Raw genomic sequence first — 56,652 nt, 5'->3', positions numbered from 1 at the left:
GGTTCGAGTGCGACGTGCGTCCGCCGGGGTGAGGGTGCGGACCGGCGTGAAACCGGCGTTCACGCCGTGGCGTGGGACGGCGCACGAGGTTACGTACGCCCTATCCGTGCTTCCACGCGCCCTGTTCACCGGGCTAGTCGTCGTGCCCCTCCCGCAGGACACTCCGACCACTGCGGGGCTCGCGCACAGCACACCGCACTCGCGGCCCCGTAGTCGTGAAAGAAGGAACAGCCATGCGCAACGCAAGATCCCGTCTCTCCGCACTAGCCGCCCTCCTGCTGACCGCGGCAGCACTCGGCAGCGCCGCCCCGACCGCCGGCGCGGCGGACAACCTCGACATCCGCATCGACCGCATCCTCGTCGTCGGTCACCGCCCCACCTTCCTCGCGGACGCTCTCCTCCACACGAACCTCGGGGCCCTCGAAACCGTCAGCGGCACGGTGTTCGACGGCGGCGTGGACGTCGGCGAGGGAGTCGTCACGGAACCCGGTAACGGCGGCACCGAGACGCTCGACATCCCGCTCACCGTGGACATCGGCACGGTCAACTCCGGTGACCGTCCCACGGTGGTGGCGGACGTCACCCAGGCCGACGGCGGCGTCGAGACCGTGTCCCACACGTTCTCGTTCACCTGCCACCTGAACGCCCTGGGCACGGGCTCCTGCTCGTAACGTCCGAAGCTAGCGGAAGCCGCCCATCGCTGCGCGGACCTCGTCCAGCGTCGTCTCCGCGATGGCGTTCGCTCGCTTGTTGCCCTCGCGCAGGACCTCTCGTACGTACGTGAGGTCCTGCGCGAGCTCGGTGCGGCGGGCGCGCAGAGGGGCGAGGAAGGTGTTGACCGAGTCCGTGACCGTGCGCTTGAGCTGGGCCGCGCCGCCGTCGCCGATCTCGGCCGCCAGGTCGTGCGGGTCGCGGGCCTGGCAGAGGGCCGCGATGTCGAGCAGGGCGGAGACGCCGGGGCGGGTGGCGGGGTCGTACGTGATGTGGCGGTCCGCGTCGGTGACGGCGCGGCGTACGACTGCGGCCGTCTCGTCGGGGGTCGCGCCGAGCGGGATGGAGTTGCCCCGGGACTTGCTCATCTTGCCGCCGTCCGTGCCGAGCAGGAGGGGAGTGGACGACAGCAGGGCCTCGGGCTCGGGGAAGACGTACCCGTAACGGTCGTTGAAGCGGCGCGCGATCGTGCGCGTGATCTCCAGGTGCGGGAGCTGGTCCTGGCCGACCGGGACGACGTCGGCTTTGCAGAACAGGATGTCGGCGGCCTGGTGCACCGGGTACGTGAACATCAGCCCGCTGACGGCGGATTGGCGCGAATGCGTGATCTCGTCCTTGACCGTGGGGTTGCGGTTCAGCTCGGCCACCGAGACGAGGCTGAGGAAGGGGAGGAGGAGCTGGTTGAGGGCGGGGACCGCGCTGTGGTTGAAGATCGTGGCGCGGGTCGGGTCGATCCCCGCCGCCAGATAGTCCAGGACCAGGCCCTCTGTGTGGGTGATCAGGTTCTCGGCCAGGTCTCTGTCGGTGATCACCTGGTAGTCGGCGGCGACGAGGAAGACCTCGGCGCCCTCGTTCTGGATGCGTACGCGGTTCTGGAGCGTGCCGAAGTAGTGGCCGAGGTGGAAGGGGCCGGTGGGACGGTCGCCGGTGAGGAGTCGCTGGGTCGGCATTGTTCTGGGGTCCTCTCTGGGGTGCGGTCGCGGTGTCGGGGACGGCCGCGGATCGCCCAGAGGGGGCGGGGTGCATGCGGGGGCATACGGCGTATGCGGGGCATGCGAAAGGGCCGTCCGTGTCGAACGGCCCTGGTCATGCGTGTGACGTGGCCGCTCCTAGGAGGAGCGCCACCAGCAGAGAGTGCTGCACCGCATGTCGGTCATGTGTGTGAGTGTGCCATACGCACCGGAGGTGCGGGGAGGGTTTCCGGCTACTTGTGGGCGTGCTGCCCGACGTAGAAGAGGAGCCAGACGAAGCCTGCGAAGAGGTGTGTGCCGAAGATGTAGAAGCCGGCGCGCAGGGCTATGCCGCGCTCCTTGCTCTTCTCTTCGTCCTCAGCCACGGTGGCCCTCCCTTGGGGTGCGTCCCTTCCAGGGTACGGGGCGGGGCGCTCCGCGCGGGGTGCCGATATTTCGTGTGCGGACCGTGCTGGGTTGCTCGCGCAGTTCCCCGCGCCCCTGAAGGCACCTCGCCGCAGCGCAACCGAAGAGGATCAAGGACTTTCCGGCTGGAGGGAGCGCCAGATTCTGTCCGGGAGGATTTTCGCCGCCTCCGCCAGGTCTATGCCCGTGTACGTCGGGGCCAGCCAGCGGCGGGCCGTCTCCGCTACCGGGCCCAGGATCAGGACGTCGATCAGGGGGGCCGGGAGTGGGGCTATCTCGCCTGCTTCGATCCTCGGGCGCATCCAGTCCACCAGGCCCTTCAGGGCGTTTTCCTTCGCCGCGCGGATCTGTTCCGTGTGGGTGGCGAGGTAGCCGGAGTACGCGGAGGCGTGGAGGAACAGGGCCGCGTCGGGGTGTTCCTCGGTGAAGCGGAGGTACGTCGTCACGATCGCCCGCACCCCCGTACGGGCCGTACGCGCGCGGGTCAGCGCCGTCGTCATCTCCGCGAACAGTTGCTCCATGCAGCGCGTGTAGAGCGCGGCGGCGAGGCCGTCGAAGCTGCCGAAGTGGTGGTAGAGGCTGCCGAGGCTGACCCCGCTGGCCGTGGTCACCGCGTTCACGGTGAAACCCTGCTGGCCGGACTCCGCGTACACGCTCAGAGCGGTGGTGAGCAGCCGGTCCACGGTGGCTTCACCGCGTGGTTGTCTAGCCACCGTGACCCGAAGTCATGGGCGTGGGAACGTACTTGGTACTGCGGTGGTGTGCGATGACGTCCGCCATGGCCGCCAGCTTAACGCAGTCGCCCGGGCCCATTGGTCTAGAAATATGTTCTAGAAACTCGCTCCGTTTTCGTACGCCCTCAGTACGTCCCGCAAGTGGTTGTCCGGGTCCCGTAGAAACAGCGCCAACAGCTCGTCCAGCGGGTCGCACAGCGGCCAGTCCGACTCGTACAGGTCCTCCCGCTCCTGCAGTTCCGCCAACTCCTCTTCCGTCAGGCGGTCCTTGGGGAGCGTGACCAGCGGCTGGGGCCTGGCGGGGCGGCCGGGCTCGGGGTCGGGCGCGCACTTCCACACCGCGCCGAAGCCGCGCACCTGCACCTCCCCCAGGTACCAGGCCGCCACCTGCATGAACGGAGAATCGGCCGCCTCGTCCGCCGCCTCGTACGAAGCGAAACGGTCGCGCACCAGGTCTTCGAGGCGGTCGAGGGAGGCGGGGCTGAAGTCCCATACGCGCGGCGCCTGTTCGAGCACTTCGCACCACGCCGGGAACGCGACCCGCTGCCGGTCCAGCCAGTCGTTCAGGCGGGGGTTGTCCGACCACTCGGGGCTGTCGATCGCGTCCATGGGTCCGGATCCTATGGCCGCGCGGGCCCGGGACCGTAACGATCCGGCAGTCGGGTGACATTGACACGTACACGCCACAATATCCCCGGGACTTCCACCACTCCCCGCCCTACTCTGTGGGGCTTGTGCGGCTCCAACACAGCACGGGGGCCCCTGGTGCCGCACACGGACCCAATCGCCACTGGGCTCCCTGGAGAATCGTGAACCATCCGATACCTCAACGGCGCATGCCCACTTGGGCGCGCCTGGCCGTCGCGCTCTCGTGCGCCGGCGCCGTGAGCCTGACCGGGCTGCCCGGTCTGAACACCGCCGAGGCCGCGACGCGGCCGAAGCCGGGCGTTCCCTGCGAGGAGCTGTACGGCCTGAACGGCAACCCGGCCACCAGCCTGCCCTGGGACCAGAACGCCACGCGTCCCAGGAGCGACTGGGACTCGTACGACTACCTCAACCAGCGCGCCTCCATGGACGGCGTCACCCTGCCCGACGACCAGGCCGAGCAGGACAAGATCCTGCGCGAGGCGGGCAACGACCCGAAGAAGTGGCCCGAGGGCGACCCGCGCAAGGTGTACGCCTCGTACAAGCGCTACCTCGACAAGAACGGGACGAACGAGTACGGCACGTTCAAGGGCTGGCTCGACGACGCGTACATCGACATGGCCGGGCGCAACCCGCGCGGCAAGGCGTTCGAGCGCAAGGTCGTCAAGGACCTCGGGCTGATCGGGCCGGACTGGATCTGCCAGGAGCCGATCGAGTACACCGACGCCAAGACCGGTGAGAAGCGCTACCGGATCTACGACGCGGTCAACCGGCGTACGAAGGAGCTCGTCGAGATCAAGTCCGGCCCGAACTACGACGGCGGGCAGGGGCCGAAGGACCGCGCCGTCCTGAGCGACCCGAAGAACCAGGACTACCGGCTGCGGGGCGTCTTCGGCCAGGAGCAGAAGGACGACACCAAGACCTTCTACCGCAACCTCGCCAAGGACTTCGGCAACGGGACCGACGGAAAGCCCCGGGTCACGACGTACGAGCATCTGTCGACGCCGAACGCGACCTTCAAACCCGGTAAGTACACGGCTTCTTCCACCGACTTCGCGCCCGAAGGCTCCGCCTCGCGCGGCGGTGCGACGGGCGCGATCAAGGGATCGGCGCCCACCCCGGAGACCATGCGCAAGCAGTTGGAGGCCGTCCGGCGCAACGACCCGAGCGGCATGCGGGTGCGCGGACCCGGTGGGGTGGACTTCTCCACGCTTGAGCTGAGTTACGTCGGCAAGCCGGTGCGGGGCAAGGGCGTCGACTACTCGTTCTCGGCCACCAAGGCGCCGCAGGAGGACGCCGGTTGGGGCGGCCAGGAGAAGGCCAGGCTCATCTCCGACGCCTACTTCGCCTGGCTCGCGCTGACCCCGGAGAAGTTCTGGGTCAACCTCAACCCGGACCAGCCCGACCGGATCATGGACCCGACGTTCGGCAAGACCGACGCCGGGCGCGTGCTGCTCCAGGCCGACCTGGAGATGAAGCACGACTACGCCAAGGACCTGGACCCGCGCCAGGGCGTCGGCAAGCAGTACTGGGACGCCATGCGGGCCGCCGGACTCTCCTGCGGGACCGTGGTGCGCAACTGGATCGTGCCCAAGCCCGCGAAGGTCCGCGCCGACGAGAACGGGCTCTACATCCTCGACGCGCCGCTGATGGTCAACTCCGTCGCCGCCGAGGTCAACACGCCCAGCCCGAACGGGAAGTGCGACCTGACCCCGGCCCAGCGCGAGACCTCGCAGCGCCTGGTCGACCAGATCGTCATCCCCGACGTCGAGCACAAGGTGAACACCGCGCCGCAGTACGCGGACCTGCGCCGCGTCTACAGCGCGCGCGTGGCGGCCGAGTACGTACGCCAGCAGGACGCCGCGTCCCCGACCGACTACCACGCGATCATCAACAGCAACGATGTCCGCAAGTGGCCGATCCAGGGGAAGAACAAGGGCTGGACGCCGCGCCAGACGTGGGACGACTACGTGAAGTCGTTCACCAAGGGCGACTACAGCTACCCGTGCGAGATGGCCGGACAGCAGAAGATCTGCGTCATGGGCGGCGTCGACTTCTCCAAGAGCCCCAAGCGCAACATCAGCCGTACGGAGTTCACCACCCAGCACCGGCAGCTGCCGCGCTCCACGCAGACGGCCGTCAAGGCGATGACGGTCTCCGCCGACAACGACCGTCTGATGCTGCTCGGCGGCAACACCAAGATGCCCGCGGGCGGCGGTGACGACGGCGGCAACCCGACGCCGACGCCCACCCACAAGCCCACCCCCGGGCCCTCCACCCCGGCGACCCACGCCCCTTCGCCGGGCCACAGCACCCCACCGGCCCAGGGCCCGTCCCAGCACGCGGGCGGCGGCCTGGCCAGCACCGGCACACAGGTCCTCACCATCGGGGGGATCGCCGCGGCGCTCCTCGCGGCGGGCGGGGGTCTGGTGTGGTGGCGGCGCCGTCGTATGACGGTCGGCGGCTGACCCGATCAGTACAGTTCCCCGCGCCTTTAAGGGGCGCGGGGAACTGCGCGACCAGCCACGCACGGTCCGCAGACGAATATCCGCCCTCCCAGCGGAGCGTTCAGTCCTCCCGCGTGTAGAACACGTAGAACGCCGCCGCGAACATCGCGCCGCCGAGCAACGCGCCCATCATCGACGCGCCGAAGACGCTCTCGCCGGACTGGGCGTACAGGAAGCCCGTGCCCGCGCCGAACAGCGCGCCGAACGCCGCGCCCCGGACCTCGCGCATCAGGCGGCCCTGGATCATCAGCAGACCCAGGCCGAGAGCGGCGATCACGATGCCGGAGACCAGGCCGAGCCCGATGTTCGCGGCGGTCACGTCACCGCCCCGGCGGTTGATGGAGGCGGTCCAGAAGCCGTAGAAGATCCCGATGACCACCGGCGTGGCGATCAGGGCCGAGGGCAGCCGGGTACGGGGCGCCGATCCCGTGCGGACCGGTCCCGGCATGGCGGCGTGTGCGGACATGGCGGCACTCCTTCCACTCCACTCTTCCCCCATACAGCCCACACCCGCGCGCCCCGACCGGCAACCCGGGGTTCGCTGGACCCGTGCGACTCTCCTTCACCGCCGCCGGACTCGGCCTCGCCGCAGGTGGCCTCGGCCTGCGCGGTCTGGTCGCCCTCGGCCGCGTCCTGACCATCGCCGACCTGCCCGCGTACGGGGATCCGGACGTCGCCGCCGACGTCTACGACGCGCTCACCGGCGCCCTGTCCACCACCGCGTGGTGCGCGGTCGCGGCGGGTCTCGCCCTCGCCGTCACGGCCTGGTTCGGCGGCCGCGTGGGCCGCTCGTAAGACATGGGCCCTTCGTCAACCCGGCCTCCCCGGCGGATACTTCAGGTCTGACGCGCACCCGCCGACCGGGAGGGCATCGACTTGGACACCGTGGGCACCGCCCCGACCTGGCCCTCGACGGACGCGCCGGTACGGTCTCCCGGGCGCGGGCACCCCTGGCGGCGGGCCGCCGCCGTCGTGGCCGCGCTGCTGCTCGCGCTGGTCAGCGCCGTGGTGGGGTGCCGGATCGCCGACTCCGACGGGGTCACGCCGGTGCCGCAGCTGCTCGCGTTCCTGCCGTGGCTGCTTGTGCCGGGAGCCGTCGCGCTGCTGCTCGCCGCGTTCGGGCGGTGGCGGACCGGGATGGCGTGGGCGGTTCTCGCGCTCGCGGTCACCGGCTGGTTCACCCAGCCGTACGGCGCCGAGACCACCCGGCCGCAGGGCCAGGTCCTCGCCCAGCTGCGGGTCCTGACCTCCAACACCGAATTCGGCTGGGCCACCGACGACTTGATCGCCACCGTGCGGCGCGAGAAGCCGGACCTCGTCTTCGTCGAGGAGTGCGCCTTCGTCTGCGCGGACGGCCTTGAGCAGCGGGTACCGAAGGCCGACTACCCGTACCGCGATGTCGTACGCGAGGACGGCTCGGCCGGGTCGGCGATCCTCAGCCGCTTCCCGCTGCGGGACGCGCCCGTGATCCCCTCCGAGATGGCGATGCCGGGGGCGGTGACGGTGATCGGGGGCAAGGACGTACGGCTCCAGCTCGCGCACCCGATGCCGCCGCTGCCGGGCGAGGAGGCGAAGTGGCACCGGGAGCTGGGGCGGGTGCGGGACTTCGCGGCAGCCTCGAAGGGGCAGGCGGTGATCCTCGCCGGGGACTTCAACGCCACCCAGGACCACGCCCTGTTCCGCTCGGTCCTGGACGCGGGCGCCCTGCACGACAGCGCCCGCCTCACCGGCCACTCCCGTACGTACTCCTGGCCCGCCGACCGCACCACGCCCTTCCGCACCCAGATCGACCATGTGCTCGTCAGCGGCCGGGACTTCAAGGCCACGGCGTCCCGCTTCCTGACCGTGCGCGGCACCGACCACCGGGCGCTGCTGGTGGACCTGTCGTTGTACGGAGGGTGATGGTCCGGGGTGCGACGGGCGCCGGGGTGGGCGAGGATCGGAGCGTCCCCGGGGGCGGAGCAGGAGGCGTACGCGTATGCGCGCTGTCGCGGTGCAGACCTTCCGGGCCGAGCCGGAGCTCGTCCAGCTGCCCAAGCCCGAGCCCGGACCCGGCGAAGTGCTCATCAAGATCGACTACGCCGCCCTGAACCCCTTCGACTGGCAGGTCGCCGACGGGCTCCTGGACGGCCGGGTCCCGCATGTCTTCCCGCTGGTCCTCGGCCTGGACTTCGCCGGGCGCGTGGACGTGGTCGGGCCCGGCGAGAACCGGTTCGTGGTGGGCGACGCGGTGTACGGCCAGGCGGGCCGCCCGCCGGTGGGCACAGGGACGTACGCGGAGTACGTGACGATGCCGCACGACACCACGATCGCCGGAGTGCCCGACGGGCTCGCCCTGCGGGCCGCTGCCGCCCTGCCCACGTCGGGGATGACCGCCCTGGAGATCCTGCGCACCACCACGCCCCTGGACGCGGGCGCGACCATGCTGATCGTGGGCGCGGCGGGCGGCGTCGGCAGCGCGCTCACCCAACTGGCCGCCGCGCGCGACATCCGCGTCGTGGCGGCGGTGCGGGGCGACGAGCGGGAGCGGATGCGGGCGCTGGGCGCGGCGGTGAGCGTCGACACCACCGAGCAGTCGGTACGGGAGGCGTGCACGGGCGGGGTGGACATGCTGGTCGACCTGGTGTCGGTGGACGCGGAGTCGTTCGGCGCGTACGCGGGTCTGGTGCGCTCGGGCGGGACCGCGCTGAGCACCCGGGGTGCGGCGGCACCCGGACAGGGCGTCAACTTCCAGCTGACGGCGACGGGCGCGCTGCTCGACGCGCTGGCGGAGGCCGCGCTCGCGGGCGAGGTGCACGTGCCCGTGGAGGCCGAGTACCCGTTGGAGAAGGCACCGGAGGCGCTGGCGCGGAACCGGTCGGGCGGGGCGCGCGGCAAGACGCTGCTCGTCCCGTAGTCGGTGGGCCGCCCGAAATCTTTTCCACACCCTGTGGAAAAGATTTCACGGCTCAGCGATTCACGATCCGCGCACAAAGATCCATTGTGCCCAAGACCTGCCCAAAAGGACCCGATCGCAGTGATCGCATACTGATGCCATGGGTGATCAGCTCGACGTGGACGAGGACCGGGACGGCCGGGGACGGGTGCGGCTCGCGCCGCCGCAGTGGCTGGTCAGCGGGTTGCGACCACAGAACACCCCGATTCCCTGGCCCGCCGTCGGGCGCGCCGGCATCGCCCTGGCGGCCCCGCTCGCCGTCGGTTTCGCCACCGACCAGGCCGCGTACGGCGCCCTTGTGTCGATGGGCGCGCTGTCCGGGGTCATCGGCGACACGGCCGACGCGTACCGGATGCGGGTCTTCAACATCGCGGTGCCGCAGCTGTTCGGCGCGATCGGCGTCACGCTGGGCACGCTCGTGTACGGGGACGGCTGGCTCGCGGTCGGCGCGCTGACCCTGGTCGCGCTCGTCTCCGGGATGATCTCGTCGATCGGCGCGGTGGCCTCCGTATCGGGGCTGCTGCTCCTGCTGAACGCGGTGGTCGGGGCCGGGCTTCCGATGCCGTCGCCGTGGTGGAAGGCGCCGCTGCTGCTCAGCCTCGGCGGGCTGTTCGTGCTGCTGCTGAGCCTGCTCGGCTGGCCGTGGCGCAACCGGGTCCCGGAGCGGGCCGCCGTCGCCGCGACGTACCGTTCGGCCGCCGATCTCCTTGAGGCGGCGGGCACCAAGGCGTACGACGCCAAGCGGCAGGCGGTCACGCAGTCGCTCAACACCGCGTACGACCTGGTGCTCGCCCGCCGCACCCGCGACCACGGCCGGCGCAGCCCCCTGGTGCGGCTGCTGGCGCAGCTGAACGTGGTGATCCCGCTGGTGGAAGCGGCTCCGGCGGCGCATCTGCGCGGCCGTCCGCTGCCTGCCGAAATCCCTTCTGCGGTACGGGAGTTGGCGACAGCGGTGGAGGAGGGCCGGACGGGTCCGGTCCCCGACCTCGCGCTGCCCGAGCCGGGGAAGCCGTCCGAGCGGGCCGTGGACGCGGCGCTCCGTCACGCGGCCGTCGTGGTGCACAAGCCGGACCCCGACCCGTACAACGTCGACGACCGGCTCGGCCGCCCGGCGGCGCTGCGGATCCGGGTGCGGCGGGGTGCGCGCACGGTCCTGTTCTCGGAGTCGTCCTGGCGGTACGGCCTGCGGCTGGCGCTCTGCATCGGCCTTGCGCAGTCGCTGGTGTCGCTGGTGCCGGTGCCGCGCTCGTACTGGGTGGCGCTGACCGTCACGTTCGTCCTCAAGCCCGACTTCGGGTCGGTGTTCTCGCGGGCGGTGCTGCGTGCGCTGGGCACGGCGGTCGGGCTGGTGACTGCTGCTGCGGTGCTGTCCGAGGTGCCGCGCGGGTGGTGGGACGTGCCGGTGATGGTGGTGCTCGCGGCGCTGATCCCGGCGTTCTCGGCGAAGGGGTACGCGTTCCAGACGGCCGCGATCACCCCGGTGATCCTGCTCCTCTCCGACCTCCTCAACCACCAGGGGTTCCACCTGGTGCTGCCGCGCCTGTGGGACAGCCTGATCGGGTGCGGGATCTCGCTGGTCGCGGGGTATCTGCTGTGGCCGGAGAGCTGGCACACGCGGATCGGTGACCGGCTGGCGGACGCGGTGGCTGATGCTGCGGCGTATGTGGAGTACGCGTTTGCGGCGGGGGTGGGGGACGATGCGGAGCGGGTGCGTCGGCGTCGCCGGATCTACCGGGATCTGTCGGTCGTGCGGTCCGAGTTCCAGCGTGCGCTGACGGAGCCGCCGCCGGTGGGGGCGCGGGCGGCGGCGTGGTGGCCGCTGGTCGTCGCCGCCGAGCGGATCGTCGACGCGACGACCGCTGCGCGTGTACGTGTGAATCACGGGGCGTCCCCGCCGACGCCGTCGGAGGTTTCCGATGCGTCGCGCGAGCTGCGGGAGCTGGCCGAGGGGTTGCGGGCCTCGGACACGCTGGTGGAGGTCCAGGCGGCGCTTCCGGGCGACGAGACCGGGGTCTTGGCTCCGCTGCGCCACGAGATCCGTGCGGCGCGGGCCATTGCGTCGCCGATGCGGTGATTCGACTGCGGGCGGGTGGGGGCTGATCGCGGAGTTCCCCGCGCCCCTTTTGGCCCCCACCCCGCCCCTTCCCGAAACTCTCCGAGGGGTGTTGTTCGGCTGCGGATCGTGCTGGGTTGCTCGCGCAGTTCCCCGCGCCCCTGGGTATTCAGGGGCGCGGGGAACTGCGCGATCAGCCCCCACCGGGCCGCAGACGAACGACATCCGCCGGAGGCTTTCGGGAAGGGGTGGGGTGGGGATCGTTAAAACAGGGGCAACTGGCCGGGGAAGGGGGCCAGTTCGAAGCCGTCGAGCGTTCGCTGCGCCGCATCCAAGGGTGCCCGCACCTTGGATCCCGGGCAGAGTGTCAACTCCCCGCCGCCCGCCGCAGAGGCGCGCCGCGGATCATGGCGTACATACTTGCCCGCCACGACAGCCACGGCACGGCCGCAGGACGGACACGGGCGGCGGGGAGAGACACTCGGCATGCCGTTCATGCTGCCAGAGGGGTACGACACACCGCCCCCGACGGCACGGGCACGGTCAAACGGCACGCCGAGACCGGACAGCTACCGCATCACGCCGCAGGCTTGAAGGCGGAGGACAGCCCGTACTGCCACAGCTGATTCACCTGCGCCCGCTCATTGGCGTCCGGGTACGGGTTCGTACACGACGGCCCGGGCCCGCCGCCCGACATCAGCTCGCTGCACGGCCCCGAGTAGTGGTCCGGCAGACCGAGGACGTGCCCGGTCTCGTGGGCGACGACGCGGACCGAGTAGTACTCCTGGTTCTGCTGGTAGTCGAGGAAGATGTACCCGCTGCCGTGCCCGTCCGTGGACGCGTACGAGCCCTGCGGGTCACTGCCCTCGTAGTACGAGAAGTCGGCGCCGCCGGAGGACTCCTGAAGGCGGACGTTCTGCACGGACGAGTTCCAGATCTGCGCGGCCTGGGCTATCTCGCTGCGGAAGCTGGGCGCGTTGTCGGTGCTGTAGGAGACGGTGACGGAGGCCGCGAGCGGGTGGGCGGCCCGCTTCTTGGCCACGGACTTCATCACGGCGTTGTAGAACGCCTTGTTGTTGGCGGCCTCCTTGGCGGAACCGGCGTACGTCGAGCCGTGCGAAACGTACGCCGAGTATGCCGACGAAGAAGGCGCGGTGGCGGCGTTGGCGGGGATGGCCCCGAGTCCGGCGAGCGCCAGACCCAGTGCGGTGGACAGGGAGAGGACGAGGGTCCTTTGGTGTCTCATGGGGGGCTCCTGGTCGTCCGTTCATGGCGGCCCGGTGAGTTGCCGGACGCCACAGAGAGTGCGGCTGCCGGTGGGTCGCCGGGCGCCGCTTGTGGGTGCGGACCCCGGTGGGTCGCCGGGGGCCACGGTGAGTGTCGGCGACCGGAGCGCACCCCGGGATGATGACAACCGGCGATAACTCCGCGCTATCGGAAGGGATTCGGCCGTCTGGTGCGGGACATGACAATCCCTTTACCCTCGGAGCCATGGAGCTCGATGTGAGACATCTCCGCACCCTCTGCGCGATCGCGGAGACCGGCAGTCTGCACCGGGCCGCCCGGCGGCTCGGAACCAGCCAGCCCGCGCTGACCACGCAACTGCGGCGCATCGAGCACTCGTTGGGCGGCATGCTCTTCTTCCGCGAGCGCACCGGCTGCCGCCCCACCCCGCTCGGCCAGACCGTCCTCAGCCGCGCCCGCCCGCTGCTCGCGGGGATGGACGCGCTGGTCACCGAGGTACGGGCGGCCGCCGCCGGGGTCGACGGGCGGCCCCGGCTCCGGCTCGGCTCGACCGCCAGCCGGGCCATTCCGGGCTGGCTGCGGCGGCTGCGCGAGCGCCTGCCCGGCACCGAGACCCAACTCCACGTCGCCGTCTCCGCCAACGCCCTGCTCGGCCTGGTCGCGCTCGGCGAGCTCGACGTGGCCTTCGTGCACGAGGTGGAGGGATGCCCGCTGCGCGTGCCGGACGGCCTCGACCAGCGCGTACTCCTGGAGCGCGAGCCGCAGTTCATCTCGCTCTGTGCCGACCACCCGGCGGCCCGCCAGGACGTGGTGGAGCTCGCGGACCTCGCCGGGGACCGGTGGATGGTCGATCCGAGCGTGGACGGCGAATGGGACGGGCTGCGCCGGATGCTGACCGCCGCCGGGCTCAACCCCCGGGTGCTGCACGGCGATTACCTCACCGCCGCGAACCTGGTCGCCACCGGCGAGGTCGTCACCCCCTGCCAGCCGACCTCGCGCCCGCGCTCCGACATGGCGGTGCGCCCGCTGCGCGGCGACCCGCTGGGGGTGCGGCTGCTGCTCGCCACCCGGCAGGGGGCGGACGCGGAGCGGGAGGCGCTGTACGGGACGGTGCACTCGGCGCTGGAGGAGGCGTACTGGGAGGCGGCCCGGCAGTCCGCGCCCTACCGGGCATGGCTGGCCCGGCCACTGCTGCGGGCATCGGGGGCCAGGGGCCGCCAGGTGGCGTGGCAGGCGGCGCTGCTGGAACTGGAGCCCCGTTACGAAGCGGGACTCGATGGCGGACGCGATGGCGGTCTGCCCGGGCACGGTCCGGCCCGGCGGGCGCACGGCCCGGGCGCGGGCCTCGGTCCCGCGGGCGGCCGGTGACGTACTCGCCGCCGACTGCGCTTGTGGGGATCGCCCGGGTGGAGGAGTACCGGCACTCCTCCGAGTACACGGGTTCGGCAGCACTGGGGCAGCGGGCTCCCGGTGACCGAGATCCCTCCCACGTGCGACCACGGACTCGGGGGGTGGGTGGCCGGGCTCGGTGGCCGACGGGCTCAACTGTCTCGCGCACTCGGCTGGTTGTACCGGCCTCGGCGTACAGGCGCGGGAGCGCGTGACGCGGGTGCCGTGGATGTACACGGGTGATCCGGGGCGGCAGATCGCGCGCCGGCGGGAGCGGGCGTCGTGGGGCCGGGGCCGCGTCGGGGACGCAACCGGTACGACGTCGTCCGCCCCCTGCCGAGGATGACCGGATCGGATCGCTAACCTTACGTGTCCGCGCTCGTGTCCCCCGCTCACGCGGCGTGGACGTGCATCGCACCCAACTTATGCGAAAGGCCTCGCCCATGGGCATTCGGAGCTTGCTGCGCAAAGTGTTCGGACGCGGTGACGCGGACGCGTCGGGGGAGGTAGCGGCTGCGGCCCCGGAGGCGTCGTCGGCCGGGGAGTCGGCGTCGGCTGCGGCTTCCGTTGCCGTCGAGGAGTCGGCCTCGGTTTCCGCTTCGGTGGAGGAGCCGGCACCGGTTGCCGTCACGGTTCCGGCGCCCGCCGAGGAGACCGCCGTCCCGACCGTGCCCGCCCCGGCCCGGCGTGACCTCTCCCCGGCCGAGGAACTGGTCGCGGCGGCGTTCGACGCCCCGTCGCGCCCGGCGGTCCCGGCCCCGTCCCGCCCGTCGGAGGACGCCCCGGTGTCCGGCCCGACGGAAGACGCCCCGGCCGCCGTCCCGGCCGCCGAGCTGCCGCAGCCCCGGGCCGCGGAGTCGGAGCCTGAGCCCGAGCCGATGCCCGATCCGGCGCCCGTACCCAAGCCGGAGCCCGAGCCTGATCCGGTGCCGGATGCCGAGACCGTGGCCGAGGTGGTCGAGGCCGAGGCCGTGGAGCCCGAGGTTGAGGTTTCGGCCGAGGCCGTGGTGGCTGAGGCCGAGCCGGAGCCCGAGGTTGAGGTCGTGGTTTCGGCCGAGCCCGAGGTTGAGGCCGTTGTCGAGGTTCCGGCCGAGCCTGAAGTTCTGGTCGAGGCCGAGGTCGTAGTGGCTGAGGCCGAACCGGAGCCCGAGGCCGTCGTCGCCAAGGCCGCGCTCTCGCTGCCGCGCGTCAAGTCCCGTGCGCCCGGGCTCGTCGAGCACTACAAGGCCGCCGGAGCGCAGCTGCGCAAGGCGGGGCTCGTCGGGCGGCGCGCCCGGGTGTACCTCGTGCTCGACCGGTCCGGGTCGATGCGGCCGTTCTACAAGGACGGCAGCGTCCAGCACCTCGCCGAGCAGACGCTCGCGCTCGCGGCGCACCTCGACGAGGACGCGACCGTCCACACCGTCTTCTTCTCCACCGAGCTGGACGGGACCGTCGACCTCTCCCTCACCTCGTACGAGAACGTCGTCGACGAGACGCATGCCTCGCTGGGGCGTATGGGGCGGACGAGCTATCAGGTTGCCGTCGAGGCGGTCGTGGAGCACTACGAGAAGAGCCAGTACGACGGGCCCGCGCTGGTCGTCTTCCAGACTGATGGGGCGCCGGACGCGAAGGTTGCGGCTCGGCAGGCGCTGGCCGACGCTTCCGGGGCGGCGGTGTTCTGGCAGTTCGTCGCGTTCGGGGACGACGACAGCAAGGCGTTCGACTTCTTGCGGAAGCTGGATGCGCCGAATGCCGCGTTCCTGCATGCGGGGCCTGCGCCGCGGGATCTGGCGGACGCGGCGTTCTACAAGGGCGTGCTGTCGGGGTTCGCCCAGCGGGGCTGATTGCGTCGTTGTTCGGGTGCGGGTCGTGGGGGGCTTGTCGCGCAGTTCCCCGCGCCCCTAGGTAGTCGGCCGCAGCCGGAGAACTCAGCTCAGCCACCAGCATTTAGGGGCGCGGGGAACTGCGCGACAAGCCCCCACCGGGCCGCACCCGACTGACAACCGCCGGAGGCTTTCGGGAAGGGGCGGGGTGGGGGAAGCTACCCGATCAGCCCCCACCGGCCCGCGGCAAAGCGACCGTCACCGCCAACCCGCCCCCCACCAGCGGCGTCGCCGTGGCTGCGCCGCCGTGGGCCACGGCAACCGAGCGGACTATCGACAGGCCCAGGCCCGCCCCCGGCCCCAGACGGTCGCGGCCCTCCCCCCGGCGGAACGGTTCGAAGAGGTCCGCAACCGCCTCCGGCGGGACCACCGCACCCCCCGGGTTCGAGACCGTCAACTCGCCGTCGGACAGCGCCACTTCGACCTTCCCACCGTCCTCGTGGTACGTCACCGCGTTCGCCAGCAGGTTGGCTGTCAGGCGGGACAGCAGCGCCCGGTTGCCGGAGACGTACATGGCCGAAGAAACCGTCACCGTCACGCACGGATACCGCGCCGCCTCCTCCCGTACGACCTCCGCGAAGTCCACGTCCTCCCTCCGCTCAAGGCCCCGCTCGCTGCGGGCCAGCATCAGCAGGCCCTCGATGAGCGCCTCGCTGCGGCGGTTGTTGTCGAGGAGGGTCGTACGCGTACGGGCGAGGTCGGCCGGGGACGGGTCGTCGTCGAGGCCGATCTGGATCGCCGCGCGCTGGGTGGCCAGCGGGGTACGAAGCTCGTGCGACGCGTTCGCGATGAAACGGCGCTGGCTGTCGAACGCCTTCTCCAGGCGGCCCAGGAGTTGGTCGACCGTGTCGCCGAGCTCCTTGAGCTCGTCGTCCGGGCCCGCCGCGCCGATCCGCTCATGCAGCGTGTCCGCCGACACCCGCCGCGCCCGTTCCGTCATCGTGTGCACCGGCCGCAGCAGCCGCCCCGCCGTGTACCAGCCGACCACCACCGCGAGCAGCGCCACACCGAGCAGCGCCATCGACGACCACACCAGCGTCTGCTGCGAGGCCGCCTCGCTCACGTCCTGGCTGACCTGGCGCACGGTCAGCGGCGCGAGCACCGGGCCCTGGGTGCCGCGCGCCGCCGCGAACGGCTGCGCGAGCCCCACAGTCGTCGCACGCGTGGCGATCGTCTGCGCCTGCTCCTCCGTACCGGCCCGGGACAGCAGGTTCACCACGCCGAGCAGCACCGCGCCGAGCACCAGGAACACCGCGCCGAAGATCAGCGCGATCCGCGTACGGATCACAGGGCGTACCCCACGCCCTGGACGGTACGGATCAGCGCGGGCTCGCCCAGCTTGCCGCGCAGCTTGCTCAGACAGACGCGGACCGCGCCCGTGAACGGGTCCGCGTTCGCGTCCCAGGCCCGTTCGAGAAGGTCCTCCGCCGAGACCGTTCCCCCGTCCGCCTCCAGGAGGATCTGGAGGACCGCGAACTCCTTCGGGGAGAGGTCGAGCGCCTGGCCCTCGCGCGTCGCCGTGCGGCGCACCGTGTCCAGGCGCAGCCCCGCCTTCTCAAGCACCGGCGGCACCGGCCTCGCACTCCGCCGCCGCAGCGCCCGCACCCGCGACACCAGCTCCGGGAACTCGAACGGCTTGCCCAGATAGTCGTCGGCCCCCAGGTCCAGGCCCTCCACCCGGTCCTCCGTCGACGCGGACGCGGTGAGCATCAGGATGCGGGTGCGGGCCGAGGAGGCGACCAGGGTGCGGGCCACCTCGTCGCCGTGCACCCGGGGCAGGTCGCGGTCGAGGACGACCACGTCGTAGTCGTGCAGCCCCAGGTAGGCGAGTGCCGCGTCGCCGCTGTAGACGGTGTCGACGGCGAAACCGGCCCGCCGCAGCCCGGTGGCGACCAGCTCCGCGAGGACTTCCTCGTCCTCGGCGACCAGTACCCGCATGTCGTGTTCCCTCTGCCGTTCCCCGCTCACGTACCCGCCCCCTCTCCTCCCAGGATGCGTCCTTGGTACGGGAACGGGTGTTTCGCAGACCTCTCCACCCGCCGGCGCCGCTTTATGCGGGTGAGTGGATCTCCCGGGGCCCGTTAGGATTTCGACCATGGCGGCCACTGGATCCGAGAAGCAGGGGACGAAGGCGTTCTACGTCTCGACCCCCATTTACTACGTCAACGACGCTCCTCACCTGGGCCACGCCTACACGACCGTCGCAGGCGACGTGCTCACGCGCTGGCACCGTCAGCGCGGCGAGAAGGTGTGGTACCTCACCGGCACGGACGAGCACGGTCAGAAGATCATGCGCACGGCCGACGCGAACGGGGTCACCCCGCAGGAGTGGTGCGACAAGCTCGTCGAGGAGGCCTGGAAGCCCCTCTGGGAGCACCTGGAGATCGCGAACGACGACTTCATCCGTACGACGGAGAAGCGGCACACCGACCGTGTGCAGGAGTTCGTCCAGGACCTGTACGACAAGGGCGAGATCTACAAGGGCGGCTACGAGGGCCCGTACTGCGTGGGCTGCGAGGAGTACAAGCTCCCCGGCGATCTCATCGAGGCCGAGGACGGCACCAAGCTGTGCCCCGTCCACAAGAAGCCGGTGGAGATCCTCAAGGAGGAGAACTACTTCTTCAAGCTCTCCGAGTACGGCCCGAAGCTGGTCGAGTTCTACGAGGCCAACCCCGGCTTCATCCAGCCCGAGTCGGCCCGCAACGAGGTCGTGAACTTCGTCAAGCAGGGCCTTCAGGACCTGTCGATCTCGCGCTCGACCTTCGACTGGGGCGTCCCGGTCCCGTGGGACGACAAGCACGTCATCTACGTGTGGATCGACGCCCTCCTGAACTACGCCACGGCCGTCGGCTACGGCTCGGACCAGGCGAAGTTCGACGAGACCTTCCCGGCCGACGTCCACCTCATCGGTAAGGACATCCTCCGCTTCCACGCGGTGATCTGGCCCGCGATGCTGATGGCGAACGGCCTGCCGGTGCCCGGCAAGGTCGCGGCCAACGGCTGGCTGATGGTCGGCGGCGAGAAGATGTCGAAGTCGAACCTGACGGGCATCAAGCCGCAGGACCTCACCTCGCACTTCGGCGTCGACGCCTACCGCTGGTACTTCCTGCGCGCCATCGCCTTCGGCCAGGACGGCTCGTTCTCCTGGGAGGACTTCACCGCCCGGTACACCTCCGAGCTCGCCAACGACTACGGCAACCTCGCCTCGCGCGTGGCGGCCATGGTCGGCAAGTACTTCGGCGGCACCCTGCCCGAGGCCACGGCCGCGGGCGAGGCCGAGCAGGCGATCGCCGACGGCATGGCGAAGGCCGTGGCCGAGGCGGACCGCAAGATCGGCGACGAGCTGGACTTCCAGGGCGGCATCCTCGCCGTCTTCGACTTCGTGAAGCAGGTCAACGGCTACATCACGGAGCAGGAGCCGTGGAAGGTGGCCAAGGACGAGTCGGCGGAGGGCAAGGCGCGCCTCGCGACCATCCTCTACACGGCCGCCGAGGCGCTGCGCGCGGTCGCGGTCCTGCTGAACCCGGTGATGCCCGACACCTCGCAGAAGCTGTGGGACTCGCTGGGCGCCGAGGTCGCGGACCTGGGCCCGCTGGCGGACCAGCGGGTGCAGGACGCGGGCCGCTGGGGTCAGCTGCCGGTCGGCGCGACGGTGACGAAGGGCGCGGTGCTGTTCCCGCGTCTGGAGGAGAAGCCCGCGTAACCCGTAGGCGATGAGTGTGTGAAGAAAGGCCCGGAAGCGGAATTCCGGGCCTTTCGCATGTACGAAACGGTTGCGGCTTCACCCGGCCGCGCGCACGCTGCACATGAGTCGGTACGTGCTTGAGGGGGTGCACGCCGTGACACGGAGTACGGACCAGCACCAGGCGGAGGAGGACGCCCGGCGGCGCGAGGAGCTGCTGGCGAAGGTCCGCGAGGCGAACCGCCAGTCCGCCAACCGCCCGTGCGGCCCGCCGTCCCCGGACTTACCGTCCCAGGACGACGACTAGCGCGGCGGCGTGGGGCCTGGTTCTTTGTCTGCGGGCCGGTGCGCAGTTCCCCGCGCCCCTGGGTACTTAGGGGCGCGGGGAACTGCGCGCTCAGCCCACGACGGCCCGCGGACGAAGACCGGGCCTACTTCTCCCGCGCGACCGGCTTGCGCAGCTGGATGTTCAGCTCGCGCAGACGGGTCTCGTCCAGCTCGGTGGGCGCGCCCATCATCAGGTCCTGCGCGTTGCCGTTGAGCGGGAACGCGATGGTCTCGCGGATGTTGGGCTCGTCGGCGAGCAGCATCACGATGCGGTCCACGCCCGGGGCGATGCCGCCGTGCGGCGGGGCGCCGTACTGGAAGGCGCGGAGCATGCCTGCGAACTCCTTCTCCACGGTCTCGCGGCTGTAGCCCGCGATCTCGAAGGCCTTGAACATGATGTCGGGCTCGTGGTTACGGATGGCGCCGGAGGACAGCTCGATGCCGTTGCAGACGATGTCGTACTGCCAGCCGAGGATGTCCAGCGGGTCCTGGTTCTCCAGCGCCTCAAGGCCGCCCTGCGGCATCGAGAACGGGTTGTGCGAGAAGTCGATCTTGCCGGTGTCCTCGTCCTTCTCGTACATCGGGAAGTCGACGATCCAGCAGAAGCGGAAGACGCCCTCCTCGAAGTGGCCGGCGCGCTTGGCGGCCTCGACGCGGACCGCGCCCATGATCTTGGAGACCTCGTCGTACTCGCCCGCGCCGAAGAACACGGCGTGCCCGGCCTTCAGGCCCAGGCGCTCGGTGAGGACCTTGACGTTCTCCTCGGTGAGGAACTTGGCGATCGGGCCCGCGAAGGTGCCGTCCTCGCCGACGCGGATCCAGGCCAGGCCCTTGGCGCCGTGCTCCACCGCGTACTCGCCCAGGCCGTCGAAGAACTTGCGGGACTGGCCCGCGACGTCCGGCACCGGCAGCGCGCGCACGTGCTTGCCCGCGAACGCCTTGAACTCCGAGCCCTCGAACACATCGGTGATGTCGACGAGTTCGAGCTGGGCGCGCAGGTCCGGCTTGTCGTTGCCGTACTTCAGCATCGACTCGCGGAACGGGATGCGCGGGAACGGCGAGGTGACGTGGCGGCCGCCGCCGAACTCCTCGAAGAGCTCGGTCATCAGCTTCTCGACGGGCTGGAAGATGTCCTCCTGCTCGACGAAGCTCATCTCGATGTCGAGCTGGTAGAACTCGCCCGGCGAGCGGTCCGCGCGGGCGTCCTCGTCGCGGAAGCAGGGCGCGATCTGGAAGTAGCGGTCGAAGCCGGAGATCATCAGCAGCTGCTTGAACTGCTGGGGGGCCTGCGGCAGCGCGTAGAACTTGCCGGGGTTCAGACGCGAGGGGACGACGAAGTCGCGGGCGCCCTCGGGGGAGGTCGCGGCGAGGATCGGGGTCGCCATCTCGTTGAAGCCGAGCGCGGTCATCTTGTGGCGCATCGCCGAGATGACGGCGGAGCGCAGCATGATGTTGCGGTGCATGCGCTCGCGGCGCAGGTCGAGGAAGCGGTACTCCAGACGCCGCTCCTCGTTGACACCGTCGTCCGCGTTGATCGTGAACGGCAGCGGGGCGGCCGCGCCCAGCACCTCGACCTCGCCGACCTCGATCTCGATCTCGCCGGTCGGCAGCTCCGCGTTCACGTTCTCCGCGCCGCGCGAGACGACCTTGCCGTCGATGCGGACGACCGTCTCCTTGGAGAGCTTGTCCAGGACCTCGGCGGCGGGCGTGCCCGGGCGGGCGACCAACTGCGTGATGCCGTGGTGGTCGCGCAGATCGATGAAGAGGATGCCGCCCAGGTCTCGGCGATTGTGCAGCCAGCCGCTCAGCCGTACGTCGGCTCCGACGGCGGAGGCGCGGAGCTCGCCGCAGGTGTGGGACCTGTACCGATGCATTTTCTTCATCCAGTTCTTCGCGTGACAGGCGGGAAACAGTCCCTCCAGGTTACCGGCCGGGCCGTACAGCTCTCGCCGGTATAAATCCGGCTGCATAGAGTGGGGATCATGCGCACCGAGGACGTCCTGGCTGCGATCGCCACCGGGCTGTGGCGCTGGGACAACGCGTCCGGAACGGTCACGGTCGACGCCGAGGCCGCCCGCCTGCTCGGTCTGCCCGCCGAGAGGGCCGTGCTCACCGAGGCCGCCGTGCGCGCCCGCTTCCACCCGGTCGACTGGAACGAGGTCGACGGGATCGTGCACCTCGCGGTCGCCGAGGGCACCCTCGCCGAGGCCCGGATGCGGATCATGGACGAGAACGGCCGGGTGCTGCGGACCGTACGCAGCCGGTCGAAACCGCTGCTCAGGGACACTGTCGACGGCCGCAACCACGTACTCGTCGGCACCCTCCAGGAGGTCGCAGAGCCGCAGCCCGGCACCACCGCCGCGCACCCCTCCATCACCGGCGACTGGCGCCGCTCCCGGGAGGCGTTCCTCCTTGACGCGGGCCGGGCGCTGGCCGAGGCGCGGTCCACCGCCGAGGTGCTGCGGGTCGCCGCCTCGCTCTCCATGCCGGGCTTCTCTCCGGACGGGCTCGCCGTCTTCGGCGTCGCGGGCGACCGCCTGTCGATCATCGGCCACCACGGGCACAACCCGGGCGACGACGGCCCCTTCGCCGACCTCCAGCTGGACACGGACTACCCGGCGACCGACGTCGTACGCACCGGGCGGGCCATCTATCTCCCGACCCCCGAGGAGTACCGCCGCCGCTACCCGGCCACCTGGCCGCTCGCCCAGCGCTTCGACCGGCAGTCCTGGGCGTTCCTGCCGCTGATCGTGGCCGGGAAGACCATGGGCACCTGGATGGCCGCGTTCAAGCACCCGGTGGCGTTCACGCCCGACGAGCGCTCGGTCCTCACCACGGTGGCCCGGATGCTCGCCCAGGCGCTGGCCCGGGCGGGCGAGGCGGAGTCCGAGCGGGAGCTCTCCCTCGGCCTCCAGCGCTCGATGATGCCGACGCTGGGCCCCGAGATCCCGGGCATGACGGTCGCGGCGCGTTATGTGCCGACCGGCGGCGGGCTCCAGGTGGGCGGCGACTGGTACGACATGATCCCGCTGCCCAACGGCAGATTCGCGCTGGTCATCGGCGATGTGCAGGGCCATGACGTACGGGCGGCGGGCCTGATGGGCCAGCTGCGGATCGCGCTGCGGGCGTACGCGAGCGAGGGCCACCGCCCCGACGCGGTCCTCTCGCGCGCCTCCCGCTTCCTGTCCGGGATCACCGAGTCGTACGGGGAGTCCTACGGGCAGGCGGACGACCACCCGCGCTTCGCGACCTGCCTCTACATCGAGGTCGACCCGCTGACGGGCACCCTCGACATCGCCCGGGCCGGCCACCCGGACCCGGTGATCCGTACGGCCGAGGGCACGGCCCTCATACGCCAGACGGCCGGTGGCCTGCCGCTCGGCATCGAGGCGGACTCGGACTACCCGACCACCCGGCTCGTCCTGGAGCCCGGCGAGACGATGATGCTCTGCACCGACGGGCTGATCGAGACCGGCGGCCACGACATGGCCTCGGGCTGGACCCGGCTGCGCCCGGTCCTGGAGGAGGACACCGGCGACAGCCTGGAGAAGCTGGCGGACGCCCTGGTCCAGGCGGTGCACGGCCCTTCCTCGCACCACACCGTGGGCCCGCTGGCCGACCGCCGCGAGGACGACATCGCGGTGCTGCTGCTGTGCCGCAACAGCGATCTGTGCGGCTGCGGCACGGCCCCCGGCACCGGCGTGACCCCCGCCCGCCGCACCGCGCTGACCGTCGCCCAGGCCGAGCCGCACCGCATCGCGGGCGCCCGCCGCGAACTGCGCGAGCTGCTGCACGACTGGGCCGACGAGGATCAGATCGACTCGGCGGTCCTGATGGTCTCCGAGATGGTCACCAACGTCCTGGTCCACACCGACGGCGACGCGCTCCTGGTCGCCGAGGCCACCGGCGCCCCGGGCACCCGCCGGCTGCGCGTGGAGGTGGCCGACGCCAGCGACGACCTCCCCCACAAGCGCCGCCCCGGCGAGATGGCGTCCAGCGGACGCGGCCTGGTGCTGATGGAGATGCTGGCGGAGCGGTGGGGGGTGGACCCGAGGGGCGAGGGGAAGTCGATCTGGTTCGAGATCTACGAGGGGGAGGCGTCCGGGGAGCCGGGCGCTTCCGGGGGTTCGGCGGGCCCGGTCGGCCCGGGTGACCCGGTCGGCTCCTCCTCCGAGGCGTAACGCTTCCGCAGCTCGCTCAGCACCCCGAACCCAGCGGCCGCGACCGGCACGGCGAGCAGCATCCCGAGCAGCCCGGCGACGCTCGCCCCGGCCGTGATCGCGATCATCACCATCGCCGGATGCATCTGCACGGTCCGGCTCTGGATCACCGGTTGCAGGATGTGCCCCTCCAGCTGCTGTACGGCGAGGACGACCCCCACCGTCCACAGCGCGGTCCCGACCCCCCGGTCGGCGAGCGCGACCAGCACCGCGACGGCGCCGGAGACGAAGGCGCCGAGATACGGGATGTACGCGCCGACGAACACCAGCGCGCCCAGACCCACCGCGCCGGGCACCCGCAGGATGAGCAGCCCGACCGTGATGCACACCGCGTCGATGAGCGCGATGAGCGTCGTCCCCCGCATGAACCCCTCCACGGCCTCGAACGCCCGCCGCGCCATGGCCTCGACGAGGTGGCCGGTGCCGCGCGGGGCGAGCGAGTGGGCGAGGTGGACGGCCCGGTCGGAGTCCTTGAGGAAGAAGAAGGTCAGCAGCAGCGACAGCACGCCCGTCGCGACCAGCTTGCCGATGACGCTGAGCCCGGCGAGCAGCCCGGACGCGGCCGAGGCGCCGAACTTGGAGACGAGCTTCTTGGCGTTGTCGGCGAGGCTGGACACCCCGTCACCGCTCGCCACCCCGAAGTGGTCGGCCAGCCACTGCCCGGCCTGCCGCAGCGACTCGATGATCTGGTCGCCGGAGTCGAGGAGCGCGGTGACGACGATGTACCCGGTGCCGCCGACGACCGCGATGAGCGCGACGCAGGTGAGCCCGGCCGCGAGCGAGCGCCGCAGCCGGAATCTCAGCAGCCACCGGAACACCGGCCCGAGCAGCGCGGTGCCGAGCAGCGCGAGCAGCACGGGGGTGACGGCGGTCTTGAAGACCACGCAGAGCCAGACGCCGACGGCGGCGACGCCCGTGACGAGCAGGATGACGACACACCAGGCGGCGGTCCGCCGCGCGGCGTCGGGCAGCAGTGGCTTACGCGTCGTCTCCACGGCCTCAGCGCACCACGCCGGGTGCCGCGCCGCCCGCCGTGGGCGTCCGCCCGGGTGGGTCAGTCGACCGAGGCCGAACGGGGCTCGACGCTCTCGTCAGCGAGCCGTGCTCCACCCGAAGCCACTATGAGGGAGCGCCTGCGGCGCAGCCGGAAGGCGAGTGGCGTTCGACGTGCTGCTCCTCGTGGAGGTCGACACGGGCGACCCACCGCGCCGCCGGTCATGATGATCGGCCCCTCGGCGCCGAACGGGCCGCCGGTACCGATCGATATCGCGGCCGACAAGGGCTTCAGCACCGCGACCCGGGGCTGCACACGGCTGCCGCCGACGAGGATCGACTCGATGGCCTCGGGCATCCCGTGGCCGCGTATCTTCTCCGAGCCGAAGCGGGCCATCACCCCGATGACCAGGCCGCCGACGACCGGCATGACCAGGAGCAGCCAGGGGTGCGCGGTGCCGTGCGGCGCGGTCGTCCCGAAGGCGAACCGGCCGTAGAAGCAGAGGTTGGTGAAGAGCGCGATCAGCTTGAGGAGCGCGACGGCGACCAGCGCGGACGCGGCGCCGACGGGGATCGCCAGCGCGGTGATGGCGACGACGCGTGGCGGGACATGGAAGTCCCCGAGATGCGCGACACGCGAGGGCGGCATGGGAAGTCTCCGTAACTGAGCGGGAGTTGGCAGTGTTAGCCGCCATGGCGTCGCCGGGCGGGGGTCGCCGCCGGGCGACGCTGCCCGTCAGTCGAAGCGCGGCCGGACGGGGGATGCGTATCGTGCGACCGAGGCCCCGAATCTACCATTGCAGTGTGCAATAGTCACAGGAAAGGCATGACTGTCTCATGGCGCAAGACAAGGCCGCCCCGGCTCCCGACCACGACGGGCTCGACGACGGGCTCGGTCGCGAGGCCGAGGACGTCACCGTCGCCGTGATGGCAGCGTCCCGGCTCCTGGTCGCCGTCTCGGCCCGCGCGCTCGCGTCGTTCGACGACTCCATGACGCTGCCGCAGCTGCGCGCGCTCGTGGTCCTGGACAGCTGCGAACCGCTCAAACTGGCCGCCATGGCCGGTACGTTGGGGGTCAATCCGTCCACCGCCATGCGCATGGTCGACCGCCTGGAGACGGGCGGCCTGGTGGACCGCAGGACCAACCCCGCCAACCGCCGCGAGGTCGTCCTGCGCCTCACCGAGGCCGGGCACGCACTGGTCGACCGCGTGATGGCGCACCGCCGGGCCGAGATCAGCGAGCTGGTCGCGAAGCTGCCGCCGGAGTCTCGGGCAGCGCTGGTCCCCGCGTTGCGCGCGCTGACGCAGGCGGCGGGGGAGCTGGCGGTGGACCCGTTCGACGAGGTGCGGCGGATAGGGGGCCTGGTGGAGGACCCGCTGCAGCCGGGCGCGTAAGCGATTGAGGGCTCTATTGCCCTCTGCAATACTTGAAACAAGCAAGCGTACGGTCCGGGAACGGAAGGCTTCACACGGTGGCTCACACGGTGAAGGTGAAGGAAGACCAGGCGGCCCGAGTGATGACCGACCTCAGCGCGGAGCTCGCGGCCGCGTCCCTGCACGCGACCGGTGCGCTCTGGCGGCTCACCGAGCCCGGGCGCGGCCTGGACGCCAACCTGCTGCGGCTGCCGCCCGGCCACACCATCGACGAGCACACGGACGCCCGGCTGGACGTCCTGCTGATCGTCCTGGAGGGCGGCGGGCACCTCCGTACGGACGCGGGCACCCAGGAGCTGCGCCCGCTGGCGGCGGTCTGGCTCCCCCGGGGTTCCCGCCGCGCCCTGTCGGCGGGGCTCGACGGCATGAGCTACCTCTCGGCCCACCCGCGCCGGCCGGGCCTGACGATCGCCCCTGCGCTTACGGAGGGCGGCGATCCGGCGTGCCTGCTGGCCCAGGTGTGCCCCGCGTGCGACCGGGTCGCGGGGGAACGGGGGGCGCGGTTCTGCTGGAACTGCGGGTCGTCGCTGACGGATTGAGGAACCCCACCCCGCCCCTTCCCGAAAGCCCTTGGCGGGCGGCCGGGTTCGTCGCCTGCGAGCCGATGGGGGTTGCTCGCACAGTTCCCCGCGCCCCTTGATGGGCCCTTCGGGCCCTCCTTCAGGGGCGCGGGGAACTGCGCGACCAGCCCAGCACGGTCCGCAGACGAAGAACGGGGCCAGGGGCGCAGCCCCGCTGCCCACCCACCCCAGCGGGGTGCAGGGGTCGCAGGCTCCGCCAGGGGTTCAGGGGGCGGAGCCCCCGAGGGGGTGCAGGGGCGCAGCCCCGCAAAGGGGTCCGGGGGCGTAGCCCCCGGGAAAGCGCCTCCGCCCCCACCCACCCCCGGAGGGTTTAGGGAAGGGGCGGGGAGGGGCCTACATGCCGTGGACCGCCGGGATCGTGCCCAAGCGCCCCTTCTGGAAGTCGTCGAACGCCTGCTGGAGCTCCTCGCGAGTGTTCATCACGAACGGCCCGTAATGCGCCATCGGCTCACGGATCGGGCGACCGCCGAGCAGCACGATCTCCAGGTCCGGCGTATGCCCGTCCTGCTTCTCGTCCGCCCGCACCGTCAGCGACCCACCGTCGCCGAACACGGCCGTCTGCCCCATGTGCACCGGCCGACGCCCAGCGCCCACCGAGCCCCGACCGGCCAGCACATACGCAAGCCCGTTGAAGTCCGACCGCCAGGGAAGAGTCACCTCCGCGCCCGGCCGGATCGTCGCGTGGATCATCGTGATCGGGGTGTGCGTGATACCCGGGCCCTCGTGCCCGTCCAGCTCACCCGCGATCACACGGAGCAGCGCACCCCCGTCCGGCGACGTGAGCAGCTGCACCTGGCCGCCCCGGATGTCCTGGTACCGCGGGTCCATCATCTTGTCGGCGGCGGGGAGGTTCACCCACAGCTGGAGGCCGTGGAAGAGCCCACCCGAGGTCACCAGGGACTCCGGCGGCGCCTCGATGTGCAGCAGGCCGGAACCCGCCGTCATCCACTGCGTATCGCCGTTCATGATCGTGCCGCCGCCACCGTTGCTGTCCTGGTGGACGAAGGTCCCGTCGATCAGGTACGTCACGGTCTCGAAGCCGCGGTGCGGGTGCCACGGGGTGCCCTTGGGCTCGCCCGGCGCGTACTCCACCTCGCCCATCTGGTCCATCATGATGAACGGGTCGAGGTACTGGTAGTTGATCCCGGCGAACGCGCGCCGCACCGGGAATCCCTCCCCCTCGAAGCCGCCCGGCGCCGTGGTCACGGCGAGCACGGGACGCGGCACCGCACCCTGGGGCGCGACCACGCGCGGCAGGGTCAACGGGTTCTCGACGGTCACAGCAGGCATGGGACGGCCCTCCTCGCGGGATGCTCAGCATCCAAAGTAGTTGAATGGTGAACAGTCGGCAAGGTGCGACGATTCCCGAGAGGACTACAGGGGGCTTCCGGGGGCACCCACCCCCGTAAAAGTCGGCTGAAAAAACCTCAGCCGTACACAGGACTCAGCCGTACATCCGCCGCATCGCGAAGTCCACCATCTGCTCGACCGCCTTCGCGTCGAAGACCATCCGGTGGTCGCCCTCCATGTCGAGGACGAAGCCGTACCCCGTGGGGAGCAGGTCGATGACCTCGGCCCCGGTGATCACGAAGTACTTGGACTCCTTGCCCGCGTACCGCCGCAGTTCCTTCAGCGACGTGAACATGGGGATGACCGGCTGCTGCGTGTTGTGCAGCGCCAGGAATCCGGGGTTGTCGCCGCGCGGGCAGTAGACCTTCGAGCCCGCGAAGATCTGCTGGAAGTCCTCGGCCGACAGCGAGCCCGTGGTGAACGCCCGCACCGCGTCCGCGAGCGACGGCGGCGACGGCTCGGGGTACAGCGGCTGCTCCCCGTAGGAAGGCTGCTGCGGCTGGGCGTACTGCGCTTGAGCACCCTGGTTCTGGTCGTAGCCGTACATGGGCGCAAGAGTAGTGCGCCACATATGTGCCCAGAGGGGTTGCGTCTTATTACCGACGGGTAGCATCATCGTAGCTACTTGCTGGTAGAGATGTAACCGATCCTGCTTACGGAGCCGTCGCCATGGGGCACTACAAGTCGAATCTCCGAGACATCGAGTTCAACCTCTTCGAGGTCCTCGGCCGCGACAAGCTGTACGGCACCGGCCCGTTCGCCGAGATGGACGTCGACACCGCCAAGTCCATCCTGGACGAGATCGCGCGCCTGGCCGAGAACGAGCTGGCCGACTCCTTCGCCGACGCGGACCGCAACCCGCCGGTGTTCGACCCGGAGACCAACACCGCGCCGGTCCCGGAGTCCTTCAAGAGCTCCTTCAAGGCGTTCATGGACTCCGAGTACTGGCGCCTGGGCCTCCCGGAGGAGATCGGCGGCACCGTCTCGCCGCGCTCCCTGATCTGGGCGTACGCGGAGCTGCTGCTCGGCGCCAACCCGGCGATCTGGATGTACTCGTCGGGCCCGGCCTTCGCCGGCATCCTGCACGACGAGGGCAACGAGGCGCAGAAGAAGATCGCGCAGATCGCCGTCGAGAAGCAGTGGGGCTCGACGATGGTCCTGACCGAGCCCGACGCGGGCTCGGACGTCGGCGCCGGCCGCACCAAGGCCATCCAGCAGGAGGACGGCTCCTGGCACATCGAGGGCGTGAAGCGCTTCATCACGTCCGGCGAGCACGACATGTCGGAGAACATCCTCCACTACGTGCTGGCGCGCCCCGAGGGCCACGGCCCCGGCACCAAGGGCCTCTCCCTCTTCCTGGTCCCGAAGTTCCACTTCGACTGGGAGACCGGCGAGCTGGGCGAGCGCAACGGCGTGTACGCGACGAACGTCGAGCACAAGATGGGCCTCAAGGCCTCCAACACGTGCGAGATGACGTTCGGCGACCAGCACCCCGCCAAGGGCTGGCTGATCGGCGACAAGCACGACGGCATCCGCCAGATGTTCATGATCATCGAGTTCGCCCGCATGATGGTCGGCACGAAGGCCATCGCGACGCTGTCGACGGGTTACCTCAACGCCCTTGAGTACGCCAAGGAGCGCGTCCAGGGCAGCGACCTCTCGCAGTTCATGGACAAGACCGCGCCGAAGGTGACGATCACCCACCACCCGGACGTGCGCCGCTCGCTGATGACGCAGAAGGCGTACGCCGAGGGCATGCGCTCGCTCGTCCTCTACACGGCCGCCGTCCAGGACGCGATCCAGGTCAAGGAGGCCGCGGGCGAGGACGCCAAGGCGCTCGTCGGCCTCAACGACCTGCTCCTGCCGATCGTGAAGGGCTACGGCTCGGAGAAGTCGTACGAGAAGCTCTCCGCCGAGTCGCTGCAGACCTTCGGCGGCTCCGGGTACCTCCAGGAGTACCCGATCGAGCAGTACATCCGCGACGCCAAGATCGACACGCTCTACGAGGGCACCACGGCGATCCAGGGCCAGGACTTCTTCTTCCGGAAGATCGTCCGCGACCAGGGCGCCTCGCTCAACCTCCTCTCCGAGGAGATCAAGAAGTTCCTCGCCGAGCAGTCGGGCCACGAGGAGCTGGGCGGCGCGCTCGACTCGCTGGCCAAGGCCGCGGTGGACCTGGAGGCGATCGTCGGCGCGATGATCACCGACCTCACCGCCACGGGCGAGGACGTCAAGAACATCTACAAGGTGGGCCTCAACACCACCCGCCTGCTGATGGCCTCGGGCGACGTCGTCGTCGGCTACCTGCTGCTCAAGAGCGCGGCGGTCGCGGCCGAGAAGCTTCCGTCGGCCTCCGCGAAGGACGTCCCGTTCTACACGGGCAAGATCGCGGCCGCGAAGTTCTTCGCCGCGAACGTGCTGCCGGGTGTCGGCGCGGCGCGTGCGCTGGCCGAGACGGTCGACCTGTCGCTGATGGAGCTGGACGAGTCGGCGTTCTAGGGTCTGTCCGGTGGGTCTGGCCGCCTTCGGCGCGGGATGACTTTTCGGTGCTGGTGAGCGGGGGTCTGGTGCGTGCAGCTGCAAGGCGGAGGAGGGCGGCGACGCGATGGGGGTGCCCCCTGTTCGAGCGGAGCCGAGAACTTGGGGGAGTCGGCAACCGACGACAACGCGGCAGATGTGCGTGCCAGACCCCCGCGTCCCAGGCAAGATCCACCGGGCAGGCCCTAGGCGCTTCCCCTCGACGCGGATCGCCCGACCGGCCAGGGGGATGGTGAGATCCCCCTGGCCCGTCTCCTCACCACCGCGGCCCGCGGCGGGGCCACCTTCCAGGCCCGGCCGCGGGCCGCGGTCTTGTGCTGTGCTTCGGCGGGCTGCGGTTTTGTCCTACGAACCGCCCGGTTTCCGGCACCCGGTCCGGTCTCCGGAACACATACTTATGCTGGGCTCCATGAGCACACCCTCCCGCTTCGACCGCGGCCACACCGACGACCTGATGTCCTTCCTCGCGGCGAGCCCGTCGCCGTACCACGCGGTGGCGAACGCGGCCACGCGCCTTGAGAAGGCCGGCTTCCAGCAGGTGCGGGAGACGGACGCGTGGGACGCGTCTACGGGTGGCAAGTACGTGGTGCGCGGGGGCGCGATCATCGCCTGGTACGTGCCGGAGGGCGCGGCGGCGCACACCCCGTTCCGTATCGTCGGCGCGCACACCGACTCGCCGAACCTGCGGGTCAAGCCGCTGCCGGACTCGGGCGCGCACGGCTGGCGCCAGATCGCGGTGGAGGTCTACGGCGGGACGCTCCTGAACACCTGGCTCGACCGCGACCTGGGCCTGGCGGGCCGCCTGACCCTGCGCGACGGTACGCACCGCCTGGTGAACGTGGACCGCGCGCTGCTGCGCGTCCCGCAGCTGGCGATCCACCTGGACCGCTCGGCCAACGACGGCCTGAAGCTGGACCGCCAGAAGCACCTCCAGCCGATCTGGGGCCTGGGCGATGTGGAGGAGGGGGACCTCATCCGCTTCCTGGAGCAGGAGGAGGGGCTGGCCGAGGGCGAGGTCACCGGGTGGGACCTGATGGTGCACTCCATCGAGCCGCCGTCGTATCTGGGCCGCGACCAGGAGCTCGTGGCGGGCCCGCGGATGGACAACCTGATCTCGGTGCACGCGGGGACGGCGGCGCTGGCGGCGGCGTCCGCCGGGGAGTTGGAGTACATCCCGGTCCTGGCTGCCTTCGACCACGAGGAGAACGGCTCGCAGGCCGACACCGGTGCGGACGGGCCGCTGCTCGGTACGGTCCTGGAGCGCTCGGTCTTCGCGCGCGGCGGTACGTACGAGGACAAGGCGCGGGCGTTCGCGGGCACGGTCTGCCTGTCCTCGGACACCGGCCACGCGATCCACCCCAACTACGCGGAGCGCCACGACCCGACGCACCACCCGCGCGCCAACGGCGGGCCGATCCTGAAGGTGAACGTCAACCAGCGTTACGCGACGGACGGTTCGGGCCGGGCCGTCTTCGCGGCGGCGTGCGAGCGGGCCGGGGTCCCCTGGCAGCACTTCGTCTCCAACAACGCGATGCCGTGCGGCACGACGATCGGCCCCATCACCGCGGCCCGCCACGGCATCCAGACGGTCGACATCGGCGTCGCGATCCTGTCGATGCACAGCGCGCGGGAACTGTGCGGCGCGGACGACCCGTACCTGCTGGCCAACGCGCTGGTGGCGTTCCTGGAGGGCTGACCCCCCACCCCGCCCCTTCCCGAAAGCCTCCGGCGGATGTCGTTCGTCTGGCCGCCGGTGGGGGCTTGTCGCGCAGTTCCCCGCGCCCCTAGGTACAACCCAGCACGATCCGCAGACGAAGAACCCGGCCGCCCGCCCAGGCCACGCGGCGGAGCCGCAAAATGTCACAGCCGGGAAGGGGCGGGGTGGGGGAATCAGCCGTCCAGGCCCGCCAGGACCAGCGGGAGGCGGGCAACGCCCGTTGGGGTCAGGCGCACCGGGACGCCCCAGTCCTGTTGGTGGACGTGGCACGCCGGGTACTCGTTCGACGGGTCGTCGTCGCACGACGCCGCCATCGCCGAGACGTGCAGGACACCCTCCGGCACCGACGGGTTCAGGGACAGCTCGCGGGAGAGGTCCGAGCCCGCGCCCTCCCCGGACAGCAACAGTTCCGGCGGCGTCGACGACACCAGCAGCCTCGTCGACGGCCCGTACCGCGTGTCCAGCTTCTGGCCCGTCGGGGCCTGGAAGACCACGTCCAACTGGAGCCGCCCGGGCGCGACTTCCGTCGCCGCCCGCTGCGTGCGGTGCGCCACCGCGTCCACCCGTACCGCCGACTCCGGCAGACGAAGACGGGTCAGCCGGTGCCGAGCCGATTCGACCACCACGATGTCGTCCCCGACGAGCACCGCGTCGCTGGGCTCACGCAAGTCCGTGGCCAGCGTGGTCACTTCGCCCGACGCGGGGTCGTAACGGCGCAGCGCGTGGTTGTACGTGTCGGACAGCGCCACCGAGCCGTCCGGAAGCGCCGTGACGCCGAGCGGATGCTGGAGCAGGGCCTGCCCGGACGCACCGTCGCGGTGACCGAAGTCGAACAACCCCGTCCCGACCGCCGTACGCACCACGTACGACGAACCCTCGCGCTCCACGTACCGCAGCGCCGAGTTCTCCGAGTCCGCGACCCACAGGCGGTCCTCCGTCGCCGCCAGCCCCGACGGCTGCGCGAACCACGCCTCGTGGGCCGGTCCGTCGACCAGGCCCTCCTGCGTCGTCCCCGCCGCGACCTCGACCGTGCCCGTCGACGGGTCATACGTCCACAGCTGGTGCACACCGGCCATGGCGATCCACACCTTGCCCTGCCACCAGGCGACGTCCCACGGCGAGGAGAGGTCGACGTCCAGGGCCGGCCCGGACGTGGGCGAGCCCTGCCACCACTGCTTGCCGGTACCCGCGACCCGCTCCACCGCACCGCTCGCCGGGTCGAACACCCGCAGCGCGTGGTTGACCGTGTCCGCGACGATCACCCGCCCTCCCCCAGTGCCGAAAGCCTGGGAGGTGCCCCCAGGCAGCACCGCGAGCCCCTGCGGCTCCTTGAAGTCGCCGTCGCCGACACGCCGTACGACCGTCTCGCCGTCCGGCTCCAGCTCGACCAGCTGGTGCCGGGTCGAGTCCGAGACCAGGAAGTTCCCGCTGCCCGGCAGCACGACCGCCTTGCCCGGGAAGCGCAGATCGGTCGCGACCGGCTCCGGCGGCACATACGGCCCGTCCCCGCGCCGCAGCGTCCCCTTCGCCGCGTGCTCGGCCTCCAGCTCCTCCACCAGCTTCGCGATGGCGTGAGCATGCCCCTCGCCCGCGTGCTGGCCGACGATGTACCCCTCGGGGTCGATCACGACGAGCGTGGGCCAGGCCCGTACCGCGTACTGCTTCCAGGTCGCGAGCTCCGGGTCGTCCAGGACCGGGTGGTGCACCTGGTAGCGCTCGACGGCGTCGACGACGGCCTGGTGGTCGGCCTCGTGCACGAACTTCGGCGAGTGCACGCCGATGATCACCACGGTGTCCCGGTGCTTCTCCTCCAGCTCCCGCAGCTCGTCCAGGACGTGCAGACAGTTGATGCAGCAGAACGTCCAGAAGTCCAGGATGACGATCCTGCCCCGCAGGTCGGCGAGGGTGTACTGCTGATCACCGGTGTTCAGCCAGCCGCCCTTGCCGATGAGCTCGGGGGCCCGAACGCGTGCACGTGTAGCCATACCCCCATCCAACAGCAAAAGCGTGGGTACGCATTCCGCCATGAAATATCTGGTGCGCGACAGGATCTTCGCGATCGGGGACGACTACTGGATCGAGACCGAGGACGGCCGCCAGGCGTTCCTGGTCGACGGCAAGGCTTTGCGGCTGCGGGACACGCTGGAGCTGAAGGATCCGACCGGGCGGGTGCTGATCACCCTGCGGAAGAAGATGTTCAGCATCCGGGACGCGATGACGATCGAGCGCGACGAACGCCCGCTCGCCGCGATCCGCCGCAAGCGCCTCTCCCTGCTGCGCAACCACTACCGCGTCCAGCTGGTCGAGGGCACCGAACTCGACGTCTCGGGCAAGATCCTGGACCGCGAGTTCGCCGTGGAGTACGACGGTGAGCTCCTCGCCCATGTCTCGCGCCGCTGGTTCCGGGTGCGCGAGACGTACGCGGTGAACATCGTCCGCGAGGACGCCGACGCGGCGCTGCTGATCGCGGTGGTGGTGTGCGTGATCAGGATGGACGAGCGGGAGCGGGAGCGCGATCACGAGGAGGAGTGAGCCATTCCCCTCGAAGCCCTCGCCCCGCGCCCCGGAAGAGCCCGTCACCCCAAGCGTCGGTCCTTCAGTGCCGGGAACTGCTCCCTCGTCGTCGCGACCCGCGACATGTCCAGGTCCACCGTCAGGACCTCCTCGCCCTCGCCCGCCTCCGCCAGGACCTCGCCCCAGGGGTCGACGACCACGCTGTGGCCCGCCTGCTCGACGCCCGCGTGGGTGCCGCCGGTGCCGCAGGCCAGGACGTACGCCTGGTTCTCGACCGCGCGGGCGCGCGCGAGCAGCGTCCAGTGGGCCAGGCGCTTGGCGGGCCAGCCCGCCGGGATCACGAAGGTCTGGGCGCCCGCGTCGACCAGGCCGCGGAAGAGTTCCGGGAAGCGCAGGTCGTAGCAGGTGGCGAGGCCCGCCACGGTCTCCGGGAGCGCCACGGTGGCCAGTTCGGTGCCCGCGCTCATCAGCAGCGCCTCGCCCTGGTCGAAGCCGAAGCGGTGGATCTTGCGGTACGTGGCCGCGAGCTCGCCCTCGGGCGTGAACACCAGGGAGGTGTTGTAGAGGCCGCCGTCCGCCGCGCGCTCGGGCACGGACCCGGCGTGCAGCCAGACTCCCGCGTCCCGCGCGGCCTTTGACATGGCCGAAAACGTCGGTCCGTCAGAAACCGATTCCGCCTCGGACTCGAAGCTCTCGTACGCGAACGCGCCGACCGTCCACAGCTCCGGGAGCACCACGAGGTCGCTGCCCCGCTGCTCCCGTACCAGCGAAGCCGCCCGCTGCCTGCGGGAATCGACCGGTTCCTGGGGGTCTACACCGAATTGGATGAGAGAGGCGCGCACACTACCACCGTCCTGGCATTCGAGTCGTCAACACGGGCCTACGATCGTCACACGAAAGCACTGCCGGGGTGCCTTTCGGCAGCGTAACTTAACTGCCACAGCGCCCAGCCCGCGTACGTACAGAACCGCCGAGGGGTCCCGTGACCGTCCATCCCAGCCTCCAGACCTACGCCGACGCCTGGACCCACTCCATCGAGGCGATAACCGAGCTGGTGCTGCCGCTCGTCGAGGGAGAGTGGAACCGCGCCACGCCGTGCCCGTCGTGGTCGGTGCGCGACATCGTGTCGCACATCATCGGGATGGAGTGCGAGCAGCTCGGCGACCCACGGCCGATCCATACGCTGCCGCGCGATCTCTACCACGTACAGAGTGAGTTCGCGCGCTACATGGAGATGCAGGTCGATGTGCGCAGACACCACACCGCGCCGGAGATGACCTCGGAGCTGGAGTACACGGTCATCCGCCGGGCGCGGCAGCTGCGCGAAGAGAAGCGGGCGCCCGACACCATGGTCCGCGCACCGCTCGGCGCCGAGCAGACCCTGGAACTGGCCCTGCGGATGCGGGCGTTCGACGTGTGGGTGCACGAGCAGGACCTGCGCACGGCGCTCGGCAGGCCGGGCAACCTGGACTCGCCGGGCGCGTACGTGGCCCGCGACATCCTGCTGCACACGCTGCCGAAGGTGGTCGCCAAGGACGCGGGCGCCCCGCCGAGCTCGGCGGTCGTCTTCGACGTCCACGGGCCGGTCGAGTTCCTGCGGACGGTACGGGTCGACGCCGAGGGGCACGGCACGATCGACGGCGCGCCTTCGCTCGGGCCGCTGGCGACGCTCTCGATGGACTGGGAGACGTTCATGCGGCTCGCCTGCGGCCGGGTGCGCCCGCACGCGGTCGTGGACCGGGTGAAGACCGAGGGCGACCAGGAGCTGGCGCAGGCGATCCTGCGGCACTTCGCGGTGACGCCGTAGGACCTGTCCGGGTGCTCACACCGTGACGTGGACCGCCTCCACCCGGCTCGCCACCAGGTGGTCGCGTTCGCGGTGGGCCGCGCGGGAGCGCAGGCGCAGGATCTGTACGACGCCGAGCGCTTCGAGCACGAACACCGAGGAGAAGGCGATCCGGTAGTTGTCGCCGGTCGCGTCCAGCAGGACGCCGACGGCGAGCAGGGTCGTCATCGACGCGACGAAGCCGCCCATGTTGGTGATGCCGGACGCGGTGCCCTGGCGCTCGGGCGGGTTGGCGGGCCGGGAGAAGTCGAACCCGATCATCGAGGCGGGCCCGCAGGCGCCGAGCACCACGCAGAGCGTGATGAGCAGCCACATCGGCGTGTGCGGCGCGGGATACGCGACGACGGCCCCCCACAGCGCGGCCGTCGCCCCGACCGTCCCGAGGGCGAGCGGCAGCCGGGCCTCGTGGTGGCGCGCGATGAGCTGCCCGTACACCAGGCCGACGACCATGTTGGAGAGCACGACGAGCGTAAGGAGCTCACCGGCCGTGCCCCGGGAGAGACCCTGCGCCTCGACGAGGAACGGCATCCCCCACAGCAGCAGGAACACCATCGCCGGGAATTGCGTGGTGAAGTGCACCCACATCCCCAGGCGCGTCCCCGGCTCGCGCCAGGACGCGGCGATCTGACGGCGCACGTACGCGCCCCCGGCGTGCGCGGCGGGCGCGGGCTCATGGCCCTCGGGGTGGTCCTTGAGGAAGAGCAGCAGCAGGACGAGCACGACGACGCCGGCCAGCGAGCTGCCCGCGAACGTCTGGGTCCAGCCGAGGCCGTGCAGGGAGCGGGCGATGACGATGGTGGAGACGAGGTTGCCCGCCATCCCGAACAGCGCCGCGACCTGCGCGATCAGCGGCCCGCGCCGGGCCGGGAACCAGCGCGAGCCCAGCCGCAGCACGCTGATGAACGTCATCGCGTCGCCGCAGCCGAGCAGCGCGCGGGAGGCGAGGGCGGTGCCGTACGAGGGCGAGAGCGCGAAGCCGAGCTGGCCGAGGGTGAACAGCACGACGCCGAGGGTCAGCACCTTCTTGGTGCCGAGCCGGTCGACCATGAGGCCGACGGGTATCTGCATGCCGGCGTAGACCAGCAGCTGGAGTATGGAGAAGGTGGAGAGCGCGGAGGCGTTGACGTGGAAGCGGTCGGCGGCGTCGAGCCCGGCCACACCCAGGCTGGTGCGGAAGATGACGGCGACGAAGTAGACGGCGACGCCGATGCCCCAGACGAGGAGGGCCCGGCGGCCGCCGAGGGGAGCGGGTTCGCCGGGGCGCGGGCTCGGATCGCGGGGGCGTGCGGGGCCGCTGCCTTCGGGCCCGCTCATCGGGCTTCGCCCCGGACCAGGACCTTGACCCAGCTCAGGTGCTGGCGCACGCAGTGCGCGGCGCGCTCGGCGTCCCCGGCGCGGATGGCCTCCAGCATCTCCTCGTGCTCGACGATGTTCTTGGCGATCCGGTCGGGCTGGGCGTGCATCACGGCGACGCCCATCCGCAGCTGCCGGTCGCGCATCTGGTCGTAGAGCCGCGACAGGATGTCGTTCCCGGCGTTGCGCACGATCTCGGCGTGGAAGCAGCGGTCGGTGACGGCGACGGCGGCGAGGTCCCCGGACGCGGCGTTCGCCTTCTGCTCCGCCAGGAGCTCTTCGAGCCGCGTGATCAGCCGCTCGGGCGCGGGCACCGCCTTGCGTACGGCGAACTCCTCGACCAGGAGCCGGGTCTCGACCACGTCGGCGGTCTCCTGCGCGGAGACGGCGAGGACGAGCGCGCCCTTCTTGGGGTAGAGCCGGATCAGCCCTTCCACTTCGAGCTTGAGCAGCGCTTCCCGTACGGGCGTGCGCGAAACCCCGACGGCCTCGGCCAGCTCCCCCTCGGTGAGCAGCGTGCCGCCCTCGTAACGCCGGTCGAGTACGGCCTGCTTGACGTGCATGTACACGCGGTCGGCGGCGGGGGGCTGCTTGACGGACAGCTGCTTCACGGAAGGGGGCGCGGCGGGCATGCGCACAGGATAGATACAACGGGTGTACGTGAGAAAGGGGCGTCCGGATCACGGGACGGACGCCCCCTGCAGTGGATTCGCTCAGGTAGTGGATTCGCTCACGCCGTGGCGGCGACTCGGCTCAGGCCGTGGTGCTCTGGCCGGAGGCCTTCTCCAGCGCCCCCAGCACCCACCCCACGTTCTTCTTCTCCGTGACGACGAGCACCGGCGTCTCGCCGTCCCGGCACTCCACGACCAGCGTCTCGGCCGGGTAGTCGCCGCCGCCGGGGTCGGTCCAGTACGGGCGCCGGACGCGCTGCGGGACGAGGGTGCGCGGCACGGTCGTCCGGGCGAACGCGCCGGTCGGGTCGGGGGTGGTCGCGAACAGGCCCGGGCCGGTCACGAGATAGCCACCGCCGTTGCCCGCGCTGTAGGGCACCTCCCCGAGGACGGCGCCGGGGAAGATCTCCTCGCCGGTCCCGGGAGCGACCGGCTCGACCTCGATGGTGTCGTCCTCGGTCCCCCGTCGCGCGAGCACGAAGCCGGTGAGCAGGCACCCGGCCAGGCCGACGCCGACGGCCCCGGCGGTGCCGAGCAGGGCGTCCTGGACGCTGTCGGCCAGCAGGGCCAGACCGACGGCGACCCCGGCGGCGCCGAACGCGGTCAGCGTCGGCAGTGCGACCTGCCAGGGGTTGGCCTTGCGCGAGGAGCCCGAGCGCAGGGCCCACCAGTACGCGGACCACAGGAACCCCGTGCTGAAGACGCCGAGGCCGAGGCCCCAGGCGGCGAACGCGCGCCAGTTGCCGGTCGGTTCGGCGTAGGCGGACTGCCAGCCGTCCGCGAAGTGGACGGCCCGGATCTGGCCGCGCCAGTACCGGACATGGACCTGGCCAGGGGTCACGCTCCCGGCGCGCCCCTCAAGGCGGGCCCGGTCGGTCGTCCCGTCGGCCAGCTTCACGTACATCCAGTACGACGGCGTCTTGCGCCGTGCGTCCCGGGTGTGGTCGACGTGCGCGGGCACGGAGCGCAGACAGTCCTCGTCGGACGGGGGCGCGGACCGGGACTGGGCCTGCGACTGTGCGGGGCAGTCGACGGCGGCCCGGAAGTCGCGCTCCGATTCGAGCGCGCGCGGCATGTTCACCAGGAGCAGCCAGGCCGCGATGAGTGCGAAGGCGACGCCGAGCGTCGCGGAGTAGATGAGCCCGCCGCGGTTGCGCGAGCGCGATGAACCGTCCGTTGTACGGGACGGCTTGTCCTGTTTCGGTACCACGCAGTCATTCTGCGCCTACAGATCAAGCCGGAGCGACAAGATCGCGTCAAGATCCGAGGTGACCGCGATTGCCCTCGAAAACAGCCGCGGCCCCCGGCGCGCCGTTCAACGGCCGGGGGCGCGACTGCGTCAACTGCCGGGCTGCTACGCCCAGGTGATGAGCCGCTTCGGCTGCTCCAGGATCGCGGCGACATCCGCCAGGACCTTGGAGCCGAGCTCGCCGTCGACCAGGCGGTGGTCGAACGACAGCGCCAGGGTGGTGACCTGACGCGGCTTCACCTTGCCCTTGTGGACCCACGGCTGGAGCTTGATCGCGCCGACCGCCAGGATCGCCGACTCGCCGGGGTTGAGGATCGGCGTGCCGGTGTCGACGCCGAAGACGCCGACGTTGGTGATCGTGACCGTACCGTTCTGCATCGCGGCGGGCGACGTCTTGCCCTCGCGAGCGGTGGACACCAAGTCACCGAGCGCGGCCGCGAGTTGCGGCAGCGTCTTGTCGTGGGCGTCCTTGATGTTCGGGACGATCAGACCGCGCGGGGTGGCGGCCGCGATGCCGAGGTTCACATAGTGCTTGAGGACGATCTCCTGCGCCGCCTCGTCCCACGACGCGTTGACGTCGGGGTTGCGCTTGATGGCGACCAGCAGGGCCTTGGCGATGAGCAGCAGCGGGTTGACCCGCAGACCCGCCATCTCCTTGTCGCCCTTGAGCTCCTCGACCAGCTTCATCGTGCGGGTCACGTCCACCGTCACGAACTCCGTGACATGCGGGGCCGTGAACGCCGAACCCACCATCGCCGCCGCGGTCGCCTTGCGTACGCCCTTGACGGGGATACGGGTCTCACGGGCACCGGCGGGCTGAACTTCCGCCGTGGGAACGGGCGTTGTTTCACGTGAAACGTCGACTGGCTCGGCCACCGGAGCGGGCGCGGCGGCCGCGTGGACGTCCGCGCGGGTGATGATGCCGTCCGGGCCGGTGGGGACCACGGTCGCCAGGTCGATGCCCAGGTCCTTGGCCAGCTTGCGGACCGGCGGCTTCGCCAGCGGCTTGGCCACCGGCGGGGCCGCATGGCCGTTCAGCTCGGCCTGGACGGCCGCGGCCGCCGCCTGCTCGGGAACCGAAGCCCCCTTGCGCGGACGGCGCTTGGTCGAGGACTCGGCGACGCCGTATCCGACGAGGACCGGCTGACGGCCCTTGGGCTCGGCGTCCTCAGCCTCTTCGGCGGCCTCCGTGACGAGGGCCGCGGCTTCAGCGACAGCCTCGGCGACCGGCTCACCGGAGCCCGGCGCCACGTCCACCGAGATGATCACCTCGCCGACGTCCACCGTCGTGCCCTCGGGGAAGCGCAGCTCGTGCACCACACCGTCGTAGGGGATGGGCAGTTCGACGGCCGCCTTCGCCGTCTCCACCTCGCACACGACCTGGCCGTCCGTGACGGTGTCACCGGGCTGGACATACCACTTGAGGATCTCCGCCTCGGTGAGCCCCTCGCCGACGTCCGGCATCTTGAACTCGCGGAAGCGGGCAGAAGTTTCAGTCATGGTCACGGGACTCCTCAGTACGCCAGCGAGCGGTCGACGGCGTCGAGCACCCGGTCAAGGCCCGGCAGGTACTCCTCCTCCAGGCGCGCCGGCGGGTACGGGGCGTGGTAGCCGCCGACCCGGAGCACCGGGGCCTCCAGGTGGTAGAAGCTGCGCTCGGTGATCCGCGCGGCGATCTCCGCGCCCGCGCCGTAGAAGACCGGCGCCTCGTGGACGACCACCAGACGGCCCGTCTTCTCCACCGACGCCTGCACCGCGTCGAAGTCGATCGGGGACATCGAGCGCAGGTCCACGACCTCGACCGACTTGCCCTCTTCCTGGGCCGCGGCGGCCGCCTCAAGGCAGACCTTCACCATCGGGCCGTAGGCGACCAGGGTGAGGTCCGAACCCTCGCGGACCGTACGGGCCTTGTGCAGCGGGCCGGGAATGGCTTCGGTGTCGACCTCGCCCTTGTCCCAGTAACGCCGCTTCGGCTCGAAGTAGATGATCGGGTCGTCGCTCTGGATGGCCTGCTGCATCATCCAGTACGCGTCCGACGCGTTCGAGGGCGAGACCACCTTCAGGCCCGGGACGTGCGCGAACAGCGCCTCGGGCGACTCGCTGTGGTGCTCGACCGCGCCGATGCCGCCGCCGTAGGGGATACGGACGACGACCGGCAGCTTGATCTTGCCGAGCGCGCGGGCGTGCATCTTCGCGAGCTGGGTGACGATCTGGTCGTACGCGGGGAAGACGAAGCCGTCGAACTGGATCTCCACGACCGGGCGGTAGCCGCGCAGGGCCAGACCGATCGCGGTGCCGACGATGCCGGACTCGGCGAGCGGGGTGTCGATGACCCGGCCCTCGCCGAAGTCCTTCTGCAGCCCGTCGGTGACGCGGAAGACGCCGCCGAGCTTGCCGACGTCCTCGCCCATGATGAGGACCTTGGGGTCGGTCTCCATGGCCTTGCGCAACGATTCGTTGATCGCCTTGGCGATGGGAAGCTTCTGTACGGTCATGGCTACTTGCCCTCCCCATCCGCGAACGACGCCTGGTAGGCCGCGAACTGGGCCCGCTCCTCGTCGACGAGCGCGTGCCCGTCGGCGTAGATGTTCTCGAAGATCGCCATCCGGTCGGGGTCGGGCATGGCCCGCACCGCCTCGCGCACGCGCTTGCCGAGCGTCTCCGACTCCTCCTCCAGGGAGGCGAAGAAGGCCTCGTCGGCGTGGCCCGCCTTCTCCAGGTAGGTGCGCAGCCGCAGGATCGGGTCCTTGGCCTCCCACGCCTCGCGCTCCTCGTCCGCCCGGTACTTCGTCGGGTCGTCGGAGGTGGTGTGCGCGCCCATCCGGTACGTGAACGCCTCGACCAGGGTCGGGCCCTCGCCGCGCCGGGCGCGCTCAAGGGCGGACCGGGTCACGGCCAGGCACGCCAGGACGTCGTTGCCGTCGACGCGAACGCCCGGGAAGCCGTAGCCCTGGGCGCGCTGGTAGAGCGGCACCCGGGTCTGCTTCTCGGTCGGCTCCGAGATCGCCCACTGGTTGTTCTGGCAGAAGAACACGACCGGGGCGTTGTAGACGGCGGAGAACGTGAACGATTCCGCGACATCGCCCTGGCTGGAGGCGCCGTCGCCGAAGTAGGCGATGACCGCCGAGTCCGCGCCGTCCTTGGCCACACCCATGGCGTAACCGGTCGCGTGCAGCGTCTGCGAGCCGATGACGATCGTGTACAGGTGGAAGTTGTTGCTGTTGGGGTCCCAGCCGCCGTGGTTCACACCGCGGAACATGCCGAGCAGATTGGTGGGGTCGACCCCGCGGCACCAGGCGACACCGTGCTCGCGGTACGTGGGGAACACGTAGTCGTCGTCGCGCAGGGCGCGGCCGGAGCCGATCTGGGCGGCCTCCTGGCCCAGCAGCGAGGCCCACAGACCCAGCTCGCCCTGGCGCTGCAGTGCGGTGGCCTCGGCGTCGAAACGCCGGGTCAGCACCATGTCGCGGTAGAGACCGCGCAGCTCCTCGGGGCTCAGGTCAACGTCGTAGTCAGGGTGCTCGACCCGCTCGCCCTCGGGCGTCAGCAGCTGTACGAGCTGGGGATCGGCGACAGCCTTCCCGGCGCTGCTACCGGTGCGCTTGCTGCTGCGTCGCGGTTTGCGCGCGGCAGTGCTCTCCACGGTCACGTGCGTGCTCCTCCGTCTGTCCGGCCCCCGGGTTCGCCGGTGTGGCCAGTTGCGGCTCCTCGCCTGCTTCCGGTCGCGGGTGCACGGGGGTGGGTGCGCCTCGCCGGGACAGGCGTGACAGGTGCCCCGGCGAGCGCCCTGTCATAGGCACGTTACCCAGTGCTGCGCATTACTGCGAAACCCCATTTGACCTGCGATTTTGCTTGGATTTCCAAGTAAATCCGGAAAGCGGGGAACAACCACTGGTCACAGCACTGATGACAGCCTTGCAGGCCGCCGGAACAACGGCACGTTATCCCGGTCACCTGCGGCACGGGAAGAGCGAATGTGTGAGACTGATTCCGTGCGCGAACCAGGCAAAATCACCGTATTCCTGCTCGACGACCACGAAGTGGTCCGCCGTGGCGTCCACGAAATGCTCTCCGTCGAGGACGACATCGAAGTGGTCGGCGAGGCCGGCACCGCGGCGGATGCCCTGGTCAGGATCCCCGCGACCCGTCCGGACGTGGCGGTGCTCGACGTCCGGCTACCGGACGGCAGCGGCGTGGAGGTCTGCCGCGAGATCCGGTCACAGAACGAGGACATCAAATGCCTGATGCTCACGTCGTTCGCCGATGACGAGGCCCTGTTTGACGCGATTATGGCCGGTGCGTCCGGTTACGTCCTCAAGGCGATCCGGGGCAGCGAACTGCTCTCGGCGGTACGCGACGTGGCGGCCGGCAAGTCCCTCCTCGACCCGGTCGCGACCGCCCGCGTCCTGGAACGCCTCCGCGACGGCGGCGCCCGCAAGGGCGACGACCGCCTGTCGAACCTGACGGAGCAGGAACGAAAGATCCTCGACCTGATCGGCGAGGGCCTGACGAACCGGGTGATCGGCGAACGCCTGCACCTGGCGGAGAAGACGATCAAGAACTACGTGTCATCACTGCTGTCGAAGCTGGGAATGGAGCGACGGTCCCAGGCGGCGGCGTATGTGGCCCGCCTGCAGGCGGAGAGGCATTAGCCCCCTTCGGCTGCGGATCGTGCCGGGTTGCTCGCGCAGTTCCCCGCGCCCCTGAGATGGGCCCTTCGGGCCCTCCTGGGGGCGCGGGGAACTGCGCGACAAGCCCCCACCGGCGGCCAGACGAACGACACCCGCCGGAGGCTTTCGGGAAGGGGCGGGACGGGGAACAAGCCCGCCGCAGGCGCCCCCTGCCGCCGACGCGGATTCGGGACCTAGGGCCCGCCCCCCAGGGGCCCCCGGCACTGTCGGAGGGTGTAGCACCGGCACGAGAGTGGACCCATGTCCACCGAGGAAACCCGCGCACTCGACCTCCTCCACCGAGTCTCGTACGGCCGCATAGCCACCAGCATGCGAGCCCTCCCCTTCGTGGCCCCGGCCAGGCACATCGTGGTCGACGGCCGCGTCATCCTCCGCATCCACGCGGGCCTCGGCTACCACGAAGCCTGCGCGGGCAGCGTCGTGGCATACGGCGCCGACAACCTTTGCGCAGGCGAAACCGCGTGCGGAAGCACGGCCGCCGGCCACCTCTGGTCCGTCCAGTTCACCGGCACCGCCGAACCCGTCACCCCCACCCCCGCAGAACTGGATATGTTCGGCCCGGCCCCCCGCCACGTGGACGGCGAGGACTTCGACCCGGTCTACCTCCGTATCGAACCCCAGTTCGTGACCGTCCACTCCCTGGACTATTCCCCAGAGCGACACCTGCGCAACGCCGCGTGATCTAACATCTGGCGCGTGCCGCGCTCATATGCAACCCCGCCCGTGAGGGACCTGCTGCGCCGATACACCTCGCTGGGCGAGCCGCTGGCCTGCGAACCCGTCGCCCAGGGCCTCCTCAACCGCGGTTACCGCCTGGCCACCACCCGGGGCGAGTACTTCCTCAAGCACCACCTCGACGGCGACCACCAGGCCATCGCCCGCCAGCACGACGCCACCCGCCGCCTCCAGACACTCGGCATCCCCGTCGCACCCCCGGTGCCGGACGACGACGGCGAGACCGTCACCGTGCTCGGCGGCCGCTGCTACGCCCTGCACCCGTGGGTCCACGGCCGCCACCGCGACGGCGCCCAGCTCGGCGCCGTCGGCTCCCGGCGGCTCGGCGCGCTGCTCGGCCTCGTACACACCTGCCTGGAAGAGGTTATGGAGGGGCGCGCCCCGGCGGCACCGACGGACCCGCAGGCGGGTGCGCAGACGGACCCGCAGACAGGGGCGCAAAGGGGCGCACAACCGCGCGCACACGCGGGCGTACAACTGCCCATCCAGGCGCACGCATACACGCATTCGCAAACAACCGCACAAACAGGCGCACGGACAAGCGCACCGGCGGACGCACGCCCCGCCACCCACGCCAGCGCCGACCCCGCCGACACCTTCGCCCTCATCGACGACCTGCTCGTCCGCACCCGCCGGCGCCGCCCCCGCGACTCCTTCGACGAGCTCGCCGAACACCGGCTGCGCGAACGCCGCGTCCTCATCGAGGAGCACGCCCACCGCCGCCCGCCCGCGCAGCCCGCCGGCGGCTGGGTGCACGGCGACTTCCACCCCCTGAACCTGCTCTACCAGGGCAAGGAACCCGCTGCGATCGTCGACTGGGACCGCCTCGGCGTCCAGCCCCGCGCGGAGGAGGCGGTACGGGCCGCCGTGATCTTCTTCGTCCGCCCGGCCGGGGAGTTGGAGCTGGACAAGGTACGCGCGTACGCCCGGGCGTACCGGAGCGCGACCGGCGCCGACCCGGCCGAACTCGCCGCCGCCGTCCACCGCGTGTGGTGGGAACGGCTCAACGACTTCTGGATCCTGCGCTGGCGCTACCAGCTCCACGACCGAAGGGCCGACCCGCAGTTCCCCGCGGCGTCGGCCCTGGCGGTCTGGTGGACCAGCGAATACGAGGCGGTCTGCGAGGCGTTCGCGGGCTAGCCCTCGAACGGCCCCGTATTCAGCCGCCGTTGGACGCGCGGCCGCACAGCGGTCGACGCGCCCCGGACGTCACCCGATCTTGGGCGTGCTGCCACCGGCGCTCTGGCCCCCGGCGGTCGGCCCGGCAGTGGTGCCCGTCGTACCGGACGAGGTGCCCGTGCTCGTTCCGGACGTGGTGCCCGTGCTCGTCCCGGTCGAAGTGCCCGTGGTGGTGCCCTCCGTGCCGGTGCTCGTACCGGTGCTGGTGCCCTCCGTGCCGGCGCTGGTGCCCGAGTCGGTGCCCGTGCTCGTGCCCTGGTCCGTGCCGGACGTCGTCCCCGAGGTCGTCCCCTGGTTCGTGCCCGATGTCGTACCGGACGTCGTCCCCTGGTTCGTCCCCGGCTTCGGCGAGGTCGACTTGTGCGGCTTGCGCGACGGCCGGTGGGTCGGCTCTTCGTCGCTGCCGCCGGTCGTCGTGTTCTGGTCCTGCCCCTTGCTGCTCTGGTCGTCCGGGGTCGGCGAGGTCTGCGACTCGGACTGCGACGGGGTGTTGGAGACCGTCGGGTGCTTGGCCGGCCCGTTGCTGTCCTTCTTGTTCGCCGCGTTGATCGCGAAGGCCACGCCCGCCGCGATCGCGATGATCGCGAGCACCACGAACAGGAGCACCTTGCCCCGGCCGCCGCGGCGGCGGCCGCCGTTGCCGTGGTAGCCGTTGCCGTTGTAGCCGCCCTGGCCGTAGCCGCCGTCGTACCCGCCGTCGTCCGGGTTCATCGGCGGCAGGATCGGACCGCGGAACTGCGAGGTCTCCCCGTGCATGGGGTGGCCCATGGCCGTGGTCGGTGCGGTCATGCCCATGGCGGGGGTGTGGGCGCCCTCGTGCATCACCGCGACCGGGCCGGTGTTCCAGGTGCCGGTGTGGCCGCCCTGCGCCTGGAGCATCTGCAGTCCGTACTGGACCAGGCCGCGCATCTCCTCGGCGGACTGGAAACGGTCGTCCGGGTCCTTGGCGAGAGAACGCATGACGAGCCCGTCGAGTTCCGGCGGCGCCACATCGGACACGTTCGACGGCGGAACCGGGGTGTCCTGCACGTGCTGGTACACCACTGACAACGGTGTCTCGCCGGTGAAGGGCGGGCGCAGCGCGAGCAGTTCGTACAGCAGGCAGCCGGTCGCGTACAGGTCGGAGCGGTGGTCGACGGCCTTGCCGAGCGCCTGCTCGGGCGAGAGGTACTGCGGCGTGCCCATGACCATGCCGGTCTGGGTCATCGTCGACTGCGCGCCGTGCAGGGCGCGCGCGATGCCGAAGTCCATCACCTTGACCGCGCCGGCATGCGTGATGATCACGTTCGCGGGCTTGATGTCGCGGTGCACGATGCCGTGCTGGTGCGAGTACGCCAGCGCCTCCAGGACGCCGGAGACGATGATCAGCGCCTGCTCCGGAGGCGGCGCGTCCGCATCCACCAGCAGATCGCGGATGGTGCGGCCCTCGACCAGCTCCATCACGATGTACGGGACGGTCTGGCCGCCCACCACGTCCTCGCCCGAGTCGTAGACCGCCACCACCGCATGGTGGTTGAGGCCGGCCACCGACTGCGCCTCGCGCGTGAAGCGGGCCTTGGAGACCGGGTCCTCGGCGAGGTCGGGGCGCAGCAGCTTCACCGCGACCGTACGGCCCAGGCGTACGTCCTCCGCCGCGAAGACCTCCGCCATGCCGCCGCGGCCGAGCCGGTGGGTCAGCCGGTAGCGGCCGTCACCGACGAGTCCGCCGACCCACGACTCGTGATCCTGCGCATCGGCCATCCCGGCGCCGTTTCCCTCGGGTTCGGGTGCCATCAGTCCTCGCCGTCGTGTCTGGCCGCGTCAGCGGTGGTTCCTTACAGTCTTACGGTCACGCGCAGTGCCTTGCTGCCTCGTCGCGGCCTGGTCCTGCTGGTACTGCCGGTGTGCCCTGCTGGTCTGCGTCCTACTGGTTGTGCAGTAGTGCACGCTACAGCGTTCGCGCGGGGCGCCGGATCGGGATGGACCGGCCATCCAATCGGTTCCGCGTGTACCCATGCAAATTCGATGCGATTCCTGTAACGCTTACGAGACGCTTCTTGCGCGTACGGTCACGGAACGGGCACTCGGCTTGACGTGTCGTACCCCTCGGGCAGACTTGCCTAGAAAATTTCAAGGATCATCACTGGCCACCGCGCCAAGGGGGAAGCACAGTCATGAGCCAGGACGGCGCACAGGGCCGCTATGCGGGCGGCTCCATCGCGGGCGGGCGCTACCAGCTGCGCGACCTCCTCGGCGAAGGCGGCATGGCCTCGGTCTACCTGGCGTACGACGCCGCGCTCGACCGCCAGGTGGCCATCAAGACCCTGCACACCGAACTCGGCCGAGAAGCGTCCTTCCGCGAGCGCTTCCGCCGCGAGGCCCAGGCCGTCGCCAAGCTCCAGCACACCAACATCGTGTCCGTCTTCGACACCGGCGAGGACGAGCTGGGCGGCGCGACCATGCCGTACATCGTCATGGAGTACGTGGAGGGCCAGCCGCTCGGCTCGGTGCTGCACACCGACATCCAGCACTACGGCGCGATGCCCGCCGACAAGGCCCTCAAGATGACCGCCGACGTCCTGGCGGCCCTTGAGGTCAGCCATGAGATGGGCCTGGTCCACCGGGACATCAAGCCGGGCAACGTGATGGTCACCAAGCGCGGCGTGGTCAAGGTCATGGACTTCGGCATCGCGCGCGCCATGCAGTCCGGCGTCACCTCGATGACGCAGACCGGCATGGTCGTCGGCACCCCGCAGTACCTGTCGCCCGAGCAGGCGCTCGGCCGCGGCGTCGACGCCCGCTCCGACCTGTACTCGGTCGGCATCATGCTCTTCCAGCTGCTCACCGGCCGGATCCCGTTCGACGCGGACTCGCCGCTGGCGATCGCGTACGCGCACGTCCAGGAGGAGCCGGTCGCGCCCTCCTCGATCAACCGCTCCATCCCGCCGGCCGTGGACGCGCTGGTCGCCCGCGCGCTGAAGAAGAACCCGAACGAGCGCTTCCCCAGCGCGGCCGCGATGCGCGACGAGATCGCCCGTATCTCGGCCAGCGGCCAGACGGGAGCTGCCCCGGTGATCACCGGCGGCGCCCCGGTCTCCAGTGGTCAGGGCGTCGGCTCGGCGGTCTTCCCGCCGCTGGACTCCTCGGCCCAGCAGGGCTACCAGGGCAGCGTCCAGACGCCGTACCAGGCGAGCCCGTACGGCCCGCCGACCCCGGCCCCGACGCCGCAGCCCTCGTACGGCTACCCGCAGCAGCAGATGCAGCAGCCGGCCCCGATGGCCCAGCAGACCCCGCCGCCCTACACGATCTCGCCGACCGGCCCGAGCGCCCCGGCCGTCGGTGGTTCTTCTTCGAAGAAGAACACGCCCGTGATCGTCGGCGCGATCGCCGTCGCCGTCCTCGCGGTCGGCGGTCTGGTCGCGGCGCTGATGATGAACAGCGGCGGCGACTCGGGCAAGGCGGGCGACTCCAAGGCCTCCGGCTCCGCCGTCGCGGGCCACAAGGACCCGGAGCGCAACCGCACGCTGGACACAACCAAGTGCACCAGCCCGCAGAAGTCCGCCCTCGACCCGTCGAAGGTCCAGGCGCCCGACTTCACCTACAAGGACATCCTGTCGGTGAAGTCCTGCATCCAGGCCGCGGGCTGGAAGCTCAACACCAACGCGGTCGACAACGGCCAGTGGGGCCAGGACGTCGTGGTGACCCAGTTCCCGGCGGCGGGTGTGGACGTGGACCCGAAGGAAGCCCAGTTCTCCCTGACGGTGTCGACGGGCAACCCGCCGCAGCAGTAGGCACGGTGACGCGCGCGCCGCCCCCGTACCCCGGGTGGCGCGCGCGAGATGCCACACATGTCGGCCCGTGTGACGCTGGCTGCATGGCTTCAGGGCTCCGGACACTCGGCGCGGGCACCGCGCTGGCGGGCCTGCTGTTCCTGACCCCGCCGGTGTACGCGAACGAGCTGTTCCTGACTCCGCTGGCGTACGCGAACGGGCTGTTCCTGGCTCCGCCGGCGTACGCGGACGAGAGGTCACCGGCGCCGGCCACGCCCTCCCTGTCGCTCGACCAGCGGCTGGCGGGCCGCAAGGCCGGAGAGGGGCGAGCGCGTCCGGGCCGGGCGCCGGAGACCCTCCCGTACGTACCGGACGCATCGGCGGAGCCGATCCCCGCGGCCGTCCCCACACCCACGCCGCCCGTGGCTCCGCCGAGCGCGCTCCCGGCGGCCGCCGCCCGCAAAAAAGCGTCACCGGGCCGCCTCTCGACGTCGTCCGAGCTACGAGTGCACGTACTGTCGATGGGAGCGGGCCTCGCACTGACGGGACTGGGCCTGGCCTTCCTCGCACTGCGCCTGCGCCGCCCATAGCACGACGTGCGGTTCAGCTCCCGGAATCGGGGTGGATCACCTCTCTTCGGGGGCACAACGTGATGTGAGGCACGTGTGCGAGAGAATGGACGGCATGGAGATGCCGAGGAACGAACAGTCGCCGGACAGCCCCCACATCCTGGTCGTCGGACAGGACGGTATGGCCATCGGCGGCGGTGACGACGAGTCGCGCGAGGTCCCGGTGACGGAGATGGTCGAACAACCCGCGAAGGTCATGCGCATCGGCAGCATGATCAAGCAGCTTCTGGAAGAAGTGCGCGCGGCTCCTCTGGACGAGGCGAGCCGTGTACGCCTGAAGGACATCCACGCGTCGTCCGTCAAGGAACTGGAAGACGGCCTGGCCCCGGAGCTGGTGGAGGAGTTGGAGCGCCTCTCCCTCCCCTTCACGGACGAGGCGATCCCGTCCGAGGCGGAACTGCGCATCGCGCAGGCCCAGTTGGTCGGCTGGCTGGAAGGCCTCTTCCACGGCATCCAGACGGCCCTGTTCGCCCAGCAAATGGCAGCCCGAGCCCAACTGGAACAAATGCGCCGAGCCCTCCCGCCCGGCGCCCCCCACGACGAGGACGACGGGGCGGGCGTGCGGTCGGGTCCGTACCTGTAGGTGGTGGGGGCCGGGGCGAGGCCCCGGCTACCCGCAGCCCACACACGGGGGTCCGGGGCGGAGCCCCGAGCGGGGTGCAGGGGGCGGCAGCCCCCGCCACCCACCCGCCCCCAGCCGGGGTCGTACGGGCGCAGCCCCGCTCACCCACCCCAGCGAGGCACGCGGCCCCACCCGCCCCCAGCGGGGTGCAGGGTGCGCAGCCCTCGCCGGGGTCCAGGGGCGGAGCCCCAGGGGGTTGCAGGCCCGCGCGGGGTCCGGGGGCGCAGCCCCCGGGAAACCCCCCTCCCACCTCAACCCCCGCCCACCCCCGGAGGGTTCAGGGAAGGGGCGGGTCGGGGGCAAAACCCCTCACACCACCAACAGCACCTTCCCCACATGCCGCCCCGCCTCCAGCGCCCGATGCCCCGAAGCCGCATCGGCCATCGGCACCACCTGATCCACCACCGGCCGCACCCGCCCGGCCGGAATCAGCGGCCACACATGCTCCCGCACCGCCGCCACGATCGCCGCCTTCTCCACCGAAGGCCGCCCCCGCAGCGTCGTGGCCGTCACAGCCGCCCGCTTGGCCATCAGCGCCCCGAGGTTGAGCTCGCCCTTGACCCCGCCCTGCATCCCGATGACGGCGAGGCGCCCGTTCACCGCCAACGCCCGCACATTCGGGTCGAGATACTTCGCGCCCATGATGTCGAGGATGACGTCCGCCCCCGCGCCGTCCGTCGCCTTGCGGATCTCCTCTACGAAGTCCTGCGAGCGGTAGTCGATCAGGATGTCCGCCCCCAGCTCCGCGCACCGCGCCAGCTTCTCGGGCCCGCCCGCCGTGACGGCGACCCGCGCCCCCACCGCCTTGGCCAGCTGAATCGCCATCGTGCCGATCCCGCTGGCGCCGCCGTGTACCAACAGCGTCTCGCCGGGCCGCAGATGGGCCACCATGAACACGTTGGACCACACCGTCGCCACGGCCTCCGGCAGCGCCGCCGCGACCGTCAGCTCCACACCCTCCGGCACCGGCAGCAGCTGCCCGACCGGCACCGCCACCTTCTCCGCGTACCCGCCGCCGCTCAGCAGCGCGCACACCTCGTCGCCGACGGACCACCCGGACACCCCGGGCCCCAGCGCGACGATCCGCCCGGAGCACTCAAGCCCCGGATACGGTGACGCCCCCGGCGGCGGGTCGTAGAACCCCTGCCGCTGCAACACATCCGCACGGTTGACGGCCGCCGCCGCCACCTCGACGAGGACCTCGCCCTCGCCCGCCACGGGATCGGGCACCTCGGCCCACACCAGCGCTTCGGGACCACCCGGCTCAGGAATCGTGATCGCATGCATGCGACCGACGCTACTCCGCCGCACCCTCCGCGGCCCCGCCGCCCGCCCGTACGATCGTGATCAGCCGGTCGGTGAGCCGCAGCGGGCTGGCCTCCGCGTCGTCGTACGCGAGCAGCCGGTGCCCGCGCAGCACACTCACCGTCAGGTCCTCGGTCTCCCGGACCCCGCGCCCCACCTCGCTCTTCTTCACCGGCCGCTCCACGAGGTCGAGCCCGCTGCCCTGCTGGATCAGATCCTCCATCACCGTGCCCGCGCTCGGGCTGAGCACCGAGAGGCCGAGCAGCCGCCCCGCCGCACTCGCGCTCGTGATCACCGCGTCCGCCCCGGACTGCCGCAGCAGCGGCGCGTTCTCCTCCTCCCGCACCGCCGCGACGATCTTCGCCCCCCGGTTGAGCTGGCGTGCCGTCAGCGCGACCAGCACCGCCGTGTCGTCGCGCTGGGTGGCGATGACGATCTGACGGGCCTTCTGGAGCTCGGCCCCCAGCAGCACATCACTGCGGGTCGCGTCCCCGACGACCCCGACGAACCCCTCCGCGTTGGCCGCCTCGATCACCTTCACGCTCGGGTCGACGACCACGACCTGCTCCTTCTTGAGCCCGGTCGCACACAGCGTCTGGATCGCCGAGCGCCCCTTCGTACCGAAGCCGACGACGACAGTGTGATCTCGCAAGTTCGCCTTCCAGCGGTTGAGCCGCCACTCCTCACGGGTCCGTTCCGTGAGGACCTCAAGAGTCGTGCCGACCAAGATGATCAGAAAGAGCACGCGCAGCGGAGTCACCAGCAGGATGTTGGTCAGCCGCGCGCTGTCGCTGTACGGAACGATGTCGCCGTAACCCGTCGTGGAGAGCGTGACGGTGGCGTAATAGGCGGCGTCGAGGAGATCGAGGGTGTCGTTGGCGTTGTCGTGGTAGCCCGCACGGTCGATCCACACGATGAACGTGGTCAGTATCAGCACGCTGAGCGCCATCAACAGCCGCTTGCCGACCTGCCGCAGCGGCTTGTCCACGACCCTGCGCGGCAGCTTCACCCGCCGGGTCTCCAGCTTCTCGCCGGCCTGGCGGGCGATCGCGTCCTGGCCGGGCAGTTTCACGTGAAACACCGCCCGGATGTAGGGCAGTTGAGACCGCGCTCGGAATCAAGGTGCGATGTTTCACGTGAAACACAAGCCATACATACGGGACTTGAGGCGAAGCCGACACTACGAACGGCACCACGGACGGCATGTTTCACGTGAAACACCCTTCCCCCGAGCCCAGTTGAGCCCAGGGAAGATCCAGCACCTCGACTTCCTGCCCGGCCCGCGCCCCACCCGGCGCCACGACCGCGAGCCCGTCCGCCGCCGCGATCCCACGCAGCATCGCCGGCCCGTTGTAGTGCAGCGGCACGACCTGCCCCGCCCGGTGCACCACGGGCACGAGCCGCGTGTCATGCGGATGCCCATGGACCTCGTCGCGCAACTGTGCGGTGTACGGGGCGGTGTGCGCGGCAGCGCCCACCCGGCCCGCGATTTCCCACAGCAGCGGCTCGGCGAGAGTGAGCAGCGCGGAGACGGCCGCGAGCGGATTGCCCGGCAGCCCTACCAGGAACTTCCCGGCACCGAGCCGGGCCAGCAGCATCGGGTGCCCCGGCCGGACGGCGACGCCGTCCACCAGCAGCTCACCACCTGCCGCCCGCAGCACGGGATGGACATGGTCGACGGGTCCGGCCGCCGTACCGCCGGTCGTCACGACCACGTCCGCCTCGGACCCGGTGACGGCGGCGAGCAGCACGTCCGCGTCGTCCTTGAGCCGCCGCGTCGCGACGACCTCCGCGCCCAGCATGCGCAGCCAGGGCCCGAGCATCGGCCCGAGCGCGTCCCGGATGAGCCCTTCCTGCGGAAGCCCGTCGGCCAGCAGTTCATCGCCGAGGACGAACACCTCGACGCGGGGCCGGGGCAGGGTGTACAGCTCGTCGTACCCGGCGGCCGCCGCGAGCCCCAGCACCGCCGGGGTGACCAGCGCGGCGGCGGGCAGCAGTTGGTCACCGGAGCGGCACTCCTGCCCGCGCGGCCGGATGTCCTGCCCGGTGACGACGTCCCGTTCGGCGTGGAGCAGCGCCTTGGCCGCGTCCGCACGGGCGTGCTCACTGCGGATGACGGCGGTCGCCTCGCCGGGGATACGGGCCCCGGTGGCGATCCGTACGGCCTCGCCGTCGGCGAGCGGGGCGGGCGCGGCGTGCCCGGCGAGAATGCCGTGCGCCTCGCCCCCGTCCCGGATGCGCCAGGGCCCGGGTCCGGCGACGACCCAGCCGTCCATGGCGGAGGTGTCGAAGGACGGCAGATCGGTGAGCGCGGTCAGCGGCTCGGCCAGGGTCTCGCCGAGCGCCTGCGCGAGCGGTACGCGATGGGTACGGCGGGGCACCGAGCGTCCGGCCTGGACGGCCGTGGCCCGGGCGTCGCCCCAGCGGGCAGCGCGGTGACGGCCCCGGGCACCGGGGGCCGGAACGGGGGCAGAGGCGGGCTTCCTGACCAGGGCAAGCGCCTCCTCCACGCCGTCGTCGACGGGTGACACGGATGAATCGGCCCCGGTCATGGGGTGGACTCACCCTTCTCGGCAGCGGCGTCGGCAGCGGCCTCGGCGGCCCAGAGGTTGGCGAGGGCGGCGGCCTTGCGTGCCGCCTCGGCCACATCCGTACCCTCTCCGCCCGCCTTCGCCGCCGCGTACCCGACCAGAAAGGTGGTCAGCGGCGCGGCGGGCCGGGCCACGCCATGCGCGGCGTCCCGGGCCAGGTCGAGCAGCACGCCGGTGTCGACGTCCAGGTCGATGCCCAGTTCGTTCTTGACTGCGGTGATCCATTCGTCCAGCACGTTCCCATGCTCCCTGATCCGGGCGCGGGCCGCCGCGATGTCCTCCCAGGTGTCGCAGTCGAAGGACGCGAGGGGTTCGGGGGCTGCGAGCCGACCGAGATCGAGTTCCGACGTCAGCAGGCGCAGGGGAAGCCCGGCGAGCCCCCCGTGCTCGGCCGCCAGAAGAGCGAGCTCACGGCGCAGCGGCTCGGCACGGTAGACGGCGACGAGCGGCTGAACCCGCCCGTCACGGTCCACGCAGAGCACACCCTCGCGCTCGCCCACTTCGCGCAGCAGGGCCTCGACGGTGGGTTCACCGAGGAAGGGCAGGTCGGCGGAGAGTACGAGAACGAGCGGGGCCGAGGTCCGCCGAACCCCGGCGTCGAGGGCGGCGAGAGGCCCACCGCCGGGCGGATCCTCCCGGGCCCAGGAAACGGGTCGCGCGGTCGCCCGCCGCCCCCCGACCACCACGGTCTCCCCGGCCCCGGCACAGGCGGCCAGCACCCGATCGATCAGCGCCCGCCCGCCCACCCGCACCCCGGGCTTGTCCACCCCGCCAAGCCGCCGAGCGGCCCCTCCGGCGAGCACGATGGCGTCATAGGGCGTCGTCATCCCAGCAGTATGCGGCGCCGGGGGCGTGTGGGGGGATTGCCGGGGCGCAGCGGGGCCACGGCCGAGCGGGTGGGCGCGCCCCCGAGCAGGGGAGCGGGCCGGGGCGGCGGAATCTGCCCAACCGCCCCGCCGAACCCGCCCGCCGCGCTCTCTTCCCGCTACAGCGACCGCAACAGCACCGCAGGCTGCTCCACGCAGTCCGCGACGTACCGCAGGAAGCCGCCCGCCGTCCCTCCGTCGCAGACCCGGTGGTCGAACGTCAGCGACAGCTGGACGACCTGACGTATCGCCAGCTCACCCTGGTGCACCCACGGCTTGGCCATGATCCGGCCCACGCCGAGCATCGCCGCCTCGGGGTGGTTGATGATCGGCGTGGAGCCGTCCACCCC

At 71.0% G+C, this 56,652-nt stretch carries 51 protein-coding genes (2 of these 51 running past the window's edge); 24 read left to right on the top strand and 27 right to left on the bottom strand.

Features of this window, described 5'->3' with window-relative positions:
* Both ACT1U9_RS16145 and ACT1U9_RS16140 read left to right on the top strand, forming a co-directional pair.
* Window positions 1–32, top strand: the 3' end of a protein-coding gene (locus ACT1U9_RS16145) for an ATP-binding protein (RefSeq protein WP_444533444.1). It extends 364 nt beyond the left edge of the window; only the last 32 of its 396 coding nucleotides appear in the window; its start codon lies beyond the left edge, outside the window; it ends in the stop codon at window positions 30–32.
* 201 nt (window positions 33–233) lie between these two features.
* The gene (locus ACT1U9_RS16140; RefSeq protein ID WP_444533443.1) at window positions 234–671 is read left to right on the top strand and encodes a hypothetical protein; all 438 of its coding nucleotides are present in this window, start codon (window positions 234–236) and stop codon (window positions 669–671) included.
* Window positions 672–680: 9 nt separating this feature from the next.
* Here ACT1U9_RS16140 and trpS read toward each other — a convergent pair whose 3' ends face one another.
* The 4 genes from trpS to ACT1U9_RS16120 form a co-directional block, all read right to left on the bottom strand.
* Window positions 681–1,661 (bottom strand): tryptophan--tRNA ligase, encoded by a 981-nt coding sequence (trpS, locus tag ACT1U9_RS16135; RefSeq protein ID WP_444538967.1) that lies wholly within the window; start codon window positions 1,659–1,661, stop codon window positions 681–683.
* 254 nt (window positions 1,662–1,915) lie between these two features.
* Window positions 1,916–2,047, bottom strand: coding sequence for a DUF6126 family protein (locus ACT1U9_RS16130; RefSeq protein ID WP_317453778.1), 132 nt, complete (start codon window positions 2,045–2,047; stop codon window positions 1,916–1,918).
* 150 nt (window positions 2,048–2,197) lie between these two features.
* The gene (locus ACT1U9_RS16125) at window positions 2,198–2,770 is read right to left on the bottom strand and encodes a TetR/AcrR family transcriptional regulator (protein ID WP_444538966.1); all 573 of its coding nucleotides are present in this window, start codon (window positions 2,768–2,770) and stop codon (window positions 2,198–2,200) included.
* Window positions 2,771–2,917: 147 nt separating this feature from the next.
* Window positions 2,918–3,430: a hypothetical protein gene (locus ACT1U9_RS16120; protein WP_444538965.1), complete on the bottom strand. Its 513-nt coding sequence runs from the start codon at window positions 3,428–3,430 to the stop codon at window positions 2,918–2,920.
* 227 nt (window positions 3,431–3,657) lie between these two features.
* Here ACT1U9_RS16120 and ACT1U9_RS16115 point away from each other — a divergent pair, with 227 nt between their 5' ends.
* Window positions 3,658–5,934: an LPXTG cell wall anchor domain-containing protein gene (locus tag ACT1U9_RS16115; RefSeq protein WP_444538964.1), complete on the top strand. Its 2,277-nt coding sequence runs from the start codon at window positions 3,658–3,660 to the stop codon at window positions 5,932–5,934.
* A gap of 100 nt (window positions 5,935–6,034) precedes the next feature.
* Here ACT1U9_RS16115 and ACT1U9_RS16110 read toward each other — a convergent pair whose 3' ends face one another.
* Window positions 6,035–6,439, bottom strand: a complete 405-nt coding sequence (locus ACT1U9_RS16110; protein WP_444538963.1) for a hypothetical protein — start codon at window positions 6,437–6,439, stop codon at window positions 6,035–6,037.
* 83 nt (window positions 6,440–6,522) lie between these two features.
* Here ACT1U9_RS16110 and ACT1U9_RS16105 point away from each other — a divergent pair, with 83 nt between their 5' ends.
* From ACT1U9_RS16105 to ACT1U9_RS16090, 4 genes are all read left to right on the top strand, one after another.
* Window positions 6,523–6,768 (top strand): hypothetical protein, encoded by a 246-nt coding sequence (locus ACT1U9_RS16105; protein ID WP_444538962.1) that lies wholly within the window; start codon window positions 6,523–6,525, stop codon window positions 6,766–6,768.
* Window positions 6,769–6,843: 75 nt separating this feature from the next.
* On the top strand, window positions 6,844–7,875 hold the full coding sequence (locus ACT1U9_RS16100) for an endonuclease/exonuclease/phosphatase family protein (protein ID WP_444539128.1): 1,032 nt from the start codon (window positions 6,844–6,846) through the stop codon (window positions 7,873–7,875).
* Window positions 7,876–7,951: 76 nt separating this feature from the next.
* Window positions 7,952–8,869: an NADP-dependent oxidoreductase gene (locus ACT1U9_RS16095; protein WP_444538961.1), complete on the top strand. Its 918-nt coding sequence runs from the start codon at window positions 7,952–7,954 to the stop codon at window positions 8,867–8,869.
* A 139-nt stretch (window positions 8,870–9,008) separates the two neighbouring features.
* Window positions 9,009–10,982 carry an FUSC family protein gene (locus ACT1U9_RS16090; RefSeq protein ID WP_444538960.1) on the top strand — a complete coding sequence of 658 codons (1,974 nt, stop codon included), beginning with the start codon at window positions 9,009–9,011 and terminating at the stop codon, window positions 10,980–10,982.
* A 556-nt stretch (window positions 10,983–11,538) separates the two neighbouring features.
* Here the strand turns inward: ACT1U9_RS16090 and snpA are convergent.
* Complete coding sequence (snpA, locus tag ACT1U9_RS16085; RefSeq protein WP_444538959.1) at window positions 11,539–12,207, bottom strand: snapalysin; 669 nt, start codon at window positions 12,205–12,207, stop codon at window positions 11,539–11,541.
* A 245-nt stretch (window positions 12,208–12,452) separates the two neighbouring features.
* Between snpA and ACT1U9_RS16080 the strand changes: the two genes are divergently transcribed.
* Entirely contained in the window at window positions 12,453–13,574 is a 1,122-nt protein-coding gene (locus ACT1U9_RS16080) for a LysR family transcriptional regulator (protein WP_444538958.1), read from the top strand.
* Window positions 13,575–14,038: 464 nt separating this feature from the next.
* On the top strand, window positions 14,039–15,421 hold the full coding sequence (locus tag ACT1U9_RS16075) for a VWA domain-containing protein (RefSeq protein WP_444538957.1): 1,383 nt from the start codon (window positions 14,039–14,041) through the stop codon (window positions 15,419–15,421).
* A gap of 205 nt (window positions 15,422–15,626) precedes the next feature.
* Here ACT1U9_RS16075 and ACT1U9_RS16070 read toward each other — a convergent pair whose 3' ends face one another.
* Complete coding sequence (locus ACT1U9_RS16070) at window positions 15,627–16,748, bottom strand: sensor histidine kinase (RefSeq protein ID WP_444538956.1); 1,122 nt, start codon at window positions 16,746–16,748, stop codon at window positions 15,627–15,629.
* Entirely contained in the window at window positions 16,745–17,398 is a 654-nt protein-coding gene (locus tag ACT1U9_RS16065; RefSeq protein ID WP_444538955.1) for a response regulator transcription factor, read from the bottom strand. Before ACT1U9_RS16065 ends, ACT1U9_RS16070 begins: the two co-directional genes overlap by 4 nt.
* 157 nt (window positions 17,399–17,555) lie before the next feature.
* Between ACT1U9_RS16065 and metG the strand changes: the two genes are divergently transcribed.
* Together metG and ACT1U9_RS16055 are read left to right on the top strand one after the other, a co-directional pair.
* A complete protein-coding gene (metG, locus tag ACT1U9_RS16060) occupies window positions 17,556–19,163 on the top strand; it encodes a methionine--tRNA ligase (protein WP_444538954.1) in 1,608 nt (535 codons plus the stop codon).
* A gap of 136 nt (window positions 19,164–19,299) precedes the next feature.
* On the top strand, window positions 19,300–19,449 hold the full coding sequence (locus ACT1U9_RS16055) for a hypothetical protein (RefSeq protein ID WP_444538953.1): 150 nt from the start codon (window positions 19,300–19,302) through the stop codon (window positions 19,447–19,449).
* Window positions 19,450–19,573: 124 nt separating this feature from the next.
* Here ACT1U9_RS16055 and aspS read toward each other — a convergent pair whose 3' ends face one another.
* Window positions 19,574–21,343, bottom strand: a complete 1,770-nt coding sequence (gene aspS, locus ACT1U9_RS16050; protein ID WP_444538952.1) for an aspartate--tRNA ligase — start codon at window positions 21,341–21,343, stop codon at window positions 19,574–19,576.
* Window positions 21,344–21,451: 108 nt separating this feature from the next.
* Between aspS and ACT1U9_RS16045 the strand changes: the two genes are divergently transcribed.
* The gene (locus ACT1U9_RS16045) at window positions 21,452–23,650 is read left to right on the top strand and encodes a SpoIIE family protein phosphatase (protein WP_444538951.1); all 2,199 of its coding nucleotides are present in this window, start codon (window positions 21,452–21,454) and stop codon (window positions 23,648–23,650) included.
* Here ACT1U9_RS16045 and ACT1U9_RS16040 read toward each other — a convergent pair.
* Together ACT1U9_RS16040 and ACT1U9_RS16035 are read right to left on the bottom strand one after the other, a co-directional pair.
* The gene (locus ACT1U9_RS16040; protein ID WP_444538950.1) at window positions 23,554–24,684 is read right to left on the bottom strand and encodes an AI-2E family transporter; all 1,131 of its coding nucleotides are present in this window, start codon (window positions 24,682–24,684) and stop codon (window positions 23,554–23,556) included. The genes ACT1U9_RS16045 and ACT1U9_RS16040 overlap by 97 nt on opposite strands.
* 59 nt (window positions 24,685–24,743) lie before the next feature.
* On the bottom strand, window positions 24,744–25,331 hold the full coding sequence (locus tag ACT1U9_RS16035) for a chloride channel protein (RefSeq protein WP_444538949.1): 588 nt from the start codon (window positions 25,329–25,331) through the stop codon (window positions 24,744–24,746).
* A 188-nt stretch (window positions 25,332–25,519) separates the two neighbouring features.
* Between ACT1U9_RS16035 and ACT1U9_RS16030 the strand changes: the two genes are divergently transcribed.
* Complete coding sequence (locus ACT1U9_RS16030; protein WP_444538948.1) at window positions 25,520–26,077, top strand: MarR family winged helix-turn-helix transcriptional regulator; 558 nt, start codon at window positions 25,520–25,522, stop codon at window positions 26,075–26,077.
* 77 nt (window positions 26,078–26,154) lie between these two features.
* Window positions 26,155–26,655 (top strand): cupin domain-containing protein, encoded by a 501-nt coding sequence (locus ACT1U9_RS16025; protein ID WP_444538947.1) that lies wholly within the window; start codon window positions 26,155–26,157, stop codon window positions 26,653–26,655.
* A 375-nt stretch (window positions 26,656–27,030) separates the two neighbouring features.
* Here ACT1U9_RS16025 and ACT1U9_RS16020 read toward each other — a convergent pair whose 3' ends face one another.
* Window positions 27,031–27,987 (bottom strand): pirin family protein, encoded by a 957-nt coding sequence (locus ACT1U9_RS16020; protein ID WP_444538946.1) that lies wholly within the window; start codon window positions 27,985–27,987, stop codon window positions 27,031–27,033.
* Window positions 27,988–28,141: 154 nt separating this feature from the next.
* The gene (locus ACT1U9_RS16015) at window positions 28,142–28,594 is read right to left on the bottom strand and encodes an SseB family protein (protein WP_067162054.1); all 453 of its coding nucleotides are present in this window, start codon (window positions 28,592–28,594) and stop codon (window positions 28,142–28,144) included.
* A gap of 122 nt (window positions 28,595–28,716) precedes the next feature.
* On the opposite strand from ACT1U9_RS16015, the gene ACT1U9_RS16010 reads away from it, so the two are divergent.
* Window positions 28,717–30,546, top strand: coding sequence for an acyl-CoA dehydrogenase (locus ACT1U9_RS16010; protein ID WP_444538945.1), 1,830 nt, complete (start codon window positions 28,717–28,719; stop codon window positions 30,544–30,546).
* A gap of 448 nt (window positions 30,547–30,994) precedes the next feature.
* Complete coding sequence (locus ACT1U9_RS16005) at window positions 30,995–32,281, top strand: M18 family aminopeptidase (RefSeq protein WP_444538944.1); 1,287 nt, start codon at window positions 30,995–30,997, stop codon at window positions 32,279–32,281.
* Between the two features lie 194 nt (window positions 32,282–32,475).
* On the opposite strand, the gene ACT1U9_RS16000 is transcribed toward ACT1U9_RS16005, so the two are convergent.
* Window positions 32,476–34,287: an NHL domain-containing thioredoxin family protein gene (locus tag ACT1U9_RS16000; RefSeq protein WP_444538943.1), complete on the bottom strand. Its 1,812-nt coding sequence runs from the start codon at window positions 34,285–34,287 to the stop codon at window positions 32,476–32,478.
* A gap of 40 nt (window positions 34,288–34,327) precedes the next feature.
* Here ACT1U9_RS16000 and ACT1U9_RS15995 point away from each other — a divergent pair, with 40 nt between their 5' ends.
* Entirely contained in the window at window positions 34,328–34,834 is a 507-nt protein-coding gene (locus ACT1U9_RS15995; protein WP_444538942.1) for an LURP-one-related/scramblase family protein, read from the top strand.
* A 44-nt stretch (window positions 34,835–34,878) separates the two neighbouring features.
* On the opposite strand, the gene ACT1U9_RS15990 is transcribed toward ACT1U9_RS15995, so the two are convergent.
* Complete coding sequence (locus ACT1U9_RS15990; protein WP_444538941.1) at window positions 34,879–35,658, bottom strand: carbon-nitrogen family hydrolase; 780 nt, start codon at window positions 35,656–35,658, stop codon at window positions 34,879–34,881.
* A gap of 140 nt (window positions 35,659–35,798) precedes the next feature.
* Between ACT1U9_RS15990 and ACT1U9_RS15985 the strand changes: the two genes are divergently transcribed.
* Complete coding sequence (locus tag ACT1U9_RS15985) at window positions 35,799–36,623, top strand: maleylpyruvate isomerase family mycothiol-dependent enzyme (RefSeq protein WP_444538940.1); 825 nt, start codon at window positions 35,799–35,801, stop codon at window positions 36,621–36,623.
* A gap of 15 nt (window positions 36,624–36,638) precedes the next feature.
* Here ACT1U9_RS15985 and ACT1U9_RS15980 read toward each other — a convergent pair whose 3' ends face one another.
* The 6 genes from ACT1U9_RS15980 to pdhA form a co-directional block, all read right to left on the bottom strand.
* Window positions 36,639–37,976, bottom strand: coding sequence for an MFS transporter (locus ACT1U9_RS15980; RefSeq protein WP_444538939.1), 1,338 nt, complete (start codon window positions 37,974–37,976; stop codon window positions 36,639–36,641).
* Window positions 37,973–38,647 carry a GntR family transcriptional regulator gene (locus ACT1U9_RS15975; RefSeq protein WP_444538938.1) on the bottom strand — a complete coding sequence of 225 codons (675 nt, stop codon included), beginning with the start codon at window positions 38,645–38,647 and terminating at the stop codon, window positions 37,973–37,975. The genes ACT1U9_RS15980 and ACT1U9_RS15975 overlap by 4 nt, the downstream gene beginning before the upstream one ends.
* A 121-nt stretch (window positions 38,648–38,768) precedes the next feature.
* Window positions 38,769–39,896: a hypothetical protein gene (locus ACT1U9_RS15970; RefSeq protein WP_444538937.1), complete on the bottom strand. Its 1,128-nt coding sequence runs from the start codon at window positions 39,894–39,896 to the stop codon at window positions 38,769–38,771.
* A gap of 144 nt (window positions 39,897–40,040) precedes the next feature.
* A complete protein-coding gene (locus ACT1U9_RS15965) occupies window positions 40,041–41,435 on the bottom strand; it encodes a dihydrolipoamide acetyltransferase family protein (RefSeq protein WP_444538936.1) in 1,395 nt (464 codons plus the stop codon).
* Between the two features lie 14 nt (window positions 41,436–41,449).
* Window positions 41,450–42,430, bottom strand: coding sequence for an alpha-ketoacid dehydrogenase subunit beta (locus ACT1U9_RS15960; RefSeq protein ID WP_444538935.1), 981 nt, complete (start codon window positions 42,428–42,430; stop codon window positions 41,450–41,452).
* A gap of 2 nt (window positions 42,431–42,432) precedes the next feature.
* Window positions 42,433–43,584: a pyruvate dehydrogenase (acetyl-transferring) E1 component subunit alpha gene (pdhA, locus tag ACT1U9_RS15955; RefSeq protein WP_188276760.1), complete on the bottom strand. Its 1,152-nt coding sequence runs from the start codon at window positions 43,582–43,584 to the stop codon at window positions 42,433–42,435.
* Between the two features lie 343 nt (window positions 43,585–43,927).
* Here pdhA and ACT1U9_RS15950 point away from each other — a divergent pair, with 343 nt between their 5' ends.
* The 3 genes from ACT1U9_RS15950 (at window position 43,928) to ACT1U9_RS15940 (ending at window position 46,501) form a co-directional block, all read left to right on the top strand.
* On the top strand, window positions 43,928–44,587 hold the full coding sequence (locus ACT1U9_RS15950) for a response regulator (protein ID WP_444538934.1): 660 nt from the start codon (window positions 43,928–43,930) through the stop codon (window positions 44,585–44,587).
* 279 nt (window positions 44,588–44,866) lie between these two features.
* A complete protein-coding gene (locus ACT1U9_RS15945) occupies window positions 44,867–45,307 on the top strand; it encodes a pyridoxamine 5'-phosphate oxidase family protein (protein ID WP_444538933.1) in 441 nt (146 codons plus the stop codon).
* A gap of 15 nt (window positions 45,308–45,322) precedes the next feature.
* Window positions 45,323–46,501 carry a phosphotransferase gene (locus ACT1U9_RS15940; protein WP_444538932.1) on the top strand — a complete coding sequence of 393 codons (1,179 nt, stop codon included), beginning with the start codon at window positions 45,323–45,325 and terminating at the stop codon, window positions 46,499–46,501.
* Between the two features lie 69 nt (window positions 46,502–46,570).
* On the opposite strand, the gene ACT1U9_RS15935 is transcribed toward ACT1U9_RS15940, so the two are convergent.
* Window positions 46,571–48,313: a protein kinase domain-containing protein gene (locus ACT1U9_RS15935; RefSeq protein ID WP_444538931.1), complete on the bottom strand. Its 1,743-nt coding sequence runs from the start codon at window positions 48,311–48,313 to the stop codon at window positions 46,571–46,573.
* A 380-nt stretch (window positions 48,314–48,693) separates the two neighbouring features.
* Here ACT1U9_RS15935 and ACT1U9_RS15930 point away from each other — a divergent pair, with 380 nt between their 5' ends.
* The 3 genes from ACT1U9_RS15930 to ACT1U9_RS15920 all read left to right on the top strand — a co-directional run bounded on the left by ACT1U9_RS15930 (window position 48,694) and on the right by ACT1U9_RS15920 (window position 51,501).
* Window positions 48,694–50,310, top strand: a complete 1,617-nt coding sequence (locus tag ACT1U9_RS15930) for a protein kinase domain-containing protein (RefSeq protein WP_444538930.1) — start codon at window positions 48,694–48,696, stop codon at window positions 50,308–50,310.
* Window positions 50,311–50,393: 83 nt separating this feature from the next.
* Entirely contained in the window at window positions 50,394–50,879 is a 486-nt protein-coding gene (locus ACT1U9_RS15925; RefSeq protein ID WP_444538929.1) for a hypothetical protein, read from the top strand.
* A 94-nt stretch (window positions 50,880–50,973) separates the two neighbouring features.
* Complete coding sequence (locus tag ACT1U9_RS15920) at window positions 50,974–51,501, top strand: bacterial proteasome activator family protein (RefSeq protein ID WP_444538928.1); 528 nt, start codon at window positions 50,974–50,976, stop codon at window positions 51,499–51,501.
* Between the two features lie 348 nt (window positions 51,502–51,849).
* On the opposite strand, the gene ACT1U9_RS15915 is transcribed toward ACT1U9_RS15920, so the two are convergent.
* The 5 genes from ACT1U9_RS15915 to ACT1U9_RS15895 form a co-directional block, all read right to left on the bottom strand.
* On the bottom strand, window positions 51,850–52,827 hold the full coding sequence (locus ACT1U9_RS15915) for an NAD(P)H-quinone oxidoreductase (RefSeq protein WP_444538927.1): 978 nt from the start codon (window positions 52,825–52,827) through the stop codon (window positions 51,850–51,852).
* A gap of 10 nt (window positions 52,828–52,837) precedes the next feature.
* Window positions 52,838–53,917: a potassium channel family protein gene (locus ACT1U9_RS15910; protein WP_444539127.1), complete on the bottom strand. Its 1,080-nt coding sequence runs from the start codon at window positions 53,915–53,917 to the stop codon at window positions 52,838–52,840.
* Between the two features lie 136 nt (window positions 53,918–54,053).
* On the bottom strand, window positions 54,054–55,397 hold the full coding sequence (locus tag ACT1U9_RS15905) for a molybdopterin molybdotransferase MoeA (RefSeq protein WP_444538926.1): 1,344 nt from the start codon (window positions 55,395–55,397) through the stop codon (window positions 54,054–54,056).
* A complete protein-coding gene (locus ACT1U9_RS15900; protein ID WP_444538925.1) occupies window positions 55,394–56,263 on the bottom strand; it encodes an NTP transferase domain-containing protein in 870 nt (289 codons plus the stop codon). Before ACT1U9_RS15900 ends, ACT1U9_RS15905 begins: the two co-directional genes overlap by 4 nt.
* A 158-nt stretch (window positions 56,264–56,421) precedes the next feature.
* Window positions 56,422–56,652 carry the 3' end of a dihydrolipoamide acetyltransferase family protein gene (locus tag ACT1U9_RS15895; RefSeq protein ID WP_444538924.1) on the bottom strand. The gene runs 1,077 nt beyond the window's last position, so 231 of the gene's 1,308 nt are visible here — the last part of the coding sequence; its start codon lies off the right edge, out of view; the stop codon is at window positions 56,422–56,424.

Origin of the sequence: Streptomyces sp. BR1 (assembly GCF_052373795.1) — a bacterium.
Taxonomy (GTDB): Bacteria; Actinomycetota; Actinomycetes; order Streptomycetales; family Streptomycetaceae; genus Streptomyces.
Note: the sequence above shows the minus strand (reverse complement) of the source record. Positions and strands in the feature narration are given on the sequence as shown.

Bases quoted from the DNA above. Each gene is read 5' to 3' on its own strand.
- ACT1U9_RS16140 (WP_444533443.1), top strand. From the start codon at position 234: ATGCGCAACGCAAGATCCCGTCTCTCCGCACTAGCCGCCCTCCTGCTG.
- trpS (WP_444538967.1), bottom strand. From the start codon at position 1,661: ATGCCGACCCAGCGACTCCTCACCGGCGACCGTCCCACCGGCCCCTTC.
- ACT1U9_RS16120 (WP_444538965.1), bottom strand. From the start codon at position 3,430: ATGGACGCGATCGACAGCCCCGAGTGGTCGGACAACCCCCGCCTGAAC.
- ACT1U9_RS16115 (WP_444538964.1), top strand. From the start codon at position 3,658: ATGCCCACTTGGGCGCGCCTGGCCGTCGCGCTCTCGTGCGCCGGCGCC.
- ACT1U9_RS16110 (WP_444538963.1), bottom strand. From the start codon at position 6,439: ATGTCCGCACACGCCGCCATGCCGGGACCGGTCCGCACGGGATCGGCG.
- ACT1U9_RS16095 (WP_444538961.1), top strand. From the start codon at position 7,952: ATGCGCGCTGTCGCGGTGCAGACCTTCCGGGCCGAGCCGGAGCTCGTC.
- ACT1U9_RS16090 (WP_444538960.1), top strand. From the start codon at position 9,009: ATGGGTGATCAGCTCGACGTGGACGAGGACCGGGACGGCCGGGGACGG.
- snpA (WP_444538959.1), bottom strand. From the start codon at position 12,207: ATGAGACACCAAAGGACCCTCGTCCTCTCCCTGTCCACCGCACTGGGT.
- ACT1U9_RS16080 (WP_444538958.1), top strand. From the start codon at position 12,453: ATGGAGCTCGATGTGAGACATCTCCGCACCCTCTGCGCGATCGCGGAG.
- ACT1U9_RS16075 (WP_444538957.1), top strand. From the start codon at position 14,039: ATGGGCATTCGGAGCTTGCTGCGCAAAGTGTTCGGACGCGGTGACGCG.
- ACT1U9_RS16065 (WP_444538955.1), bottom strand. From the start codon at position 17,398: ATGCGGGTACTGGTCGCCGAGGACGAGGAAGTCCTCGCGGAGCTGGTC.
- metG (WP_444538954.1), top strand. From the start codon at position 17,556: ATGGCGGCCACTGGATCCGAGAAGCAGGGGACGAAGGCGTTCTACGTC.
- aspS (WP_444538952.1), bottom strand. From the start codon at position 21,343: ATGCATCGGTACAGGTCCCACACCTGCGGCGAGCTCCGCGCCTCCGCC.
- ACT1U9_RS16045 (WP_444538951.1), top strand. From the start codon at position 21,452: ATGCGCACCGAGGACGTCCTGGCTGCGATCGCCACCGGGCTGTGGCGC.
- ACT1U9_RS16035 (WP_444538949.1), bottom strand. From the start codon at position 25,331: ATGCCGCCCTCGCGTGTCGCGCATCTCGGGGACTTCCATGTCCCGCCA.
- ACT1U9_RS16030 (WP_444538948.1), top strand. From the start codon at position 25,520: ATGGCGCAAGACAAGGCCGCCCCGGCTCCCGACCACGACGGGCTCGAC.
- ACT1U9_RS16020 (WP_444538946.1), bottom strand. From the start codon at position 27,987: ATGCCTGCTGTGACCGTCGAGAACCCGTTGACCCTGCCGCGCGTGGTC.
- ACT1U9_RS16015 (WP_067162054.1), bottom strand. From the start codon at position 28,594: ATGTACGGCTACGACCAGAACCAGGGTGCTCAAGCGCAGTACGCCCAG.
- ACT1U9_RS16010 (WP_444538945.1), top strand. From the start codon at position 28,717: ATGGGGCACTACAAGTCGAATCTCCGAGACATCGAGTTCAACCTCTTC.
- ACT1U9_RS16005 (WP_444538944.1), top strand. From the start codon at position 30,995: ATGAGCACACCCTCCCGCTTCGACCGCGGCCACACCGACGACCTGATG.
- ACT1U9_RS16000 (WP_444538943.1), bottom strand. From the start codon at position 34,287: ATGGCTACACGTGCACGCGTTCGGGCCCCCGAGCTCATCGGCAAGGGC.
- ACT1U9_RS15995 (WP_444538942.1), top strand. From the start codon at position 34,328: ATGAAATATCTGGTGCGCGACAGGATCTTCGCGATCGGGGACGACTAC.
- ACT1U9_RS15980 (WP_444538939.1), bottom strand. From the start codon at position 37,976: ATGAGCGGGCCCGAAGGCAGCGGCCCCGCACGCCCCCGCGATCCGAGC.
- ACT1U9_RS15975 (WP_444538938.1), bottom strand. From the start codon at position 38,647: ATGCCCGCCGCGCCCCCTTCCGTGAAGCAGCTGTCCGTCAAGCAGCCC.
- ACT1U9_RS15965 (WP_444538936.1), bottom strand. From the start codon at position 41,435: ATGACTGAAACTTCTGCCCGCTTCCGCGAGTTCAAGATGCCGGACGTC.
- ACT1U9_RS15960 (WP_444538935.1), bottom strand. From the start codon at position 42,430: ATGACCGTACAGAAGCTTCCCATCGCCAAGGCGATCAACGAATCGTTG.
- ACT1U9_RS15945 (WP_444538933.1), top strand. From the start codon at position 44,867: ATGTCCACCGAGGAAACCCGCGCACTCGACCTCCTCCACCGAGTCTCG.
- ACT1U9_RS15935 (WP_444538931.1), bottom strand. From the start codon at position 48,313: ATGGCACCCGAACCCGAGGGAAACGGCGCCGGGATGGCCGATGCGCAG.
- ACT1U9_RS15930 (WP_444538930.1), top strand. From the start codon at position 48,694: ATGAGCCAGGACGGCGCACAGGGCCGCTATGCGGGCGGCTCCATCGCG.
- ACT1U9_RS15925 (WP_444538929.1), top strand. From the start codon at position 50,394: ATGGCTTCAGGGCTCCGGACACTCGGCGCGGGCACCGCGCTGGCGGGC.
- ACT1U9_RS15920 (WP_444538928.1), top strand. From the start codon at position 50,974: ATGGAGATGCCGAGGAACGAACAGTCGCCGGACAGCCCCCACATCCTG.
- ACT1U9_RS15915 (WP_444538927.1), bottom strand. From the start codon at position 52,827: ATGCATGCGATCACGATTCCTGAGCCGGGTGGTCCCGAAGCGCTGGTG.
- ACT1U9_RS15905 (WP_444538926.1), bottom strand. From the start codon at position 55,397: ATGACCGGGGCCGATTCATCCGTGTCACCCGTCGACGACGGCGTGGAG.
- ACT1U9_RS15900 (WP_444538925.1), bottom strand. From the start codon at position 56,263: ATGACGACGCCCTATGACGCCATCGTGCTCGCCGGAGGGGCCGCTCGG.